The sequence below is a fragment of the Microbacterium sp. LjRoot205 genome (assembly GCF_056175745.1).
The window spans coordinates 1-43,755 of sequence record NZ_JBGFFH010000013.1 but is presented as its reverse complement, the minus strand read 5'-3'; the positions used below and the strand labels follow the sequence as shown (position 1 = coordinate 43,755).

The following is a 43,755-nucleotide window of genomic DNA, read 5'->3' as shown; positions in this document are numbered from 1 at the left end:
GGCGAGCGCTCGCCGGAACGTCTCGGGGTGGAACGACGCGGCGTCCATCTCGTCGTGCGCCAGCCGAGACAGCAGGCGCCGCTGTGCCGCCTCGTTGCCGCGGAGGCGCACGATCTCCCGGTCTCTCTCGAGGGTGAGATCGGTGCCGTCGATCAGAGCGCGCACGCGGGCGAGGTCGGCTTCGAGAGTGGCCTCACTCACGTGCAGCGCCTCGGCCGTGGTGAAGACGTCGACGCCGTCCGGCACATCCAGCAGCGTGCGCACGAGACCGTGCAGGCGGTCGCGCGGAGCGGACTCACCGCTCTGACGGGCGCGCAACGCGTTCCGCGCCCCTGACCCGGCGCGGTACCCGGCCGGGCCCGATTCGACGGCATCCGCCGCTCCGGTCCTCGCATTCAGGGCGGCGACGTACGAGCGGATGCTGCGCGGGGTGACGCCGAGCTGATCCGCGAGGTTCGCTGCCGTCACCCACTTCTCCTGTCGGAGCAGAGACGACAGGAGCTGGTCCTGGCGCTGTCGCGACATGATGCTCCCTCCTCCGTGCCGACTGCACTGTCCTGACGTGACTTCCATGATGTCAGGAAGGCGGGGGGCCCGCTCCGAAACCGATGTTCCGCAGGGGCGGAAAGGAACCTGTTGGCGACCGCACCCCGACTCTTCCCAGACTGTTCTCAGGAAAGGTGAGCATCGATGAAGATCCTCGTGGTGTGCGGCGCCGGTGCGTCGAGCACGTTCGTCGCGCAACGACTCCGCCGTGCGGCCTCGGAAGCGGGCCTCGACTGGGACGCAGCCGCCGGCATGGAGCAGTCCGTCGCCGGCAGCGACCACGACCTCATCCTCATCGGTCCTCATCTCGCCGATCGCCTCGAAGCGATCCGCCGTGCCGCACCCGCTCGGGTGGCAGTGCTCCCCGACGACGTCTTCGCCGACCGGGACGGCACCCGCACGCTCGCGCTGGCGCGGTCGATCGTCGCCGACGCCAGGAACACCCCGAAAGGAACATCATGACCGTCTCCCGCACCGTCCGCATCGGCTCATCCCATGGACTCCACGCCCGTCCGGCGAAGCTGTTCGCGCAGGCCGCCAAGGACTCGGGGATTCCCGTGACCATCGCGAAGGACTCGGGCAAGGCGGTCAACGCGGCCAGCATCCTCGGGGTGATCGCGCTCGCGATCGAGCACGGCGACTACGTCACGCTGACCGCCGAGGGCGACAGCGCCGAAGGCGTGCTCGACACGCTCACCGAGCTGCTCACGACCGACCATGACCAGGACGCCGGAGCGTGAGCGAGCTCAGAGGAGTCGGGATCGGTCTCGGGGTCGCCCAGGGCGTCGTCGTGCGGATGACCGAGGCGCTGCCCGCTCCCGAGAACACCCCCAGCACCCAGGGCATCGATGCTGAGCGCGCACGGGTGCGCGAGGCCGTCGCCGCAGTCGCCCAGGAGCTCACCGCACGCGGTGAGGCGGCCGGCGGCTCGGCGCAGGAGGTGCTCGAAGCGCAGGCGATGATCGCCGAGGACCCGACGCTGCAGGACGAGGTCGACACGCGCATCGACGACGGCGCGACCGCCGAATGGGCCGTGCACGACGCGTTCGCGGGCTTCCGCGCGACGCTCGAAGCCGTCGGGGGCTACCTCGGAGAGCGTGCAGCCGACCTCGATGACATCGCCCAGCGCGTGCTCGCCCGCCTTCGCGGCGTCGATGCGCCAGGGGTCCCCGACCCGGGGCATCCGTTCGTCCTGGTCGCCCGCGACCTCGCCCCGGCGGACACCGCGCTGCTGAACCTCGATCAGGTGCTGGCTCTGGTCACGTTCGACGGCGGACCCACCTCGCACACGGCGATCCTCGCCCGCGAGAAGGGCATCGTCGCGATCGTCGGCGCGGCATCCGCATCCGACCTCGTCACCGGCAGCCATGTCATCGTCGATGCCGCCGCCGGGATCGTGACCGTCGATCCTTCCGACGACGAGAAGACGCGCGCTGAACAGCGCGCAGCCGCCCGCCGCTCGGCGGACGCCGCACCGCTTACCCCCGGCGCCCTCGCCGACGGCACGCTGATCCCGCTGCTGGCGAATCTGGGGAAACCTGCAGACGCATCCGATGCCGTCGAACGCGGGGCCGAGGGCGTCGGGCTGTTCCGCACCGAGTTCCTGTTCCTCTCATCGGCCCAGGCGCCGACCGTCGAGCAGCAGCGCGAGTCGTACCGCGAACTGCTCGCGGCCTTCCCCGGCCAGAAGGTCGTCGTGCGGATGCTGGATGCCGGTGCCGACAAGCCGCTGGCCTTCCTCAACGATGCGCATGAGGAGAACCCCGCGCTCGGTCTGCGCGGACTGCGCGCGCTCCGAGCGAGCGAGGACATCCTGCGCGAGCAGCTGACCGCGCTGGCAGAGGCGGATGCCGCCACCGAGGCCGACCTGTGGGTCATGGCGCCCATGGTCGCGACGGTCGAGGAGACCGAGTACTTCACCGCGCTCGCCCGCGAGTACGGCCTCAAGACCGCCGGCGTCATGGTCGAGATCCCGTCCAGCGCCCTGCTCGCCGACCGGATCCTCGCGCATGCGGACTTCGCATCGATCGGCACGAACGACCTCACGCAGTACACGATGGCCGCCGACCGCATGCTGGGTTCCGTCGCCGGATTCCAGGACCCGTGGCACCCCGCCGTGCTCAGGCTCGTGCGCGAGGTCGGCACAGCAGGAGCCCGCCTCGGCAAACCCGTCGGGATCTGCGGTGAGGCTGCCGCCGACCCGATGCTGGCCGTCGTGCTCGTGGGGCTCGGCGCCACGAGTCTCTCCATGGCGCCGTCAGCCCTCGCAGACGTGCGGCACACCCTGTCGCAGCACACTCTCGACGAAGCCCGCAACTTCGCCGAACTCGCACTGGCGGCCGACGACGCCGCCGGTGCTCGCCTCGCCGTGGCTGACGCCGCGGCATCCCTCCCCCCTCACCAGAAAGAGACGACATCATGACGACGACGTCACCGGCCGCCACGAAGGCAGGCGGCCTCCGAACGGGCGTGCAGCGCTTCGGCACGTTCCTGTCCGGAATGATCATGCCCAACATCGCCGCGTTCATCGCGTGGGGATTCATCACCATGCTGTTCATCCCGAAGGGCTTCTTCGGAGCGGAGAGTCCCTTCGGCTGGCACTGGGCCGGCGTCGCCGAGATCGTCGGAGGCGGTGGCGATTCCGCCGTCTTGGGCTGGCAGGGTGCGATGACCGCGGTCGCCGAGGGCGCCGACGGCAACGTTCTGGCGTATGTCGGCCTGGTAGGCCCCATGGTCACCTACCTGCTCCCGCTCCTCATCGCCAACACCGCAGGCCGCATGGTCTACGGCGAGCGCGGCGGTGTCGTGGCGACGATCGCCACCATGGGTGTCATCGTCGGCACGAACATCCCGATGTTCCTCGGCGCGATGATCATGGGACCGATCGCGGCCTGGATCACCAAGCGCATGGACCGGCTGTGGGACGGCAAGATCCGCCCCGGCTTCGAGATGCTGGTGAACAACTTCTCCGCCGGCATCCTGGGCATGGTCCTGGCGATCCTCGGCTTCTTCGCCTTCGGCCCGGTCATGCTCGGCATCAGTGCGGTGCTCGGCGGCGCCGTCGACTGGCTCGTCTCCCTGAACCTGCTCCCGCTGGTCTCGATCATCGTGGAGCCCGCCAAGGTGCTGTTCCTCAACAACGCCATCAACCACGGTGTGTTCACGCCGCTCGGCATCGAGCAGGCGGCTGAGACCGGAAAGTCGATCCTGTTCCTCATCGAGGCGAACCCCGGTCCCGGCCTCGGCCTGCTGCTCGCCTTCACGTTCTTCGGCGTCGGTGCGGCGAAGGCCTCGGCCCCGGGTGCGGCGATCATCCAGTTCTTCGGAGGCATCCACGAGATCTACTTCCCGTACGCGCTGAGCAAGCCGACCACCATCCTCGCGCTGATCGCAGGTGGCGCGGCCGGTGTCACGACGAACATGGTCCTGGGTGGCGGACTGGCCTTCCCGGCAGCACCCGGCAGCATCATCGCCGTCACGGCGGCGGCCGTCGGAGGCGGTGTCGGCAACCTGCTGGTCGTGTATCTCTCGGTGGTCATCGCCGCCGTCGTGACGTTCCTCATCACCGGCGTCATCCTGCGCGCATCGCGCAAGCGCGACCTCGAGGCCGAGGGAGACAGCTTCGGCGACGCGATCGCACAGACCGAGGCGAACAAGGGCAAGTCCTCCGCCGCGATGGACGCTCTCCGCGCGTCATCCGGCGCGGGTGCTGCCGGCGCAGCCGCCGGTGCGGGCGCGGGTGTCGCCACCGACCGCCGCATCGAGAACATCGTGTTCGCCTGCGACGCCGGCATGGGCTCGTCGGCTATGGGCGCGAGCGTGCTGCGCAACAAGTTCAAGAAGGCAGGGGTCGAGGGCGTCACCGTCACGAACCAGGCCATCGCGAACCTCGACGGCACCGCCGACCTGGTCATCACGCAGCAGCAGCTGACCGACCGGGCGCAGGCGCAGTCGCCGAACTCGATCCACGTGTCGGTCGACAACTTCATGAACTCTCCGAAGTACGAAGAGGTCGTCGAGATGGTGCGCGAGCAGCGCGACTCCGGCGCGTGACAGACCGGGCGGGGCGGGTGCCACGGCATCCGCCCCGCCCCCACATTCTCAGAAAGAAGGAATCACCATGAGCGTTCTCACCCTCGACCAGGTCCGCATCCACGCAGGCTCCAGCACTCAGCAGGAGGCGCTGCAGGAGGCGACTGACATCCTCGTATCCGTCGATGCCGTCACTCCCGCCTACGTCGACGCGATGCGTCAGCGCGAAGAGACCGTCTCGACCTACATGGGCAACGGTCTGGCGATTCCGCACGGCACGAACGACACCAAGGATGCGATCCTCGCCTCGGCTCTCTCGGTCGTGCGCTACGACGGCGGCGTCGACTGGGCCGGTGAGCCCGCGACCTTCGTGATCGGCATCGCCGGACGCGGCGACGAGCACCTCGAGATCCTCTCGCAGATCGCGATCCTCTTCTCCGACGAGGACGACGTCGCCAAGCTGAATGCCGCGCAGACCCCGGACGAGCTGTACGCACTCCTCTCGGCGGTGAACGACTGATGAAGGCCGTCCACTTCGGAGCGGGCAACATCGGCCGCGGTTTCGTCGGCCTGCTGCTGCACGAGGGCGGCTACGAGGTCGTCTTCTCGGACGTCGCCGACGCCCTGGTCGATGCGATCAACGCTGTCGACTCGTACACCGTGCACGAAGCCGGTCCCGGCGGCACCGACCACGTGGTCACGGGCTTCCGCGCCGTGAACAGCAAGACCGACCCGGAGACGGTCGCCGACGAGGTCGCGACCGCCGATGTCGTCACGACTGCCGTCGGGCCGACGGTCCTCCGCTTCGTCGCTCCGACGATCGTGGCAGGGCTCGCCCGCCGCTCGGCCGGCGCCGCACCGCTGCAGGTGATGGCGTGCGAGAACGCGATCGGCGCGACCGACACCCTTCGCGCCGAGATCGAGAAGGCGGCGGGTGTGGATGCCGAAGAGCTGCTCTCCCGCGCGGTGTTCGCGAACACCGCAGTCGACCGCATCGTGCCGGGACAGCCCGCGGACGGCGGAGTGGATGTCACTGTCGAGCCGTACTTCGAGTGGGCGATCGAGTCGGAGGCCTTCGGCGGCGCGTTGCCGAAGATCCCCGGAGCGCATTTCGTCGAGAACCTCGCGCCCTACATCGAGCGCAAGCTCTTCACGGTGAACACCGGGCACGCCGCGACGGCCTACTTCGGCGCTCGTGCCGGCATCGAGCGCATCTCGGACGCGCTGGCGGATCCCGACATCGCCGCTCGCGTGTCGGCTGCACTCGAAGAGACCTCCGCGGTCCTGGTCGCCGAGCACGGCCTCGACCCCGCCGAGCTCGCCCAGTACCGCGCGACGATCCTCGAGCGGTTCCGCAATCCCGCGCTCGTCGACACCGTGCAGCGCGTCGGACGACAGCCGCTGCGCAAGATCTCGCGGCACGAGCGGTTCATCGGCCCCGCGGCGATGGCCGCCGAGCGAGGACTCTCCACCATCGCACTGGTTGGCGCCGTCACCGCCGCGCTCGAGTTCGAATCGCCCGACGACGAACAGGCGGTCGAGATGCAGGAGGCCCTGCGCACCGAAGACGCTCTCGCCTTCACCTCACGCACGACGGGACTGGATCCCGAGCACCCGCTGTTCCCTGCGGTTCGCGACGCCGTCGTCTCGCGTCAGACGGCTCTGAACGCCTCCTGAGCGCCGCTGCACGCATCGCCTGCGCCCTCTGCCGATACGATCGGCGGAGGGCGCAGGTGCGCGCACAGCGAGGTGCGGGAGCAGCATGAACAGATACGCCGTCATCGGCGCGGGGCCGTCAGGACTCGCTGCCGCCCGAGCGCTCACGAGACGTGGGATCGGCGTCGACGGATACGAGGCCGCGGCAGGGGTCGGTGGACTCTGGGACATCGACAACCCGCGCAGCACCATGTACGAGTCGGCGCACCTGATCTCCTCACGTACCACCACCGAATTCACCGAGTTCCCCCTGCGATCGACGGTCGACTACCCGGGCCACCGCGTGCTGCGGCAGTACTTCCGCGACTATGCCGACCACTTCGGGCTCACCGACCGCTTCCGGTTCGAGACGAGGGTCACCCGTCTCGAACCGCAGGGCGGCGGCTGGGACCTCACCAGCGACGGCCCCGAGGGCGAGCACACCAGGTGGTACGCCGGCGTCGTGCTCGCGAACGGCACTCTGGCCGAACCGAACATCCCCGCCTTCCCGGGCACCTTCAGCGGTGAGCTGATGCACACCAGCGCCTACCGGTCCCCCGCCCAGCTCGCGGGCAGGCGCGTGCTCCTGATCGGCGCGGGCAACTCGGGCTGCGACATCGCGGTGGATGCCGTGCATCACGCCGCGTCCGTCGACATGAGTGTGCGTCGCGGCTACTACTTCGTCCCGCGGTATCTCTTCGGTCGCCCGAGCGACACCCTCAACCAGGGTCGTCCGCTGCCCGCACGCATCAAGCAGGCCGTCGACAGCCGCGTGCTGCGGGCATTCACCGGCGACCCGGTGCGCTTCGGCTTCCCGAAGCCCGACTATCGCATCTACGAATCGCATCCGATCGTCAACACCATGATCCTCAACCACCTCGGCCAGGGCGACCTGCGCATCCGCCCGGACATCGACCGGTTCGACGGCTCGACCGTGCGGTTCCGCGACGGCACGGCCGACGACTACGACCTCGTGCTCCTCGCGACCGGCTACACGCTCGACTATCCGTTCGTCGACCGCGCGCACCTGCACTGGCGCGGCGTGGCCCCTCGGCTGTTCCTGAACATCTTCCCCGCCTCGTTCAACGGCCTGTACGTGATGGGAATGATCGAGGCATCCGGCATCGGCTGGCAGGGACGATACGAGCAGGCCGACCTGCTGGCGACCTATCTCGACGCCCTCGAGCACGACCCGGACACCGCGACCCGGTTCCGAGACCGGGTGACCTCGCAGCCGTGGCCCGATGTCACCGGTGGCTATCGCTACCTCGGACTCGACCGCATGGCCTACTACGTCAACAAGGACGCCTACCGCGGTGCCGTCCGCCGCGAGAAGCACGCGCTGGAAGACCAGACGGGGCGGCGGCCCTGATCCTCGCGGCAGAGGCAGTTCACATGCGCAGGCTCTAGCCTTGATCCGTGCAGAAGAACCGTGGCCGTCGTGTCCTGAAAGTGATCGTCTGGGGACTCGTCGCCGTCCTCGTGCTCGGAATCGGCGGCATCGTCGCCTGGAGCCAGATCGGGGTGATGCCCGCCGAGAAGACACCGCTGGCGAGCGTCCGGGAGAACCCGGCGATCCACGTCGACGACGCCGAGCAGGGAATCGTCCTCGCCCCCGCCGACGGCGAGTCCGAGACGGGTCTGGTGTTCATCCCCGGGGCGAAGGTGGACCCGTGGGCGTATGCCGCGATCCTGCAGAGCCTCGCCGAGGAGGGCGTGACGGTCGTGATCACCCGCCCGTGGCTGAACCTCGCGTTCTTCGACCTGCGCGGCCTGGATTCCTTCACGTCGGCGGCTCCCGACATCGACGAGTGGGCGGTCGGAGGTCACTCGCTGGGCGGCGTGCGCGCGTGCCAGCTCGCCGCAGACGCCGATGCGCTCGTGCTGTTCGGGTCGTACTGCTCGAACGATGTCTCCGACACCGACCTCGCAGTGCTGAGCATCTCGGGCAGCGAAGACGGGCTCTCGACGCCCGAGAAGATCGACGCGGCCCGCGACCTGCTCCCCGCCGACGCCGAGATGGTCGAGATCGAGGGCGCATCCCACGCGTCATTCGGCGACTACGGCCCTCAGGCCGGCGACGGGACGCCGACCATCGCGGACGACGAGATGCATGCCGAGGTCGCCGATCTCCTGAACCCCTTCATGGCTGAGCTCTCCCAGGGCTGATCGGCTCTCCGCCCGCGTCCGAGGCCCCCAGTGTCAGACGATCACGGGATCGAGCAGCGGATGCAGGTGCCTGGTGCCGAGCACCCCCGACGCCGTCCGCGCGCCCGCGCGGAGAGCCGACGGCACGTCGGCGCCGGAGAGCCGGGCGTCGAGCACACCGGCGAGGAAGGCGTCGCCGGCGCCGTTCGTGTCGACGATGTCGACGGGCACGGCCGCGACGCGGTGCTCCACGCCGTCTGCATCGATCGCCACAGCGCCCTCCGCGCCGAGCGTGCACACTGCGAGCGACGCTCCCGCCGAGATGCGCGAACGGAGAAACGCCACCGGATCGGCGAGGCGGTCGGCGTTGCAGAACACGATGTCCGCCGCATCGAGGAACGGTGTGTGGAAGTCGGCCTCGCCGTCGTAGTCGTGCACGTCGACCCAGATCGGGCGCCCGGTGGCGCTGGCCGCGGGAAGGAGCCTCAGGGGCTCCGCCGCGAGGTCGAGCACGATCGCATCGGCCTCTCGCATCGCAGAGACCAGAGCAGCGTCATCGGCACCGCCGGTCGCCGAGGGCGACGCGAGATAGAGCGACACGCGCTCGCCGCGACGGGTCATGAGGTTGAGATGGCGCTCCGTGACGTCTCCCTCACCCCACAGGGTGCGCACACCTGCCCGTTCGAGAGCACCCCGCACGCGCTGACCCGGCTCGTCCTCCGCACTCACCGCGTACAGCAGCGTGGGGCGTCCGAGCGCGGTGAGGCTGAGCGCCTTTCCGGCACTCGTGCCGCCGGTCGTCTCCCACGAGTCCTCGGCGAACTGCATGTGGGGCACGGGCTCCGGCAGGCGATCGAGCACGACGATCGAGTTCCACGAGACGGGGCCTGCGATGAAGACGGATGCGGTCATGGCTCCATCCTGCCCCGTGCGGCCGCCTGATCAGCCGATCCGCTTGATCAGCGAGTCCAGACCCATTCCGTAGTCGATGCGCACGACCGGCAGCGCGAGCTTGTCGGTGCCGATCTCGACGTACCCGGGTTCGATGGTGCGGGCCATCTCGAAGCCGGCCTGTGCGACACCCTGCTTCGCGGTGTCGTTGTAGTGCCCGAACGGATACGCGATCACCTCGCGCACCCCGAGCACATCCCCTGAGAGATTCAGGTCGGCCGCGATCTCGTCGGCCGTCCAGTTCGTCATCCGGCCCTTGCCGTTCTCGCCGGCCTGATGCATGTCGTGGGTGTGCGAACGGCGCAGCACGTAGATCGACGGCGGCGGATCCTGCCGGTAGGCCGTGATCATGAACGACGTCGACAGGAGCTTGTTCCGCTCGATCACCGGAACCGCCAGATCGAACCAGGTCTGGTCGGCGTCGTCGTCGGTGATGATCACCGAGCGGGCGGGCAGCGAGAGGCGCCCGTCGATGAACGCGCTGAGCTCGTCCCAGGTCGGAAGATAGAACCCCGTCGTCGCGATGTGAGTCATCTGCGCGTCGAAGTCGCCGATGTACGCGTAGTTGCCGCGCAGCCACCCCGTCTCGCCGTCCGGGTTCGTCGTGAACTGGTGGTACATCAGGATCGGCACCTGCACATCGGCAGCGGCGTTCGCCTCGGGGGTCGTCCACCCGGCGAACAGTTCGGTCTGCTGATCGACGCAGGCGACGGGATCGGCGCCGTTCACCCGCGCGGCGACGGTGTATGCGGCGGCATCCGCCTCGGTGGTGTACCACCCCGCGAACACCCGCCCATCCTGCACGGGGATCGGAAGCGCCGCGTAGAGGGCGTCCTGCCTCTGCAGCATGGGCTCGGCCGGGGCCCCCTCGCCGAAGAAGCTCACCGCGCACGCCAGCGGATCGTCGGCATCGGCGAGCAGCTGCTGAGCGGGTGTCAGCGGACGCTCGATGACGTCCGCACCGGCGCGCGGAACGCTCTCCTCCGGCGCTCGCGTCGACCAGGCGTATGCTGCTGTCGCGCCTGCCGCGAGCACGACGACGGCGCTGATGATCAGTGCGACCCCGATGCGGCGTCGCTTCCCCCCGGAAGCCATGATCTAGATGTCGAATCCGTCGGCAATCATCTCCACGAGCTCTTCGCGCTCCTCGACGGGCAGGAAGGCTGCGGCCGCGGCGTTGAACTGGAAGGTCTCGAGATCGTCGAGGTCGTACTCGAACGTCTCGACGAGGTTGGCGAGCTCGCGCGTGAGAGACGTGGCGCTCATCGTGCGGTTGTCGACGTTCACCGTGACGGCGAAACCGAGCTGGTAGAGCAGGTCGAAGGGATGATCGGCGAGGGTGTCGCCCCACGCAGCGATCGCCCCGGTCTGCAGGTTCGATGACGGCGAGAGCTCGAGCGGGATCTCGCGGTCGCGCACCCAGCGGGCGAGGTCGCCGAACTGCACCTGCACCTCGTCGCCCTCCTGGGTGATCACCTGCAGGTCCTCGGCGATGCGCACGCCGTGGCCGAGGCGCAGAGCTCGCCCATCGATGAGCGCCGAACGGATCGAGGCCGAACCGGCGGCTTCTCCCGCGTGCACCGTGACGGGGAAGAAGTTCTCGGCCAGGTAGTCGAAGGCGGCTCGATGGTTCGAGGCGGGGAATCCGTCCTCCGGGCCGGCGATGTCGAATCCGACGGCCCCGCGTCCGCGGAACCCGACCGCGAGCTCTGCGATCTCGCGAGAGCGGTCGGTGTGACGCATCGCTGTGATCAGCTGGCCGACGCGGATGCTGTGGCCGTCGCGGTCAGCGGCGTCCTCGCCCTCCTCGATGCCCTGCTGCACGGCCTCGACAGCCTGTTCCAGCGAGAGACCGCGGGTGAGGTGCTGTTCGGGCGCCCAGCGCACCTCGCCGTAGATCACTCCGTCGGTCGCGAGGTCCTGCACGAACTCGCGTGCGACGCGGGTCAGCCCCTCCGTCGTCTGCATGACCGCGGTCGTCAGATCGAATGTCTTGAGGTACTCGACCAGAGAACCCGAGTCGCTCTTCTTCGCGATCCACTTGCCGAGAGCGGCCGGGTTCGACTCCGGCACATCGACGCCGATCGCATCCGCCAGTTCGACGATGGTCGACGGGCGCACTGCGCCGTCGAGGTGGTCGTGCAGGGACACCTTGGGCAGGCTGCGCAGAGACGCTCCCTGGATGGTGACATCGCCGTTCGCGTCGATCGACATGGGGATTCCTCTCGGTCGCGGATTCGCTGTGTTCAGGCTAGCGGTCCGCGGATCAGGCCGTGATGCGCTCGCGCACGATCGGACCGGCGGCCGGAGCCTCGTCGCCGATCGCCCATGCGCCCTCGAGGGCCTCGAGCGCGCGAGGGAACCTGGCCTCATCAGCGGCGGAGAGGGTGAACAGCGGCTGGCCGGCCACGACGCGGTCGCCGGGCTTGGCGTGCAGATCGATGCCGGCTTCAAAGATGACCGGGTCCTCGGCCCGCGCGCGTCCTGCACCGAGACGCCACGCCGCGATGCCGAACGGCAGCGCGTCCATCTGAGACACCACGCCGTCGGCGGGAGCGGTGACCACGTGCGTCTCGCGTGCCGTCGGCAGCGGTGCGTCGGGGTCGCCGTCCTGCGCGCGGATCATGGCCTTCCAGCCGTCCATCGCACGTCCGTCGTCGAGAGCGGCCTCGACATCGGCATCCGGCTGTCCTGCGAGCGCGAGCATCTCGCGCGCCAGGGCGATCGTCAGTTCGCGGACGTCGGAGGGGCCTCCGCCTGCCAGCACCTCGACGGACTCGCGAACCTCGTTGGCGTTGCCGATCGCTCGCCCGAGGGGCACGTTCATGTCGGTGAGCAGTGCCGTCGTGGCGACGCCGGAGTCGGTTCCGAGGGCGACCATCGTGCGCGCGAGTTCGCGTGCCCGATCGATGTCCTGCATGAACGCGCCCGAGCCGAACTTCACGTCGAGCACCAGCGCGTCCGTGCCTTCGGCGATCTTCTTCGACATGATGCTCGACGCGATCAGCGGGATCGCCTCGACCGTGCCGGTGACATCGCGCAGCGCATAGAGCTTCTTGTCTGCGGGAGCGAGACCCGAACCTGCGGCGCAGATCACCGCGCCCACATCGCCCTGCATCTGCGCGAAGATCTCTTCATTGCTGAGCGCGGCACGCCAGCCGGGGATCGACTCGAGCTTGTCGAGCGTGCCGCCGGTGTGGCCGAGTCCTCGGCCGGAGAGCTGCGGCACCGCCACGCCGAACACCGCGACCAACGGTGCGAGCGGCAGGGTGATCTTGTCGCCCACTCCTCCGGTCGAGTGCTTGTCGACCGTCTTCTTGCCGAGGGTCGCGAAGCTCATCCGCTCCCCCGAGGCGATCATGGCGTCGGTGAGCACGCGGATCTCGTCACGCTCCATGCCGCGCTGGAAGACGGCCATCGCGAACGAGGCCATCTGCGCGTCCGACACGTAGCCGCGCGTATAGGCGTCGACCATCCAGCGCAGTGCCTTCTCTGGCACGGCACCTCCGTCACGCTTGGCACGGATCACATCGACGGCGTCGAAGGGTTCAACGCTCATCGGGCGTCCTCCAGGTCTCGGGGGCCGAACGCATCCGGCAGCACTTCATCGATGGTCCGGATGCCGGAGACGGTCTCCAGCAGCATCCCGGGCATCGCGTGCTCGTAGAGCAGTTGGCGGCAGCGGCCGCACGGCATGATCGTCTGTCCGTCGTTGTTCACGCACACGAAGGCGACGAGCTGGCCGCCACCGGACATGTGCAGGTCACCCACCAGCGCGCACTCGGCGCACAGGGTCACCCCGTACGACGCGTTCTCGACGTTGCAGCCCGCGACGATGCGACCGTCGCCGACGAGGGCGGCGGCTCCCACGCGGTACCGCGAGTACGGCGCATAGGCCTTCGTCATGGCGTCTGTCGCGACCTGGCGAAGCTCGTCCCAGTCGATGTCGGTCATGTCTCTCCTAGGACTTTATGTACGGCTTGCCGCTGGCCGCCGGCCCGCGGATCTGACCGGCGAAACCGGCGACCGCGAGAAGCGTCACGACATACGGGAGCATCAGCATGAACTCGCCGGGGATCGGTGTCTTGAGGATCGACAGCAGGTTCTGCAGGTTCGTCGCGAAGCCGAAGAGCAGGGCCGCGAGCGTCGCGCGGATCGGATCCCAGCGTCCGAAGATCACGGCGGCGAGGGCGATGAAGCCGAGACCGGCCGTCATGTCCTTGCCGAACTGCGGCACCGAGACGAGCGTGAAGTACGCGCCGCCGATGCCGGCGATCGCGCCCGCGAGCAGGACGTTCCAGAACCGCGTCGAGTTGACCTTGATGCCGACCGTGTCCGCCGCCTGCGGGTGCTCGCCGACGGCGCGGACCCGGAGCCCCCACTTCGTGCGGTACAGGCCCCAGGCGACGATGGCGACGGTGATGAACATGAGATAGACGATGAACGTCTGGTTGAAGAGCACCGGACCGATGATGGGGATGTCGCTGAGCAGCGGGATCTCGATGCGGCTGAAGCGCACCGGGGTGTTGAGCTCGGCCTCGTTCGGTGCGAGCAGCGCGCCGTAGAGGAACCCGGTGAGACCGCTGACGAGCACGTTGAGCACCACGCCGACGATGACCTGCTCGACGAGGTACTTGATCGCGAACGCGGCCAGCACGGCGGCGACGAGCACGCCGCCGAGCATCGCACCCAGCAGTCCGATGAACGGGCTGCCKGTGACGCTCGAGAGCAGCGCGGCCGAGAACGCGCCGAGGAGCAGCTGGCCTTCGATCGCGACGTTGACCACGCCCGCCCGCTCGCCGATGACGCCGCCGAGGGCGCCGAACACGAGGGGAACGGAGAGGGAGACGGCTCCGAAGAGCAGGCTGCTGACGGGAACGAGGCCACCGGCGCCCGCCCACACGAGGAACCCGAAGACGGCGATCACGCTGAAGGCGATCACCAGCCAGATCGACGGCTTGCGGTACGTCCACGCCCGCAGGAACGCGAGCACCGACAGCAGCGCGAGGATCACGATGACGACCCAGCTGGTCGGCCCGGTCGGAAGCGCCACGTCGGGCAGCGCGAACGGCGACGACGGGTCGTTGAGGCGGAAGCTGCTGGTGCCGCTGCGTGGCACGAGCAGGAAGAGGAGCGCCAGCAGCACGGTGGCTGCGGCGAGGACGATCGGCGCTTTCAGGTGCCGCTCGCGCACGGTGGCGAGCTGCACGGTTCCGTCGGCGGCTTCGCTCTGGACGAGGGAGGTCATGCGGTCACCGCCTTCTTCGTGGCTTTGGCTCTCGCCTTGGCCGCCTTCTCGAGGTCGGACTTCGGCAGGAAGAACACTGCGCGCAGCAGAGGCGGCGCGGCGATGAACAGCACGACGAGCGACTGCACGACGAGCACGATGTCGACCGGGATGTCCTGCGCCTGCATCGAGAACGAGCCCGCCTTCAGGGCGCCGAACAGGATGCCCGCCGCGAAGGTGCCCCATGCACGGCTGCGGCCGAGCAGGGCGACGGTGATCGCGTCGAAGCCGATCCCGGCGTCGATCGTCTCGGTGATACCGGTCGTGACCGCACCCTGCACCTGGTTCATGCCGGCCAGACCGGCGAGAGCACCGGCCAGGAGCATCGCGTAGACGTAGACGCGCTGCACGCTGATTCCGGCCGCGCGCGCGGCGTGCGGGTTCTCACCCACGGCGCGCATCCGCATTCCGAGCGACGAGCGCTCGATCAGCCACCAGACGAAGAGGGTCGCGATGATCACGATCACGAACCCGAGGTCGAGCAGCGGGAACTGCGGCCCGAGGAGCTCGGGGAACTGCGCGCTCTCAGGGGTGGCGTAGCCGAGGGCCTGGTTCGTGCCGGGCTTCTGCAGCAGACCGGGTGTGCGGATCATCCACAGCAGCAGGTAGTACGCCACGTAGTTGAGCATGATCGTGAGGATGACCTCGTGGGCGCCCGTGCGCGCCTTGAGCAGACCGGCGATCGCGCCCCACAGCGCTCCGCCGGCGATGCCGGCGATCAGGGTGACCGGGATGTGCAGCCAGAACGGCAGGTCGAGCTGGAAGGTGAGGAGACCAGCGGCCGCCACGCCGATGAGCATCTGACCGCGCGCACCGATGTTGAACAGGCCGACGCGGAAGGCGAGGGCGACGCCGAGACCGGCGGCGATCAGGGGCGCCGCGAAGCCCAGCGTGTTGGTCAACGGGCGGATCTGCGCCGCGAAGTCCGCACCGCGTGCGTTGAAGATCGCTCCGCGGAAGAGCGCCTCGTAGCCGTTGTAGACCGCGTTCCAGATCGCGGCGAAGGTGTCGCTCGGACGCTGGAAGAAGTAGCCGGATGCCTCCAGCACGTCCTCGTTGGTGAAGGCGATCAGGATGCCGCCGACGACCAGAGCCAGGAAGATCGCGAGGATCGTCGTGACGGCGCTGCCGCGGAGCATCTCCTTCAGGATCACGTTGCCGCGCGGGGGCGGCGGAACCTCGCCCGTATCGCGCGGCGTCGTGGTCGTGTTCACCGAGAGCTGATCGGCGGAACCCCGTCCCACCGAGTCGCTCCCGTGTGGCGTCGTACCGCTCATGCGGCCACCTCTCCCTCGGCGGCGCCCGCCATCATCAGTCCCAGCGTCTCGCGCGGGGTGTCGCCGGGAACGATCCCGACGATCGTGCCTCTGTACATGACGGCGATGCGGTCGGCGAGAGCCGCCACCTCGTCGAGCTCGGTCGAGACGACCACGACGGGGATGCCCGCGTCTCTGGTCTCGATGATCCGTTTGTGGATGAACTCGATGGAGCCGACGTCGACTCCACGGGTCGGCTGCGCGGCGACGAGCAGTTTGAGCTCGCGGCTCATCTCGCGGGCGATCACGACCTTCTGCTGGTTTCCTCCTGAGAGGGTGCCTGCCGCGGTGTGCGGGCCCTGCGTGCGGATGTCGTACTCGCTGATCCGTGCGCGGGCGAAGTCCTCGAGCGCCGATCGCCGGATGGTCCCGCCCCGGCTGAACTCCTCGTCGCCTGTGCGGTCGAGGATCAAGTTCTCCGCGACAGAGAAGCCTGCGACGAGTCCATCCTCGGTGCGGTCCTCGGGCACGAAGCCGACACCCGCGTCGAGGATCGCTCGCACGCTCTTGCCGACCAGTTCGGTGCCTCCGAGGGTGATCGATCCTTCGACCCTGGCCGCGAGGCCGACGATGGCCTCGACCAGCTCGGTCTGCCCGTTGCCCTGCACTCCGGCCACGGCGAGCACTTCGCCAGGGCGCACGGAGAAGTCGATGCCGTCGACGACGATCGCCCCCGCGGAGGTGAGCACGCGCAGTCCCTTGACCTCGAGGCCGCCCTCGCCGAGGCGCGGCGGGTCCTTGTGCACGGTGAGCTCGACCGCACGTCCGACCATCAGAGAGGCCAGCTCGGCGTTGGTCGCCGTGGGCGATGCCTCGCCGACGATGCGGCCGAGGCGGACGATCGTGATCGTGTCCGCGACCTCGCGCACCTCACGCAGCTTGTGGGTGATGAAGACGATCGCGGTGCCCTCGTCCCGCAGCTGGCGCATGATGCCCATCAGCTCGTCGGTCTCCTGCGGCGTGAGCACAGCGGTGGGCTCGTCGAAGACCAGGACCTTGGCATCGCGCGAGAGCGCCTTGATGATCTCGACCCGCTGCTGCACGCCGACGGGGAGGTCGCCGACGATGGCGTCAGGGTCGATGTCGAAGCCGAAGCGGGCGGCGACGGAGCGGACGTGCTCACGCGCCTTCGTGATGTCGAGGGTGCCCAGGCCCTTGGTCTGCTCGTGGCCGAGCATGACGTTCTCCGCCACCGTGAACACGGGGACGAGCATGAAGTGCTGATGCACCATTCCGATGCCGGCGTTCATCGCGTCGCCGGGGCCGCGGAACCGCTGGACGACGTCGTCTAGGAGGATCTCGCCCTCGTCGGCCTGATACAGCCCGTAGAGGACGTTCATCAGAGTGGACTTGCCTGCACCGTTCTCGCCGAGCAGCGCATGGATCTGCCCCGGCTCGACGACCAGGTCGATGTGGTCGTTGGCCACCAGGGTTCCGAACCGCTTGGTGATACCGCGAAGTTCGAGCTTCATATCTGCACCTTATCCAGAAGTGTCATCCAGAAGAGTCCGAAGAATCTCCGGCGCATCGCACGGGGATCGCCCGGATGCGCCGCGAACAGTCGTCATCGTCCGTCCACGGCGCGGGGCGAGTGGCCGCTTGCACCACTCGCCCCGCCATGGATGTGAACTGCTTACGGGGAGTTCTCCGACTCCACCGTGATGTCACCCGAGATGATCTGCTCCTGCAGAGCCGAGATCTCATCGAGCAGCCCGTCGGGCAGGTCGCCCTCGAAGGCACCGAAGCCCGAGAGCTTGACGCCCTCGTTCTCGAGCGTGCCGATGTAGGGAGCCGGGTCGAAGTCACCCTCGGATGCGGCGACGGTCGCGTCCTCGACGGCGACGTCGATGGCCTTCATGATCGAGAAGAGGGTGACATCGGCCACGCTCTCATCGGCCACCGCGAGGTCGCTGTCGACGCCGACCAGCAGCGTGTCCTTGCCGCTGTCGGCGATGGCCGCCGCAGCGCTCTGGTAGATCGGTCCACCGACCGGGAGGATCACGTCGACGCCCTGGTCGAGCACGCCCTGAGCGGTCTGCTTGGCGGTGTCGTTCGCGTCGAAGCCGCCGGTGAAGGAGCCCTTCTGCGTGGCGGCGTCCCAGCCGAAGACCTCGACGGCGCCCGACTTGTCCTCGTTGTACTTCTCGACGCCGAGCTGGAAGCCGTCCATGAACACGGCGACCGACGGGATCTGCATTCCGCCGAAGGTGCCGACCTTGTTCACGCCCGATGCAGCAGACCAGCCGGCGGCGGCGTAGCCACCGAGGTAGGCGGCCTGAGCCGTGTCGAAGACGAGGGGCTTGATGTTGGGAGCATCAGTGGTGCCGTCGAAGTCGTTGTCGGCATAGTCGTCGATGATCGCGTAGTCGATCTCGGGGTTGGCGAGAGCGGACTCGACGGTCGCGGCGGAGAGCTTGAAGCCGACTGCGACGATGAGCGAGCAGCCCTCCGAGACAGCGGTCTCGAGGTTGGGCGCGTAGTCGTTGTCGTTGGCGGACTCGAACTCGATCGGCTTGACGCCGAGAGTCTCCGCTGCGCGGTCCATGCCCTCCTTGGCGGACTGGTTGAACGACTTGTCGTTCCAGCCGCCCGCGTCCGAGACGAGGCAGGGGATGAAGTCGGAGTCAGCCTCGCCGCCGCCGGTGCCGCCCGATTCGGTGGGAGCCTGGCCGCAGCCGGCAAGTGCGAAGACGACGCCAGCGGCGATGGTCGCGCCGAGCAGCTTCTTGGTGGTGGAGATGGTCAACTCATGCCTCCTGAACGGTGCCGCGGCCCTCGCGGATCGCTCAAAGTTACCTAGTGTTTCGACTTTTGTGCATGCACGAGGGCGAAGCGCTGGCGAATGGTTACAAACCTGAAACCAAGACAGCCGATGAGCGACGGTGCGTGCTCATCAGAGCACGTCGCTCCGCCCCGTCAGCTTCAGGGACTCGACGACACCCTTCACCCGCTGCGCATGTTCTATCGTCGTGACGAGCAGAGCGTCTGGCGTGTCGACCACCACGATGTCCTTCACGCCGATCAGGCTGATCACGCGAGAGGTCTGACTGACCAGGATCCCGCTGGCAGCATCCGACAGCACCCGGGCTTTCGGCCCGAGCACGGCGAGGTCGTTCTTCCGACCGTTGTTGATGAGCTTGGTGAGGGAGGCGAAGTCCCCCACGTCGTCCCAGTCGAAGTGCCCGGGCACGACCGCGAGGCGTCCGCGTCGCGCAGCCGGCTCAGCCACCGCGTAGTCGATCGCGATCTTCTTCAGCCCGGGCCAGATCCGATCCACGGCGGGGCCGCGGCGCTCACGGTCGTCCCATGCCTCGGCGAGCTCGAGCAGCCCGGCGTGCAGGGCCGGCTCGTTCGCGGCGAGCTCATCGAGCAGCACGCTCGCCTTGGCGATGAACATTCCGGCGTTCCAGAGGTAGCCGCGGTCGGCGAAGTAGGCCTTGGCGGTCTCGAGGTCGGGCTTCTCGACGAAGCTCTCGACCAGGGCGGCCTCGCGCGCCCCTTCGACGAGGAGCTCCGCGCCCCTCTTGATGTAGCCGAAGCCGATCGCGGGCTCGGTCGGAGAGATGCCGATCGTGCAGATGTATCCCTCGCGCGCGACCTCGACGGCGTCGCGGACGGCGAACTCGAACACACGCGTGCTGCGGATGACGTGGTCGGCGCTGAACGAGCCGATGATCACGTCGGGGTCTCTCCGATGCAGGACTGCGGCCGCCAACCCGATCGCCGCCGCGGACTCGCGCGGCTCCGACTCCAGGAACACATTCAGATCCGGTATTCCGGGCAGCTCCGCCTCCACCGCCGCGCGGTGGGCCCGGCCGGTGACCACGGCGATCCGGTCGGCCCCGGCCAAGGGCTCCAGCCTGTCCCACGTGTCGCGCAGCAGGGAGTGCCCGGAACCCGTGAGATCGTGCAGGAACTTCGGCGCGTCCGCTCGGGAGAGAGGCCAGAGTCGGCTGCCGATTCCGCCGGCAGGGATCACGGCGTAGAAGTTCTCGATGGGTTGGCTCACCTTGCCAGGGTATCCCCACGGAAAGTCTCGACATCGAGACACTTAGGCTCCCCTTCGTCGCCCGCAGTCGTCTCACGGGAATAGGATGGTGTCCGATCGGCCGTGCCTGATGACAGCAGGCTCACGCTTGGAAGACGCACTGCACGCGACCGAGTCACTTCGATCCAGGGAGGACGACCGTGTCCACAAGCGCTCGCTTGACACCGTCGATTTCGGAAACCACTTCCAAGACGCCACGCGGCACCCTCTACCGGGGTCGCGAAGGCATGTGGTCGTGGGTGCTTCACCGCATCACCGGAGTCGCCATCTTCTTCTTCCTGTTGGTGCATGTGCTCGACACTGCACTCATCAGGGTCTCCCCCGAGGCGTACAACGCCGTCATCGGCACGTACAAGAACCCGATCATGGCGCTCGGCGAGGTCGTGCTGGTGGCAGGCATCGTGTTCCACGCGATGAACGGCCTCCGCATCATCGCCGTCGACTTCTGGTCCAAGGGTGCCAAGTACCAGCGCCAGCTGTTCTGGGGCGTGCTTCTTGTGTGGGGCATCATCATGGCGGGCTTCGTGCCTCGTCACCTGATGCTCGCGTTCGCCGGCTTCGGAGGAGGACACTGATGACCGCTCAGACCGTCGCAGCCCCTGTCCGCCGTCAGCGCGGATTCAACCTCGAGAAGTGGGGCTGGCTCTTCATGCGCGCCTCCGGCCTCGTGCTCGTCGTGCTCATCTTCGGGCACCTGTTCATCAACCTGATGGTCGGCGAGGGCATCCACGCCCTGGACTTCGCGTTCATCGCCGGAAAGTTCGCCACGCCGTTCTGGCAGTGGTGGGACGTCCTCATGCTCTGGCTCGCGCTGATCCACGGCGCCAACGGCATGCGCACGATCGTCAACGACTACGTGACGAACAACACCGCTCGCAAGGCGCTGATCTGGGCCCTCGGCCTGGCCGCAGCCCTGCTCATCATCCTCGGCACCCTGGTCGTCTTCACGTTCGACCCGTGCCTCGGCGTGACCGAGTCGAGCACACTGTGGGAACAGTGCCAGACGCTGGGCAAGTAGAAGAGAAGGCATACGAGAAGTGACTACCGAGACCCAGGATTCCGTCGTGCGCGACGGCGTGCACTACCACCAGTTCGACATCGTGATCGTGGGCGCCGGCGGCGCCGGCATGCGAGCGGCCATCGAGGCAGGCTCCGGCGCGAAGACCGCGGTCATCTCCAAGCTCTACCCGACGCGGTCGCACACCGGTGCGGCGCAGGGCGGGATGGCGGCTGCGCTCGCGAACGTCGAAGAGGACAGCTGGGAGTGGCACACCTTCGACACCGTCAAGGGCGGCGACTACCTGGTCGACCAGGATGCAGCGGAGATCCTCGCCAAAGAGGCCATCGACGCGGTCATCGACCTCGAGAACATGGGTCTCCCCTTCAACCGCACGCCCGAGGGCAAGATCGACCAGCGTCGATTCGGCGGCCACACCGCCGAGCACGGCAAGACCCCGGTGCGCCGCGCATGCTACGCCGCCGACCGCACCGGTCACATGATCCTGCAGACGCTGTTCCAGAACTGCGTCAAGCTCGGCATCAACTTCTTCAACGAGTTCTACGTCCTCGACCTGCTCACGGTGAAGGACGCCGACGGCAAGACCCAGATCTCGGGCGTCGTCGCATACGACCTCTCGACCGGTGAGCTGCACGTGTTCCAGGCCAAGGCCGTGATCTTCGCGACCGGCGGCTTCGGCAAGATCTTCAAGACGACCTCGAACGCGCACACCCTCACGGGTGACGGTGTCGGCATCGTCTGGCGAAAGGGCCTCCCCCTCGAGGACCTCGAGTTCTTCCAGTTCCACCCGACCGGACTGGCCGGACTCGGCATCCTCCTCACCGAGGGCGCCCGCGGCGAGGGAGCCATTCTGCGCAACGCCTCGGGCGAGCGCTTCATGGAGCGCTATGCCCCGACGATCAAGGACCTCGCACCTCGCGACATCGTCGCCCGCTGCATGGTGCAGGAGGTGGCCGAAGGCCGCGGCGCCGGTCCTCACAAGGACTACGTGCTGCTGGACTGCACTCACCTGGGTGCCGAGGTTCTCGAGACCAAGCTGCCCGACATCACCGAGTTCGCCCGCACGTACCTGGGTGTCGACCCGGTCGTCGAGCCCGTGCCGGTGATGCCGACGGCCCACTACGCGATGGGCGGCATCCCCACGAACAACGACGCAGAGGTTCTCGCCGACAACACCACCGTCGTCCCGGGTCTCTACGCCGCCGGCGAGTGCGCCTGCGTCTCGGTGCACGGCGCCAACCGTCTCGGCACCAACTCGCTGCTCGACATCAACGTGTTCGGCAAGCGCGCAGGCCGCAATGCGGTGGAGTACGTCAAGACCGCCGAATTCGTGCCGCTTCCGGAGAACCCCGCCGGGTTCGTCTCCGGGATGCTCGAGGGCCTGCGCAACAACCAGGGCACCGAGCGCATCGCCGTGCTCCGCAAGGCGCTGCAGGACGAGATGGACAAGGGCGCGCAGGTCTTCCGCACGCACGAGTCGCTCGAGCACGTGCTCGGCGTCATCAAGGAACTGCGCGACCGCTACATGAACGTGCACGTCGACGACAAGGGCAAGCGGTTCAACACCGACCTGCTCGAGGCCGTCGAGCTGGGCTTCCTGCTCGACATCGCCGAGGTCGTCGTCTATGCCGCGCAGAACCGTGAGGAGAGCCGGGGCGGCCACATGCGCGACGACTTCCCCACCCGCAACGACGAGAAGTACATGCAGCACACGATGGCCTATCTCACGGGCGATCCGCACTCCTCCACTCCGAGCGATCACATCAAGCTCGACTGGAAGCCGGTCGTGTTCACGAAGAACGAGCAGGGCGAGTTGAACTACCCGCCGATGGAGAGGAAGTACTGAGCATGTCGAACGCCATCGCCGAAGCTCCCGCAGACACGACGCAGGACACGGGCATCCAGTCGTTCATCGTCACGTTCAACATCCGTCGATTCGACCCCGAGATCGACTCCGAGCCGCACTGGGTCGACTACGACGTGGAGCTGTACTCGACCGACCGCGTCCTCGACGCCCTGCACAAGATCAAGTGGGAGGTCGACGGCTCGCTCACGTTCCGCCGCTCGTGCGCCCACGGCATCTGCGGCTCTGACGCGATGCGCATCAACGGCCGCAACCGCCTGGCGTGCAAGACGCTGATCAAGGACCTCGACATCTCGAAGCCGATCTACGTCGAGGCGATCAAGGGCCTGCCGCTCGAGAAGGACCTCGTCGTCGACATGGAGCCGTTCTTCGCGTCGTACCGCGAGGTGCAGCCGTTCCTCGTCGCGAACTCGGTGCCGGAGAAGGGCAAGGAGCGGGTCCAGTCGATCGCGGATCGCGAGATCTTCGACGACACGACCAAGTGCATCCTCTGCGCCGCGTGCACCTCGTCGTGCCCCGTCTTCTGGACCGACGGTCAGTACTTCGGACCCGCGGCGATCGTGAACGCGCACCGCTTCATCTTCGACTCCCGCGACGACAACGCTGCGGTCCGTCTCGACATCCTCAACGACAAGGAAGGCGTCTGGCGCTGCCGCACGACCTTCAACTGCTCCGAGGCCTGCCCCCGCGGCATCGAGGTCACCAAGGCCATCGCCGAGGTCAAGCAGGCAGTGCTTCGCGGTCGTCCCTGACTCTCGCGCGCTGACGACGACGGGCGGGCTCCTTCACGGAGTCCGCCCGTTCTCTCTGTGTGGATAGGGTGAGGATGTGTCTGATCCTGCTGGCGCCGAGAGCGAGCCCCGCCGCCTCGACGCGGCCGTCGAACGGGCCACCGCACTGACCCAGCGCACGCTCGGGCTGTTCCCCGTGCGCGTGTGGCGTCACTTCCTGCAGCACAACGGGTTCCTCCTCGCAGCGGGCGTGAGCTACCAGGCGCTGTTCGCGATCTTCGCGGCGATCTATCTCGCCTTCGCCATCGCCGGTCTCTGGCTCGGAGGCAGCACCGAAGCGGTCGACGGCATGATCGACATCATCAACAGCTACATCCCCAACCTGATCCAGGACGAGGGCGGGGTGTTCACCCCGCAGCAGGTGCAGGAGATCGCTGCGAGCACGACCGGGCTGCTCAGCATCACCGGTCTGATCGCGCTCGGAACCGTGATCTGGACGGCCATCGGCTGGGTGACGTTCTCGCGACGCGCGACGCGCGACATCTTCGGCCTGCCGCCCGACCGTCGCAGCTACGTCATCCTGAAGGCGAGGGATCTTCTCGCCGCGCTGATCTTCGGAGCGTCGCTGATCGCCGGTTCACTGCTCAGCTCCGCCAGCGCGGTCGCGATGAGCTGGATCCTGAGCCTGCTGGGATGGGGATCCGCCCTCGACGGCCTCACCAGCATCCGGATCGGCACCGTGCTCGTGTCCTTCGCGCTGCTGTCGGGCGCACTCGCGGCGATGGTGCGCTTCCTCACCGGCACATCCCTGCACTGGAGCACGATCTGGCCGGGCGCGCTCCTCGGCGGCGGGGCGATGACGATCCTCCAGTTCGGCGCGGGATTCCTGCTGAGCTACACGCCGACGAATCCGCTGCTCGCCACGTTCGCGATCTTCATCGGTCTGCTGCTGTGGTTCAGGGTGAACGGCGTGGTGATGCTGGTCGCCTCCTCGTGGATCGCCGTCGCGGCGAAGGATCGTGACCTGCCGCTGCTGGCTCAGTCCGACGCGGAGCGGCGGGCGGCTGAACACCAGACCCTGGTGGCAGCAGCCCGCATCCGCGTGCGCGAGGCGCACGAGGCTCGCGAGACGGCTCCGTGGTACCGCGCCTGGGCCGCCGCCAGGGCCGTGCATGCGACGGAGCAGGAGCTCGCCGACCTGGAGGCCTCCGCTCCCCCGCCCGTCGATGCGAGCTCCGCCTTCGCCCAGCGTCTGCTGGCCGATCTGCAGCGTCCGTCCAAGGATGTCGGCGGCCCTCGTTAGGCTGGTGAGCATGCCTCATCTGCGTATCGCCTCGGTCAATGTCAACGGAATCCGAGCGGCGGCTCGCAACGGTATGAGCAGCTGGCTCGATGCGGCCGACGTCGACATCCTGACGCTGCAGGAGGTCCGCGGGCAGGACGAGCACCTCGAGGCCGCGCTTCCCGGATGGACGTTCGTGCACGACGAGGCCACGGCCAAGGGACGCGCCGGCGTGGCGATCGCGAGCCGCGTGCCGGCCATCGCCTCCCGCACCGAGTTCGGCGACGACGACTTCGATTCGAAGGGACGCTGGATCGAAGCTGATTTCCTCATCGGAGACCGCCCGCTCACGGTGGTCAGCGCCTACGTGCACAGCGGCGAGGCCGACACTCCGAAGCAGGAGGAGAAGTGGAAGTTCCTCGATGCGTTCGGTGTGCGTCTCGCGGACCTCGGCGATGATGACGGCGCGCTCGCTCTCGTGACCGGTGACCTGAACGTCGGCCATCGCGAACTCGACATCAAGAACTGGCGGGGCAACCGCAAGAAGGCCGGTTTCCTCCCCCGCGAGCGCGCGTACTTCGACCGGTTCCTCGGAGCGGCGGGCGAGACGGTCGAGTCCGCAGACGGCTCGACCGGCACCGGTCTCGGCTGGGTCGACGTCGGGCGCGTGTTCCACGGTGAGGTCGACGGGCCGTACACGTGGTGGTCGATGCGCGGTCAGGCATTCGACAACGATTCGGGGTGGCGCATCGACTACCACCTCGCGACTCCCGCGCTCGCCGAGCGGGTCACGGCCTATCACGTCGTCCGCGCAGCCGCGTACGACCAGCGCTGGAGCGACCACGCTCCGGTCGTGGTCGACTACAGCTACTGACCTCTCGCGCACCGACTGCCTGCTGTCCGGGTCGCGGTCTCGGTCTGGATCTGGGTGCGATCAGGCCGTGACAAGAGCGACGACCAGTGCGGCCGCGACCGCGAGGTATCCGAGCATGCTCCACAGGTAGGCCGTGCCCCGGAGTGCGCGAGGGAACACGAGCGGCACCGCGATCGCGACGAGGATGCCGGCGATGAGCGCGAGGAACGTGCCGAAGATGATCCCATAGCCATGCGGGTCGCCTCTCGTCCATCCGAACCGGCTGCTCAGCGCCACCCACGCGAGCAGGACGAACGGTGCGCCGAACAGCACCGTGAGCACGACTCCGATGATGCGAGAGACGCCATCGCCGCGTTCCTCGTCGGCGCCGGCGGCATCCGGAGCAGTCGTCATGGAGCGAGTCTCCCCCGCCGGCTCGCGGACCACCACCACCCCCATAGGATTGATACCGTGACGAAACCTCGCCTCTACTCAGGAATGCAGCCCTCCGCCGACTCTCTGCAGATCGGCAACTACATCGGAGCGCTCCTGCAGTGGCGGGACCTGCAGAGCTCGTACGACGCGTATTTCTCGGTGGTCGACCTGCACGCACTCACGGTCGCACAGGACCCCGCGGAGCTGCGTGAGAAGACCCGCCGGACCGCCGCCCAGTACATCGCCGCGGGCATCGAGCCCTCGCTGTCGACGCTGTATGTGCAGTCGCACGTCCGCGCGCACGCGGAGCTCGCCTGGATCCTCTCGACGATCACGGGTTTCGGTGAAGCCGGCCGCATGACCCAGTTCAAAGACAAGTCCGCGCGCTACGGTGCCGACGCGACGAGCGTCGGCCTGTTCACCTACCCGGTGCTGATGGCCGCCGACATCCTGCTCTACCAGACCGACGTCGTGCCTGTCGGCGATGACCAGAAGCAGCACGTCGAGCTCACGCGAGACCTGGCCGAGCGCTTCAATTCGCGGTTCGGAGAGACGTTCGTCGTGCCGCGACCCGTGATCCAGAAGGACACGGCGCGCATCTACGACCTCCAGAACCCGACGTCGAAGATGTCGAAGTCGGCAGAGAGCGACGCAGGCGTGCTGTGGATGCTCGACGACCCGGCGAAGTCGGCGAAGAAGATCATGCGCGCGGTGACCGACAACGAAGGCTCGGTCCGCTTCGATCGCGAGAGCAAGCCCGGCGTATCGAATCTGCTGACCATCTACGCGGCGCTCTCAGGACGACAGGTTCCCTCGATCGAAGACGAGTATGCGGGCCGCGGCTACGGCGACTTCAAGAAGGGGCTCGCCGAAGTGGTCGTGAACGAGTTCGAACCCGTGCGTGCTCGTGCACTCGAACTTCTCGATGACCCGGCCGAGCTCGATCGGATCCTCGCGCAGAACGCCGCGCGCGCGGATGCCGTCGCCGACGCGACCCTCGGAGCGGTCTACGACCGGGTCGGACTGCTTCGTCGCGTCTGACCTCGACAGCCATAGGATGGGGGCGTGACTGATCCGCAGCAGCCCCCGTCCGGTGCCGTCCCCCCTGTGCCTCCCGTGCCCCGGTCGGACGAGGAGCAGCCGCAGTTCGCATCGCCCGTCTCGTCACCGGCGCCGCAGATCTCGACGCCGGCGCCGCCCGCACCGCCTTCGTACTCGACGCCTCCGGCTCCGCCCGCGCACCAGGGCGCGCCTCCCGTCTACCAGGGCGCACCCCCCGCGGCTCCCGCCGCACACAGCGAACAGGCCTTCCCCGCTCCCGCCGCCCCGACCCAGCCGTTCTCCGCCGGTCTGCCCGCACCCGCATACCCGGCACCGACGGGCGCCCCCGTGTACCCGCATCCCGCGGGTCAGCAGCCCGGCGCACCGACCTACCAGGCAGCTCCTCCCGGCGCCTACCAGGTTCCGGTCGGTGGCTACACGGCGCCCGCAGGCGCGTATCAGGCGCCGATCACCGGGGAGAAGAAGTCCGGGCTGATGGGCATCCTGGCGCTGATCCTGGCGATCGTGGCCGCTGTCGTCACGCCGATCGTCGCCGGAGTCGCAGGCTTCGATATCGGTCGTCGTCTCCCGGGCGGTCTCGACACGACCGATCCCGACTTCCTGTCGGTCCTCTCGCCCGCGCGTGACCAGGTGCTGTGGGCGGAGATCTCGTTCTGGACCGGGACGATCCTCGGCATCGCCGCCATCGTCATCGGCATCATCGCGATTCGCAAGACGCAGGCGCGCGGCGCGGGCATCACTGCACTCGTCGTCGCGGTGCTCGGCCCGATCATCTTCTGGGTCGTCCTGCTGGTCACCCTGTCGACCGGCACCGCGACCGGCTTCCTGCCGTAACGAAGCGGTGCGACGACCGCACCTCGTTCGGATCAGCGTGGCGCGTGGTGCTTCTGCTGCGCGGAGAGCAGGCCCTCCTCGACGAGCAGCTCGACCGCGTCCGCCCCGTCTGACACGAGAATCGGCAGATTCGCGCGCTCGTCTTTGCTGAACGGCGAGAGCACCCAATCGGCGGGGTCCTGTCGGCCCACCGGGCGACCGATGCCGACGCGCACCCGCGGGAACTCCGGCGTGGTGAGGGCGCGGGCGATGTCGCGCACCCCGTTGTGTCCGCCGTGGCCTCCGCCGATCTTGAGCTTGACGGTGTCGAAGGGGATGTCGAGTTCGTCGTGGACGACGATGACCTGCTCCGGCGGCACCGAGTAGAAGCGAGCGAGAGCCGCCACCGGAGTGCCGGAGACGTTCATGAACGTGTTGGGCTTGGCGAGCACGAGCTTGTCACCGCCCGGACGCACCCAGGTCTCGACGACACGCGCCCCGCCCTTGTGCTCGCGAAAGCTCTCGCCACGGCGCGAGGCGAGCTCGTCGACGACCATCTGGCCGATGTTGTGGCGCGTGGCCTCGTATCGCGGGCCGGGGTTGCCGAGCCCCACCACGAGCCAGGTGGATGCCATGTGATCGTCCTCTCGCATGCGGGCCCTTCGCGGTGCCCGGGTCAGGATACGACAGAGGGGGCGCGATCTGCTCGCGCCCCCTCTGTGATGCAGTCAGCTGTGCGCTGCGCCTGCGGAGATCACTCCGCGGCGGGAGCCTCCTCGGCGGAAGCCTCGTCGGCTCCGGCCTCGTCCTCACCGAGCGACTCCTCGGCCGGGATCGCGATCGCGACGACGAGCACCTCGGGGTCGGTCAGCAGCGTCGAGCCCTTGGGGAGCGTGACGTCGGCGGCGGTGATGTGCGCGCCCTCTTCGAGACCCTCGACCGAGACCTCGACGTTCTGCGGCAGGTGCGTGGCCTCGGCCTCGATAGAGATCGTGTTCGCGTCCTGGTTGACGATCGTGCCGGGAGCCGGCTCTCCGGTGACGATGACGGGAACGTCGATCGTGACCTTCTCGCCCTTGCGAACGACCAGCAGGTCGATGTGCTCGATGATCTGGTGCACCGGGTCGCGCTGGACATCCTTGACGAGGGCGAGCTGGTCCTTGCCGTCGATGTCGAGCTCGAGCAGCGCGTTCGCGCGGCGGATGATCAGCGAGACCTGGTGGCCGGGCAGTGCGACGTGCACGGGGTCGGTGCCGTGACCGTAGATGACGGCGGGGATCTTGCCTGCGGCGCGCAGACGACGGGCGAAGCCCTTGCCGAAGCTCTCGCGGAGCTCGGCCTTGACCTTGGTGTCTTCGGACATGGGGTTCTCCTTCGGGGCACGCAGCGACAGCTACGCGGTGGTCTTGGAATTGTTCTCGAACGCAGACACGTGAGGAAAGCCACCGGCTTGCTTCGCCGCGTCGATAACGGATGCCAGCGCACGCGCAGAAGCATCCCTCGCCGAGGTACTCCTCTCATGGTACCGGATGAGCCGATAGGCTGAGAACACCGATCCCCTCTCTGCAGAACATGGAGTTCCCACATGCTCGACGGCGTCTTCTTCTCCCACGCGATCGCCTGGCTCATCGGCGCGATGACCGTGTGCGCCGCAGGCTTCACCTTCGCGGCTCTGTTCTCGCTCGGGCGCTCGGGGTACCGCAAGGACTGACCTCCTCGCGTCCGACACCACCCGTCACACGGGAACACCACCCCGGACGCCGCGATAATCTGGGAGCATCCCCTTCTTCTCGATCTAGGAGCCATCTGTGCCCGAAGCATCAGCGAACATCGGAGTCGTCGGACTCGCCGTCATGGGTTCGAACCTCGCCCGCAACCTCGCCAGCCGCGAGGGCAACACGGTGGCGATCTTCAACCGCAGCTACGAGAAGACCGAGACGCTCGTCTCCGAGCACCCTGAGGCCGGCTTCATCCCGGCCAAGACGTACCAGGAGTTCGCCGACTCGCTGCAGAAGCCGCGCACGGCGATCATCATGGTCAAGGCCGGCGGCCCGACCGACGCCGTGATCGACTCGCTCGTCGAGGTCTTCGAGCCGGGCGACATCATCGTCGACGGCGGCAACGCGTACTTCCCCGACACGATCCGCCGCGAGAAGGCCGTCCGCGAGACGGGCATCAACTTCGTCGGCGCCGGCATCTCGGGCGGCGAAGAGGGCGCGCTCACGGGCCCGTCGATCATGCCCGGCGGCTCGGACGAGTCCTGGATCACCCTCGGCCCGATCCTCAAGTCGATCGCCGCGATCGCCGAGGGCGAGCCGTGCGTCACGCACGTCGGCCACGACGGCGCGGGCCACTTCGTCAAGATGGTGCACAACGGCATCGAGTACGCCGACATGCAGCTGATCGCCGAGGCCTACGACCTCATCCGTCGCGGCACGGGCAAGTCCCCCGCCGAGATCGCCGAGATCTTCGCCGAGTGGAACAAGGGCGAGCTCGAGTCGTACCTGATCGAGATCACCGCAGAGGTGCTGCGCCAGGTGGATGCCGAGACCGGCAAGCCGCTCGTCGACGTGATCCTCGACCAGGCCGGGGCCAAGGGCACCGGTGCATGGACCGTGCAGACCGCCCTCTCGCTCGGCGTGCCGGTGTCGGGTATCGCCGAGGCCACCTTCGCCCGATCGCTGTCCTCGCACCCCGAGCAGCGCGAGGTCGCAGGCTCTCTTCCCGGCCCTGACGACGCGTTCACCGTCGCCGACGAGGCCGCGTTCATCGAGGACGTGCGTCTCGCGCTCTACGCCTCGAAGATCGTCGCCTACTCGCAGGGCTTCGACGAGATCCGCGCGGGCGCGGCAGAGTACGGCTGGAACATCGACCTCGGTGCGATCAGCAAGATCTGGCGCGGCGGCTGCATCATCCGTGCGCAGTTCCTCAACCGCATCGCCGACGCCTACGCCGCAGAGCCCGGCCTGCCCGTGCTGCTGACGGCTCCCTACTTCACTGAGGCGATCACCCGCGCGCAGGCGCCGTGGCGTCGCGTCGTGGTCGCGGCGGCTCAGGCCGGCATCCCCGCTCCGGCGTTCTCGTCGTCGCTGTCGTACTACGACGGCATCCGCGCCGACCGCCTCCCGGCCGCCCTCGTGCAGGGACAGCGCGACTTCTTCGGTGCGCACACCTACAAGCGCATCGACAAGCCGGGCACGTTCCACACGCAGTGGTCGGGCGACCGCACCGAGATCGAAGCCGAAGACACGCACTGAGCGCTCTCTGACGCATGACGAAGGCCCCGGCGAGTGTCGCCGGGGCCTTCGTCTTGTCTCACCTGGTGATGTCCTGCACCGTCCCCTTTGCGAGCCGCAGCCGCCTCGTCGCCCGGCGAGCCACCGCCGAGTCGTGCGTGACGACGATCATGGTGATCCCCTCGGCGCACAGCCCCTCGAGCAGCGTGAGGATCTCGTCTCGCATGCTCTCGTCGAGGTTGCCGGTCGGTTCATCGGCCAGCAGCACCCGAGGCCGCTTCACGATCGCCCTGGCGATAGCCACGCGCTGCTGCTGACCGCCCGAGAGCTCGGTCGGCAGGTGGTCACCACGGTCGTCGAGGCCGACGTGAGCGAGCGCCTGCGCCACGCGGGCCGATCGCTCGGCGCGGCTCAGCGAGGCAGGCTCGAGCGCCATGTTCACGTTCTCGGCAGCCGTGAGGGTCGGGATGAGGTTGAATCCCTGGAATACGAAGCCGATCTCCTCGGCCCGGATGCGAGTGAGCTCACGAGCGGATGCGGAGGCGAGCTCGATGTCGCCGAGCTTCAGCGACCCCGAAGACGGCTTGTCGAGCGCTCCCAGCAGTTGCAGCAGCGTCGATTTGCCTCCTCCAGTGGGCCCCTGGATCGTGACGAACTCGCCGGGGTCGATGGTGAGATCGACACCGGTCAGCGCCTTCACCGTCCTTGCCTTCTGCCGGTAGGTGCGAGTGACGCCCTGCGCGCGGTATATCGGCGCCGCGGCATCCGTCCCGTTCGCCGTGGGGGCGATGTCTGCGATGGTCATGATGTCTCTCCTCTGTCTGTGATGTCTCGTGAACCGTCAGGCGACGGAACGCAGTGCCTCGGCAGGGCTCAGTCGTGCCGCCCGCCATCCGCCGAACGCTCCGGCCACGAGGCCACCGAGCACGGCGAGACCGACGGCCGCGACCAGCACCCAGGGGGTGAAGGGGGCCTGCAGCACGATGTCGGCCGCCTGTTGCGTCTGGAACATGCCACCACCTCCGGTGGGTCCGCCACCCGTTCCCCCGGGGCCGACTTCGGCAGTGCCCGCGGCAGCAGCGGCGACCGTCGGCTTCACGAGGTTGATGACGACGATCCCGGTGATGCCGAGCACCAGGCCTACGGCGCCGCCAATGAGTCCCTGCACCATCGACTCGCCCGCGACCTGACGCACGACACGGCCGTTGGACCAGCCGATCGCTTTGAGGGTGCCGAACTCTCTCGTGCGACGTGAGACGCCAGACAGCGTCAGCAGCACCGAGAGCAGCACGGCGACCGCGAGCACGATGATCGACAGCCAGGTGCCGAGGTTCGTGATCAGCGAGGTCGCGCTCGACAGCGACCCTGAGACGGTCGATGCGAGCTCGGACTGCGACGTGATGGTGGCATCGGGAAGCTCGTCGGCGAGTGCCGTCTGCACAGCGTCGATGGACGCCGCCGACTCGGCCTGCACGTAGACGGTGGAGACGACGTCTCCGGCACCCGAGAGCTCCTGGGCCGTGTCGAGGGGCAGGTAGACGTTGGCCGCGGTGTCGGCGGAGTCGGAGGTGGATGCCACGATGCCGACGATCTCGACATCGGAACCGGCGACGTCGATCGTGTCACCGACGGCGATCTCGTTCGTGCTCGCGTAGGTGACGTCGACGAGGGCGACGAGCGCACCCGCATCATCGCTGTCGAGAGCGCGGCCGTCGCTGATCTCGACCGAGGCGAGCGGACCCACCGACGTCACGGCCGGATCGATGCCGAGCACCGTGAACGACTCGACGCCGAAGGAGCCGCCACCGGCGCCGCCCTGGGGCGGTGCGTCGCCCTCGGTGGGAGCGGCGCCCTCAGCGGTTCCGTCCTGCGCTCCGAAGCCGCCGCTGGGCAGCTCACCCGAGAAGGTCGAGTTCGTGAGGCTGAGCGCAGCGGATGCCGCCGTCACGCCGTCCGTCGCCGTCACCGTGTCGAGCACGGTCGCGTCGAGAGTTCCGCGCATGAAGTCCGTCATCAGGGTCGACTGACTCAACGTCGTCGTGTCGCCTTCGGTGGCTCCGTCCTCCGATCCGAAGTCGAAGCGCTGACCACCGCCCTCCCCCGGCTCAGCCGCGGCCCCGGTGACCGTGAGGTCGGTTCCGACGCCGTAGACCGACTCCAGTGCCTGGGCCTGCGCATCGCGCACTCCCGCGGTGAGCGCGTTGACGACGATGACCAGGGCGATCGCGATGGCGAGCCCGATCGCGACGATCATCGTCTGTCTCTTGCGGCCTGCCAACTCGCGCCGCAGATATGTCCCGTACATGTGTCTCCTTCCGCCGCGCCGTTCGCGGGCCGATGATGACGCTAGGGAGCGGACTTTTGCGAGTTCGAGGGAGGAGTGATGAGAAGACTATGGCCGGCGGATCTCACAGCCCACGCATAGCGCTCTCCATAGAAACCCCATAGGTGATTCCGCAGAATGTACTCATGAGCTCCGATCTCCCCGAACTGCGCCGCCCCGACGGCTCCCCCCTGCGCATCCTCGCCGTCGACGATGAGCAGATGCTCACCGATCTCCTCGCGATGGCCCTGCGGATGGAGGGCTGGGAGGTGCGCACCGCATCATCCGGCCTGGAGGCGCTGCAGGTCGCGCGCGAATTCGAACCCGACGCGCTCGTGCTCGACATCATGATGCCCGACCTCGACGGCATGGCCGTGCTGCGGCGCCTTCGCGAATCCGGCAGCCTCGTGCCGGTGCTCTTCCTCACTGCGAAGGATGCCGTCGGCGACCGGGTCGCCGGCCTCACCGCCGGTGGTGACGACTACGTCACGAAGCCGTTCAGCCTGGAAGAGGTGATCGCCCGACTGCGCGCGATCATCCGCCGCACCGGACACGCGACGGCCGACGACGGTCAGTCGATCCTCCGCGTCGCCGACCTCACCCTCAACGAGGACAGCCACGAGGTCGTCCGCGACGGCACCGAGATCGAGTTGACCGCGACCGAGTTCGAGCTGCTCCGCTACCTGATGCGCAACGAGCGACGAGTGCTGTCGAAGGCCCAGATCCTCGACCGGGTGTGGAGCTACGACTTCGGCGGCAAGTCGTCGGTCGTCGAGCTGTACATCTCGTACCTGCGCAAGAAGATCGACGCCGGGCGCACCCCGCTGCTGCACACGGTGCGAGGTGTCGGCTACATGATCAAGGCGCCCCAGTGAGCCTGACGGGGATGGCTCGGCGACCGATGAGTCTGCAGACACGGCTGATGACAGCCGTGATCGGGTTCGTCTCGCTCATCCTCGTGATCGTCGCCGTGATCACCAGCGCTCTGCTCGGCAGCACACTGGAGAGACAGCTCGAGGATCGCCTGCACAGTTACTCGAATACGGTGACACAGTGGGTCAGCCGGGTGCCCGCGCAGTTCGCGAACATGGACAACATCCTCGAGATCAACGACGCCCGCGTCCCAGGACTCCTGCTGGCGGTGTCCAGCACGGAGGGCGGAACCAGCGGAGTGCTCTTCCCCGACACCAAAGACGAATGGGGCGGCGTTCCGCAGAAGCTGACCAGCGCAGACCTCGATCGTATCGACGCGGCACTCGGCGGCCAGCCCAGTGCGACAGTCACCATCGACGACTTCGGCTCGTACATGGTCTTCGCGAAGCAGGCGCCCAACGGTGTCAACGTCGTCACCGGACTCCCCCGGACCGAGATCCAGAATCAGCTGACGACGCTGCTCACAGTGATCGCCCTGGCGACGATCGGAGGCCTCATCCTGTTGGCGCTCACCACGGCGATCACCATCCGCGTGGGGCTGAGACCATTGCGCGCGGTCGCGGCGACGGCAACCCGGGTGGCGAATCAGCCCCTGGACCGAGGTGAAGTGCAGATCACCGAGCGCGTTCCCGCATCGGAGGCCGATCCGCGCACGGAGACCGGCCTGGTCGGCTCGTCTCTGAACAAGCTTCTCGACCACGTCAACGACTCCCTCGCCTCGCGTCAGAAGAACGAGGAGCGGATGCGCCGGTTCGTCGCCGACGCGAGCCACGAGCTGCGCACTCCGCTGTCGTCTATCCGCGGGTACTCCGAGCTCTCGCTGCGCGCGTTGAAGCAACAGGGTGGCGAGGCGGCCGTCGAGAGCACCACCACGTCGCTCGAGCGCATCCAGGCTCAGTCGCTGCGCATGACGCGCCTCGTCGAGGACCTGCTGCTGCTCGCCCGTCTCGACGAGGGACGGGAGCTGGTCTACGGCACTGTCGACCTGACCCAGCTCGCGCTCGAGGGCCTCTCCGACGCACGCCCGACTGCGGCAGACCATCACTGGAACATCGAGGCTCCTGATGAGCCCATCGTCATCGTCGGCGACGCCGGACGGATGCACCAGGTCGTCGCGAACCTTCTCGCCAACGCGCGGACGCACACCCCCGCGGGCACCTCGATCACGCTCAGCGTGAGTCGCGAAGGTGATGAGGCCGTGTTGCGGGTGCACGACGACGGGCCCGGTATCGACCCCGGCGTGCGAGATGAGCTCTTCGCCCGGTTCGCGCGTGGCGACAGCTCCCGCGCTCGGCAGACCGGCGGCACCGGCCTCGGACTGGCCATCGCGAAAGCGATCGTCGAGGGCCACGGCGGCCACCTCACCGTCGCCAGCCAACCCGGCGACACGACGTTCACGGTGCGACTCCCCCTGAGCCCGGCCACTGCATCCACCGACTGACGTCCCGTCCCCAAAGGCTGCGGGGTCAAAAGAACATCGGAAGCAGGCGATCCCGGTGCGTTTTTGACCCCGCAGGACATGCCTCGGAGTAGACGCACGCCGAGCGGAACCCCGGCTCRGTATCCGGCGAAGGCGTCTGTCGTGAGGGAGCGGGCCTTCTGCAGCGCGGGAGCGAGGTCGGCGATGAGCCGCGGAGGACCGGAGATGTACGAGTGCCGCTCGCCGATGTCGGGAACGTGACGCTCGAGGCCTGCGGCGTCGAGGCGCGCGCCCTGCGCCCAGGTCCAGTGCGTCGGAAGGTTCGCAGGCTCRTCGCGCGTGAAGACGATGACGCGCGCGCCGGTGGCGGCCAGCTCGTCTCGGAACGCCAGCTCCGAGCTGTCGGAGGCCACATAGACCAGCACGATGTCACGCTGCTGCTCCGTGAGCTGGAGTTGCCGCAGCTGCGACACGAACGGCGTCACGCCGATGCCTGCGGCGACCATCAGGACGGGCGTCTCCGAACGCGGGAGGAGGAAGTCGCCCCACGTGCCCGTCACGGCGAGAGCTGAGCCCGGTTCCGCTGCAGCCAGTGCGCGCTTGTAGCTCGACGGATGCTTCTGATCGCCGTCCTTATAGGCGATGCGGAGCGTCGGGAGGTCTGCCGGGGCCGAGACGATGCTGAACTCACGGCGGGTTCCGCGGGCATCCGGTCGGGCGTGCGGCACATCCAGTTCGAGGTACTGTCCCGGAAGGAATCTCAGCTTTCCCTGTGCGCGGAACGTCAGCTCCTGAGCGGTCGGCGTGATGAACTGCCGCTTCTCGAGCACGAGCCGCACCGACCCTCGCAGCGCGAAGGCGAACGCGAGCAGGTTCCCGATGAGCAGCGCCCGCTCCTGCCCGAGGGTGAAGAGGCCGCCGATCGCGATCGGCCACCCGGCGAGTGCTCCGACGAGAACCGCCACCGAGAACTGCTGCCACCGGCGCGGCGGCAGAGTCAGGGGCTCGGAGAGCATGAACGCTCCGAGGAACAGGAACGGGGACTGCAAGATCGCGAACGAGAGAGCGGCACCGGGATCGAAGGCGATCGAGAACTCCTGAGCCTGCACGGCCTGCCGCAGCATCGCGACAGCGATCGCGACGATGAGGAAGACGACGACGACGCGCACCTTCTCGGTGCGCCAGAGGACGACGAGTCCGAGAATCAGGACGGGGACGAAGAGCGACGGTGTGCCGACCCACCACGACGAGGACGTCCCGAGCCACTCGAAGGCACCGAAGGATCCGAGGATCGACACGACGGCCGCACCGAAGGCGGCGGGGTTGAGGACGTGCCGACCCCGCCACACGATCAGATACTTCGACAGGCTCGCCACGACTCCGGCGATGGCCAGCCCGAGCAGGGCGTTCGGCTCGATGCCGGGGCGGAGCACGAAGAGCAGGATCAGTGCCGTCACCAGCGAAGACTCGATGCGCCACGGCAGCCGCAGGATGCGCTGGGCCGCCGCATCCACCAGCGATATGACCAACGCAAGCACGACGAAGGACGCGATGATCTCGAGCGGTGTCGGCGAGACGATCACGCCGAGAGCCGACAGCACCACGGCGATGAGCCCCAGCGCGAGCAGGGCGAACAGCACCAGACGGTACATGGAGATGCCGCCGAGCAAGGCGAGAACCCGCTGCCGCAGCGCGGTGATGGAAGTGATCACAGGTCTACTCTTCCCTACTTCGATGCCTCATCGGCGGGTGGTGAACAGCTGTGCGGGGCAGCCCGGCGAACGCTCGGCGCGTCCGTCGGTCGTCATGCGCACCCACTCGACGCCCCACGATGCGGCGAGCTCGGGGCCGCCGTCGAAGAACAGGGCGGTCGCGACGGCATCCGCTCGCATCGCCTCAGGGGCGATCGCCCACGTGGCCGCCCAGGTGCGGACCGGCACCCCGGTGCGAGCGTCGAGCACGTGGTGGAGTCCATCACCCCACGCTCGGCGATTGATCGCCGAGGCACAGAGCGCGGCATCCTGCAGTTCGATCACGCCGATCGCCTTCGTCGGATCGTACGGATGCTCGAGTCCGACCCGCACCACGTCTCCGCGGACTCTCATATCACCTCCGGCATCGACCACGAGGTCACCGGGCACGTCGGCGAGCACCCCGGCCACGAGATCGACCAGACGCCCTTTGCCGAGTGCCCCGACGTCGAGAAGAGCCGGCGCGGATGCCGTGGCCTCCCCCGCCGTCCAGCGCACCCGATCGGTCCAGTCTGCCGGGGCGGCGATCGGGGAGCTCGCGACGAGCGAGTACGACGCGTCGTAGCCGAGGGCATCCAAGCTCCCCGCCACGAGCGGGTTCACCGCCCCGGAGCTCGCCCTCGACAGGTCGCGGTAGGCATCGAGCATCGCGCCCGCATCGGGAGACGAGATCGAGCCGCCGTCTCGGCCGACACGGGTGACCGATGAGTCCTCTCGGAACCGCGACCACTCCCGGTCGAATCGCTCGATCTCGGCCCCGACGCGTTCACGGTCGTCCGCGCCGAGCTCGTGCGACGTCTCGATCTCCCAGAGTGTGCCGATCGCGTCGAAACGCCAGATCGTCATGCCGTGGTCAGGCGCCTCAGGCGGCGGCCTGCTCCTTGATCGACTCGACGGCCTCGTTGAACCCGCCACTGGTGAGCGACGAGCCCGCCACACGGCTGACCTCGATGTCGTCGAGGGACTTGCCCACGACCTCATCCGCGATGCCGCCGATGAACTCGCCCTGGTACTGCTCGCTCTCGCGGGCCTGCGGGTCGCCGGTCACCTCGACATCCGTGACCAGACCGCCGGCGACCGTGAGGGTCACGCTGATCGTCTCGACCGTCTCGGGGGTCTGGTACGAGCCGTCGGCGGTGTATGTGCCGTCGGTGTAGTCGCCGCCGGCCGCCGCTCCGGAATCGGTCGATTCGGTGCTCGTGTCGGTCCCGGTGTCGGTCGGCTGGTCTTCGGCGTCAGCCGTGCCGGAGCACCCCGCGAGGACGAGCAGTCCTGCGACGCCGGCCAGGGCTGCGCCCTTGCGAACAGAAGTCGGTACAGTCGTGCGGATCATGATGGTCCTCCCGGCCTTGATCGGTGTGTGTGATTCGACCGTAGGGACAGCATCTATGCGCGGGCTGTGTCCGAAGTATGGGTCGCCTAAGCGTCGCCGCCGAACATGCTCGTGACGGATCCGTCTTCGAAGACCTCGTGGATCGCGCGGGCGAGCAGCGGGGCGATCGGGAGGATCGTGAGCTTGTCCCACTGGCGCGACTCGGTCAGGGGGATGGTGTCGGTGATCACGACCTCGTCGATCGACGCGTCCTGCAGACGCTCGGATGCCGGGTCGCTGAAGATCGCGTGCGTCGCGGCGACGATCACGCGATGCGCACCGCTTGCCTTCAGCGCCTGCGCCGCCTTCACGATCGTGCCGCCGGTGTCGATCATGTCGTCGACGAGGAGGCAGGTGCGCCCCTCGACGGTGCCGACGATCTCGTGCACGGAGACCTGGTTGGCGACCTTCGGGTCGCGACGCTTGTGGATGATGGCGAGCGGTGCCCCGAGGCTGTCCGACCAGGTGTCTGCGACGCGGACCCGACCCATGTCGGGCGAGACGACGGTGAGGATCTTTCGGTCCTCTGCGCTCAGCGTGCTCTTGAAGTACTCCATCAGCACGGGCTTGGCGAAGAGATGGTCGACAGGACCGTCGAAGAATCCCTGGATCTGGGCGGCGTGCAGGTCGACGCTCATGACGCGGTCTGCACCGGCCGTCTTGAGCAGATCGGCGACGAGGCGGGCACTGATCGGCTCACGGCCTCGGCCCTTCTTGTCCTGACGCGAGTACGGATAGTAGGGGGCGACGACCGTGATGCGCTTGGCGGAGGCGCGCTTCGCGGCGTCGATCATGATGAGCGTCTCCATGAGCCACTCGTTGACCGGCTCGCCGAAGGTCTGGATCAGGAACAGGTCGCAGCCTCGGATCGACACCTCGAACCGTGCGTAGATCTCACCGGATGCGAAGGTGCGGTGCTCGGTCGGCACGACCTCTGTTCCGAGTGATGCGGCCACCGCTGCGGTCAGCGCGGGGTGCGATCGACCACCGGCGACCACGAGTCGCTTCTTGGTCTTGGCTACGAGACCCGGAGCGATGCCGTTGTCCCTGTCCAGATCGACCGTCTTCTTCTTGCGCGCCATCGTTCTGCCTACTCCGCCACTCGGGATCGGGCTGCGGCGTCTGCCGCGCCCGTGCCTGCCCTGTTCTTCTCGACCCAACCCTCGATGTTGCGCTGAGGGGCGACGCTCATGGCAAGGGAGCCGGCAGGGACATCCTTGCGGACGACAGCGCCGGCACCTGTCTTGGCGCCGGCTCCCAGCCTAACGGGCGCGACGAGGGTCGTGTGCGACCCGGTGTGCACCTCGTCTTCGACGATCGTTCGGTGCTTGTTCACGTCGTCGTAGTTCGCCGTGATCGTGCTGGCGCCGAGGTTGACGCCTCGACCGATGGTCGCATCGCCGACGTACGACAGGTGCGGGACCTTGCTGCCTTCGCCGATCTCGGCGTTCTTCGTCTCGACGTAAGCGCCGATCTTGCCGCGGGCCCCGAGGACGGTGCCAGGGCGCAGGAACGAGAAGGGGCCGACGGTGGCCTCGGCGCCGATGACCGCGAGCGTGGCATCGGTGCGGCGGACGATCGCGTCTTCACCGACCTCGCAGTCGACGAGGGTCGTGTCGGGACCGATGATGGCACCTTCGGCGATCGTCGTGGCGCGCAGGATGTGTGTGTTCGGGAGGATCGTGACGTCGGGCGCCAGGGTGGCGTCGTCGTCGATCCAGGTCGTCGCCGGGTCGATCACGGTGACGCCCTCGAGCTGCCAGCGCCGCACGATCCGGCGGTTGAGCAGACGACCGACCTCGGCGAGCTGAGCGCGATCGTTGACGCCGTAGGTGACCGTGACGTCGGAGACGACGGATGCCGCCACCCGGCTGCCGTCGCGGCGGAGCAGCCCCGGAACGTCGGTCAGGTACATCTCGCCCTGCGCGTTGTCCACGCCGACGGACGGCAGGTACTTGCGCAGCGTCGCGACCCGGAACACGTACATGCCCGCGTTGATCTCGCTGACGGAGGCCTCTTCTGCCGTGGCGTCCTTCTGCTCGACCACTCGGTCGACACCGCCGTCTGCGTCGCGGATGACGCGGCCGTAGCCGGTCGGGTCGTCGACGACGGCGGTCATGAGTGTCGCTTCGGCGTCCGCCTCGCGGTGCGCATCGAGGAACGAGCGCAGCGTGTCGGCATCCGCGAGCGGGCAGTCTCCAGAGAGCACGAGCACGTCGCCGTCGAAGTCCGCAGGGAGCGCATCGACCGCGACCTGCACCGCTCGGCCCGTGCCGGGAACCTCGTCCTGGTCGATGAAGACGGCATCCGGGTAGTCCTCGGTGAGGGCGGCGACCACCTGGTCGCGCTCGTGCCGCACGACGACCTCGACGTGGTCCGCCTCGAGGCGACCTGCCGTCGTCAGGACGTGCCCCACCAGTGGGCGCCCGCCGATCGGGTGCAGCACCTTCGGCAGGCGCGAGCGCATGCGGGTTCCCTGGCCTGCGGCGAGGATGATGATCGCGAGATTGTTCCCAGTCATGCTCCGCCGCCAGGACTCGAACCTAGACCTAACAGCTCCAAAGGCTGTCGTGCTGCCATTACACCACGGCGGACCGCTGCTCCCGAGGGAGCCGCGGGTCAAGTCTGCCATGTCCGCCTGCGTGCTACCGGCGATAATGGACGGATGACTGAGGCGGATGAGGTTGATCGGATCGTCGGCGCCTGGAACACCCAGCGACCCGACCTCGACTTCTCACCCCTCGAGGTGCTGTCGCGGATGGATCGCCTGACCCGGCTGCTCGACCGCGCTCGTCGCGACGTGTTCCGCCGGAGCGATCTGGAGGCCTGGGAGTGGGACGTGCTGTCGGCGCTGCGCCGCGCCGGGGCGCCCTTCCAGCTCTCCCCCAAGCAGCTCCTTCAGCAGACGCTGGTGTCGAGCGGCACCATGACCAATCGCATCGATCGTCTCGTCGGGCGTCGTTTCGTGCGGCGCGAGGGCGACCCTGCTGACGGCCGCAGCGTGCTCGTGACGCTCACGGATGATGGGCGGATCCGGGTGGATGCCGCGATCACGCGTCTGGTCGACGTCGAGGACGACCTGCTGCGGGCCCTGTCGCGCGGCGACCGCGATCGCCTGGCTGCGCTGCTGCGCAAGCTGAGCCTCAGTTTCGACGCGTGAGGAACTGACGACATGGCGATGCTCTCCCCTCTTCCCGTGCGCGACGGCGTCGGCGCCACGCGCCTGCACGTTCCGATGAGCGGCGACTGGCCGACGGTGGGCGCCTACATGATCGACCGCTTCTTCCACCTCGACCCCGAAGGTCTGCTCAGCCGCTTCGACCGCGGCGAGATCGTGGCCCGCGACGGCACTCCCCTGGCGCGGGACACACCCCTGGGCGTCGAGGAGTTCATCTGGTACTACCGTGATCCTCCCGTCGAGACGCGCCTGCCGGTCGAGATCGAGGTCATCCATCAGGACGACGACCTGGTGGTCATCGACAAGCCGCACTTCCTCCCGACGATCCCCGGCGGGAAGTTCCTGCAGAACTCCGCGCTGATCCGCCTCCGCAACCTGCTCGGCAACGACGAGCTCGCACCGATCCACCGACTCGATCGGGCGACCGCCGGGGTGCTGATGTTCTCGGCGCGTCCGGCCACGAGAGGCCCGTACCAGCTGCTGTTCGAGACCCGACAGGTGCAGAAGGTCTATGAGGCGGTCTCCGCCCGTCCGGCCGACTGGGAGGCGGCGCGATTCCCCCTCGTCTACCGCAATCACATCGTGAAGCTGCGCAACGAGCTGAAGGTCCAGGTCGACGACGAACGCGAGCCCAACGCCGAGACGCTGATCGAGGTGCTCGGTGCCGACGAGCGCGTCGTGCACACGCTGCTGCGCCCACACAGCGGCAAGATGCATCAGCTGCGGGTGCACCTCGCCGCTCTCGGCCTCGGCATCCTGAACGACCCGTTCTATCCCGAGCTGCGCGGCGAGCGGCCGGATGACTTCGATCACCCCATGCAGCTGCTCGCGCGCGAACTGCACTTCATCGATCCGCTGAGCGGCGCGCCGAGGGTGTTCTCCACGACGCGCACGCTGCAGGAAGCGCCCGTCAGCGGCGCATGATCTTGCGCGCGAGCCTCGTTCCGAGGATCTGCACGAGGTGCACGAACACCACGATCAGCACGATGGCCGTCCACATGACAACAGGCTCGAACTGCCGGAAGCCGTAGATCTGGGCGAACGCGCCGAGACCACCGCCGCCGATGAGACCGGCCATCGCCGTCATGTCGATCAGCGCGACCACGATGAAGGTGTAACCCAGAATGAGCGGCCCGAGGGATTCGGGGATCGCGACGGTGAACAGGATGCGCCAGGGGCCGGCACCCATAGAGCGCGCGGCTTCGATCACGCCGGGCGGCACCGAGACGAGGTGCTGCTCGACGATGCGGCCGATCGCGAAGGACGCCGCGAGCGCGATCATGAACGCGCCGGCCGTCGTGCCGATGCCGGTGCCGACGACCACGCGGGCGAAGGGCTGTGCAACCGCGACGAAGAGCACGAACGGGATCGGCCGGAAGAAGTTGACGCCGAGGTTCGCGACGAGTGCCACACCGCGGTTCTCAGCCAGGCCACCAGGGCGAGTGACGTACAGGATCACGC

The 43,755-nt window shown here is 68.0% G+C and carries 43 protein-coding genes, 1 tRNA gene and 1 pseudogene; 22 read left to right on the top strand and 23 right to left on the bottom strand.

The window, feature by feature from the left end; genetic code table 11:
- Nucleotides 1-525: HTH domain-containing protein (locus AC04ME_RS18610; RefSeq protein WP_475436520.1), on the bottom strand; the 525-nt coding region annotated here is incomplete at its 3' end.
- A gap of 165 nt (nucleotides 526-690) precedes the next feature.
- On the opposite strand from AC04ME_RS18610, the gene AC04ME_RS18605 reads away from it, so the two are divergent.
- The 8 genes from AC04ME_RS18605 (at nucleotide 691) to AC04ME_RS18570 (ending at nucleotide 8,442) form a co-directional block, all read left to right on the top strand.
- A complete protein-coding gene (locus AC04ME_RS18605) occupies nucleotides 691-1,008 on the top strand; it encodes a PTS sugar transporter subunit IIB (RefSeq protein ID WP_042536482.1) in 318 nt (105 codons plus the stop codon).
- A complete protein-coding gene (locus tag AC04ME_RS18600; protein WP_042536481.1) occupies nucleotides 1,005-1,286 on the top strand; it encodes an HPr family phosphocarrier protein in 282 nt (93 codons plus the stop codon). The genes AC04ME_RS18605 and AC04ME_RS18600 overlap by 4 nt, the downstream gene beginning before the upstream one ends.
- A 56-nt stretch (nucleotides 1,287-1,342) precedes the next feature.
- Nucleotides 1,343-2,968 (top strand): phosphoenolpyruvate--protein phosphotransferase, encoded by a 1,626-nt coding sequence (gene ptsP, locus AC04ME_RS18595; protein WP_376708843.1) that lies wholly within the window; start codon nucleotides 1,343-1,345, stop codon nucleotides 2,966-2,968.
- On the top strand, nucleotides 2,965-4,599 hold the full coding sequence (locus AC04ME_RS18590) for a PTS mannitol transporter subunit IIBC (protein WP_309690003.1): 1,635 nt from the start codon (nucleotides 2,965-2,967) through the stop codon (nucleotides 4,597-4,599). The genes ptsP and AC04ME_RS18590 overlap by 4 nt, the downstream gene beginning before the upstream one ends.
- Before the next feature lie 67 nt (nucleotides 4,600-4,666).
- Nucleotides 4,667-5,098: a PTS mannitol transporter subunit IIA gene (locus AC04ME_RS18585; RefSeq protein WP_341954635.1), complete on the top strand. Its 432-nt coding sequence runs from the start codon at nucleotides 4,667-4,669 to the stop codon at nucleotides 5,096-5,098.
- A complete protein-coding gene (locus tag AC04ME_RS18580; RefSeq protein ID WP_042536478.1) occupies nucleotides 5,098-6,255 on the top strand; it encodes a mannitol-1-phosphate 5-dehydrogenase in 1,158 nt (385 codons plus the stop codon). Before AC04ME_RS18585 ends, AC04ME_RS18580 begins: the two co-directional genes overlap by 1 nt.
- Nucleotides 6,256-6,340: 85 nt before the next feature.
- The gene (locus AC04ME_RS18575; RefSeq protein ID WP_475436518.1) at nucleotides 6,341-7,645 is read left to right on the top strand and encodes a flavin-containing monooxygenase; all 1,305 of its coding nucleotides are present in this window, start codon (nucleotides 6,341-6,343) and stop codon (nucleotides 7,643-7,645) included.
- Between the two features lie 47 nt (nucleotides 7,646-7,692).
- On the top strand, nucleotides 7,693-8,442 hold the full coding sequence (locus AC04ME_RS18570; protein WP_475436516.1) for an alpha/beta hydrolase: 750 nt from the start codon (nucleotides 7,693-7,695) through the stop codon (nucleotides 8,440-8,442).
- Nucleotides 8,443-8,475: 33 nt separating this feature from the next.
- Here AC04ME_RS18570 and AC04ME_RS18565 read toward each other — a convergent pair whose 3' ends face one another.
- The 10 genes from AC04ME_RS18565 to AC04ME_RS18520 form a co-directional block, all read right to left on the bottom strand.
- Nucleotides 8,476-9,333: a carbohydrate kinase family protein gene (locus AC04ME_RS18565; protein ID WP_475436514.1), complete on the bottom strand. Its 858-nt coding sequence runs from the start codon at nucleotides 9,331-9,333 to the stop codon at nucleotides 8,476-8,478.
- 30 nt (nucleotides 9,334-9,363) lie between these two features.
- The gene (locus AC04ME_RS18560) at nucleotides 9,364-10,467 is read right to left on the bottom strand and encodes a polysaccharide deacetylase family protein (protein ID WP_309690012.1); all 1,104 of its coding nucleotides are present in this window, start codon (nucleotides 10,465-10,467) and stop codon (nucleotides 9,364-9,366) included.
- A 3-nt stretch (nucleotides 10,468-10,470) separates the two neighbouring features.
- Entirely contained in the window at nucleotides 10,471-11,586 is a 1,116-nt protein-coding gene (locus AC04ME_RS18555) for an adenosine deaminase (RefSeq protein WP_309690014.1), read from the bottom strand.
- 52 nt (nucleotides 11,587-11,638) lie between these two features.
- Nucleotides 11,639-12,931, bottom strand: coding sequence for a thymidine phosphorylase (locus AC04ME_RS18550; protein WP_042536472.1), 1,293 nt, complete (start codon nucleotides 12,929-12,931; stop codon nucleotides 11,639-11,641).
- Nucleotides 12,928-13,326 carry a cytidine deaminase gene (locus tag AC04ME_RS18545; RefSeq protein WP_042536471.1) on the bottom strand — a complete coding sequence of 133 codons (399 nt, stop codon included), beginning with the start codon at nucleotides 13,324-13,326 and terminating at the stop codon, nucleotides 12,928-12,930. Before AC04ME_RS18545 ends, AC04ME_RS18550 begins: the two co-directional genes overlap by 4 nt.
- A gap of 7 nt (nucleotides 13,327-13,333) precedes the next feature.
- The gene (locus AC04ME_RS18540; RefSeq protein ID WP_042536470.1) at nucleotides 13,334-14,620 is read right to left on the bottom strand and encodes an ABC transporter permease; all 1,287 of its coding nucleotides are present in this window, start codon (nucleotides 14,618-14,620) and stop codon (nucleotides 13,334-13,336) included.
- On the bottom strand, nucleotides 14,617-15,936 hold the full coding sequence (locus AC04ME_RS18535) for an ABC transporter permease (RefSeq protein WP_042536469.1): 1,320 nt from the start codon (nucleotides 15,934-15,936) through the stop codon (nucleotides 14,617-14,619). The genes AC04ME_RS18540 and AC04ME_RS18535 overlap by 4 nt, the downstream gene beginning before the upstream one ends.
- On the bottom strand, nucleotides 15,933-17,447 hold the full coding sequence (locus tag AC04ME_RS18530) for an ABC transporter ATP-binding protein (protein ID WP_042536468.1): 1,515 nt from the start codon (nucleotides 17,445-17,447) through the stop codon (nucleotides 15,933-15,935). Before AC04ME_RS18530 ends, AC04ME_RS18535 begins: the two co-directional genes overlap by 4 nt.
- A gap of 161 nt (nucleotides 17,448-17,608) precedes the next feature.
- Nucleotides 17,609-18,721, bottom strand: coding sequence for a BMP family lipoprotein (locus AC04ME_RS18525; protein WP_056373402.1), 1,113 nt, complete (start codon nucleotides 18,719-18,721; stop codon nucleotides 17,609-17,611).
- A gap of 147 nt (nucleotides 18,722-18,868) precedes the next feature.
- On the bottom strand, nucleotides 18,869-19,984 hold the full coding sequence (locus AC04ME_RS18520) for a mannose-1-phosphate guanylyltransferase (protein WP_042540325.1): 1,116 nt from the start codon (nucleotides 19,982-19,984) through the stop codon (nucleotides 18,869-18,871).
- A gap of 179 nt (nucleotides 19,985-20,163) precedes the next feature.
- Between AC04ME_RS18520 and sdhC the strand changes: the two genes are divergently transcribed.
- From sdhC to AC04ME_RS18490, 6 genes are all read left to right on the top strand, one after another.
- The gene (gene sdhC, locus AC04ME_RS18515; protein WP_072591539.1) at nucleotides 20,164-20,598 is read left to right on the top strand and encodes a succinate dehydrogenase, cytochrome b556 subunit; all 435 of its coding nucleotides are present in this window, start codon (nucleotides 20,164-20,166) and stop codon (nucleotides 20,596-20,598) included.
- Nucleotides 20,598-21,041, top strand: coding sequence for a succinate dehydrogenase hydrophobic membrane anchor subunit (locus tag AC04ME_RS18510; RefSeq protein ID WP_042540324.1), 444 nt, complete (start codon nucleotides 20,598-20,600; stop codon nucleotides 21,039-21,041). Before sdhC ends, AC04ME_RS18510 begins: the two co-directional genes overlap by 1 nt.
- A gap of 19 nt (nucleotides 21,042-21,060) precedes the next feature.
- A complete protein-coding gene (gene sdhA, locus AC04ME_RS18505) occupies nucleotides 21,061-22,887 on the top strand; it encodes a succinate dehydrogenase flavoprotein subunit (protein WP_042540323.1) in 1,827 nt (608 codons plus the stop codon).
- Between the two features lie 2 nt (nucleotides 22,888-22,889).
- A complete protein-coding gene (locus AC04ME_RS18500) occupies nucleotides 22,890-23,657 on the top strand; it encodes a succinate dehydrogenase iron-sulfur subunit (protein ID WP_042540321.1) in 768 nt (255 codons plus the stop codon).
- 76 nt (nucleotides 23,658-23,733) lie between these two features.
- Nucleotides 23,734-24,939 (top strand): YihY/virulence factor BrkB family protein, encoded by a 1,206-nt coding sequence (locus AC04ME_RS18495; protein ID WP_042540319.1) that lies wholly within the window; start codon nucleotides 23,734-23,736, stop codon nucleotides 24,937-24,939.
- A 10-nt stretch (nucleotides 24,940-24,949) separates the two neighbouring features.
- Nucleotides 24,950-25,792 carry an exodeoxyribonuclease III gene (locus AC04ME_RS18490; RefSeq protein WP_194285948.1) on the top strand — a complete coding sequence of 281 codons (843 nt, stop codon included), beginning with the start codon at nucleotides 24,950-24,952 and terminating at the stop codon, nucleotides 25,790-25,792.
- A 60-nt stretch (nucleotides 25,793-25,852) separates the two neighbouring features.
- On the opposite strand, the gene AC04ME_RS18485 is transcribed toward AC04ME_RS18490, so the two are convergent.
- Complete coding sequence (locus AC04ME_RS18485; RefSeq protein ID WP_042540332.1) at nucleotides 25,853-26,185, bottom strand: hypothetical protein; 333 nt, start codon at nucleotides 26,183-26,185, stop codon at nucleotides 25,853-25,855.
- Between the two features lie 57 nt (nucleotides 26,186-26,242).
- Between AC04ME_RS18485 and trpS the strand changes: the two genes are divergently transcribed.
- Nucleotides 26,243-27,247, top strand: a complete 1,005-nt coding sequence (gene trpS / locus AC04ME_RS18480; RefSeq protein WP_079113214.1) for a tryptophan--tRNA ligase — start codon at nucleotides 26,243-26,245, stop codon at nucleotides 27,245-27,247.
- A 24-nt stretch (nucleotides 27,248-27,271) separates the two neighbouring features.
- Nucleotides 27,272-28,102 (top strand): hypothetical protein, encoded by an 831-nt coding sequence (locus AC04ME_RS18475; RefSeq protein WP_475436510.1) that lies wholly within the window; start codon nucleotides 27,272-27,274, stop codon nucleotides 28,100-28,102.
- 32 nt (nucleotides 28,103-28,134) lie between these two features.
- Here the strand turns inward: AC04ME_RS18475 and pth are convergent, their stop codons facing one another.
- Nucleotides 28,135-28,716 carry an aminoacyl-tRNA hydrolase gene (gene pth, locus AC04ME_RS18470; protein ID WP_042540313.1) on the bottom strand — a complete coding sequence of 194 codons (582 nt, stop codon included), beginning with the start codon at nucleotides 28,714-28,716 and terminating at the stop codon, nucleotides 28,135-28,137.
- A gap of 119 nt (nucleotides 28,717-28,835) precedes the next feature.
- Nucleotides 28,836-29,444, bottom strand: coding sequence for a 50S ribosomal protein L25/general stress protein Ctc (locus tag AC04ME_RS18465; RefSeq protein WP_042540311.1), 609 nt, complete (start codon nucleotides 29,442-29,444; stop codon nucleotides 28,836-28,838).
- Nucleotides 29,445-29,666: 222 nt separating this feature from the next.
- Between AC04ME_RS18465 and AC04ME_RS18460 the strand changes: the two genes are divergently transcribed.
- Together AC04ME_RS18460 and gndA are read left to right on the top strand one after the other, a co-directional pair.
- Nucleotides 29,667-29,792 (top strand): hypothetical protein, encoded by a 126-nt coding sequence (locus AC04ME_RS18460; protein WP_256381367.1) that lies wholly within the window; start codon nucleotides 29,667-29,669, stop codon nucleotides 29,790-29,792.
- Between the two features lie 97 nt (nucleotides 29,793-29,889).
- Nucleotides 29,890-31,338, top strand: a complete 1,449-nt coding sequence (gene gndA, locus AC04ME_RS18455; protein ID WP_042540310.1) for an NADP-dependent phosphogluconate dehydrogenase — start codon at nucleotides 29,890-29,892, stop codon at nucleotides 31,336-31,338.
- A gap of 58 nt (nucleotides 31,339-31,396) precedes the next feature.
- On the opposite strand, the gene AC04ME_RS18450 is transcribed toward gndA, so the two are convergent.
- Both AC04ME_RS18450 and AC04ME_RS18445 read right to left on the bottom strand, forming a co-directional pair.
- Nucleotides 31,397-32,122, bottom strand: coding sequence for an ABC transporter ATP-binding protein (locus AC04ME_RS18450; protein ID WP_475436507.1), 726 nt, complete (start codon nucleotides 32,120-32,122; stop codon nucleotides 31,397-31,399).
- Nucleotides 32,123-32,158: 36 nt separating this feature from the next.
- Entirely contained in the window at nucleotides 32,159-33,622 is a 1,464-nt protein-coding gene (locus AC04ME_RS18445) for an ABC transporter permease (protein WP_475436505.1), read from the bottom strand.
- Between the two features lie 164 nt (nucleotides 33,623-33,786).
- Between AC04ME_RS18445 and AC04ME_RS18440 the strand changes: the two genes are divergently transcribed.
- Nucleotides 33,787-34,515 carry a response regulator transcription factor gene (locus AC04ME_RS18440; protein WP_042540306.1) on the top strand — a complete coding sequence of 243 codons (729 nt, stop codon included), beginning with the start codon at nucleotides 33,787-33,789 and terminating at the stop codon, nucleotides 34,513-34,515.
- A gap of 26 nt (nucleotides 34,516-34,541) precedes the next feature.
- Entirely contained in the window at nucleotides 34,542-36,014 is a 1,473-nt protein-coding gene (locus AC04ME_RS18435; protein WP_455905231.1) for a sensor histidine kinase, read from the top strand.
- Between the two features lie 188 nt (nucleotides 36,015-36,202).
- Here the strand turns inward: AC04ME_RS18435 and AC04ME_RS18430 are convergent.
- The 6 genes and pseudogenes from AC04ME_RS18430 to AC04ME_RS18405 form a co-directional block, all read right to left on the bottom strand.
- A pseudogene (locus tag AC04ME_RS18430) lies at nucleotides 36,203-36,499 on the bottom strand (ferredoxin--NADP reductase); the annotation flags it as partial.
- A gap of 1,233 nt (nucleotides 36,500-37,732) precedes the next feature.
- Nucleotides 37,733-38,590, bottom strand: a complete 858-nt coding sequence (locus tag AC04ME_RS18425; RefSeq protein WP_475436503.1) for an FAD:protein FMN transferase — start codon at nucleotides 38,588-38,590, stop codon at nucleotides 37,733-37,735.
- A gap of 16 nt (nucleotides 38,591-38,606) precedes the next feature.
- Nucleotides 38,607-39,077: an FMN-binding protein gene (locus tag AC04ME_RS18420; RefSeq protein ID WP_475436501.1), complete on the bottom strand. Its 471-nt coding sequence runs from the start codon at nucleotides 39,075-39,077 to the stop codon at nucleotides 38,607-38,609.
- Between the two features lie 86 nt (nucleotides 39,078-39,163).
- Nucleotides 39,164-40,198, bottom strand: coding sequence for a ribose-phosphate diphosphokinase (locus AC04ME_RS18415; protein WP_042537432.1), 1,035 nt, complete (start codon nucleotides 40,196-40,198; stop codon nucleotides 39,164-39,166).
- An 8-nt stretch (nucleotides 40,199-40,206) separates the two neighbouring features.
- Nucleotides 40,207-41,637 carry a bifunctional UDP-N-acetylglucosamine diphosphorylase/glucosamine-1-phosphate N-acetyltransferase GlmU gene (glmU, locus tag AC04ME_RS18410; protein WP_475436500.1) on the bottom strand — a complete coding sequence of 477 codons (1,431 nt, stop codon included), beginning with the start codon at nucleotides 41,635-41,637 and terminating at the stop codon, nucleotides 40,207-40,209.
- 1 nt (nucleotide 41,638) lies between these two features.
- A tRNA-Gln gene (locus tag AC04ME_RS18405) sits at nucleotides 41,639-41,710 on the bottom strand.
- Nucleotides 41,711-41,781: 71 nt separating this feature from the next.
- Here AC04ME_RS18405 and AC04ME_RS18400 point away from each other — a divergent pair.
- A complete protein-coding gene (locus AC04ME_RS18400; protein ID WP_042537429.1) occupies nucleotides 41,782-42,276 on the top strand; it encodes a MarR family winged helix-turn-helix transcriptional regulator in 495 nt (164 codons plus the stop codon).
- 18 nt (nucleotides 42,277-42,294) lie between these two features.
- Nucleotides 42,295-43,218 (top strand): pseudouridine synthase, encoded by a 924-nt coding sequence (locus AC04ME_RS18395; protein ID WP_197065946.1) that lies wholly within the window; start codon nucleotides 42,295-42,297, stop codon nucleotides 43,216-43,218.
- Here the strand turns inward: AC04ME_RS18395 and AC04ME_RS18390 are convergent.
- Nucleotides 43,205-43,755 (bottom strand): methionine ABC transporter permease (locus AC04ME_RS18390; RefSeq protein WP_475436499.1); only part of this gene is annotated, 551 nt, incomplete at its 5' end. The genes AC04ME_RS18395 and AC04ME_RS18390 overlap by 14 nt on opposite strands.

Coding starts and splice junctions, on each gene's coding strand:
- AC04ME_RS18605 (WP_042536482.1), top strand. CDS start 691: ATGAAGATCCTCGTGGTGTGCGGCGCCGGTGCGTCGAGCACGTTCGTC.
- AC04ME_RS18600 (WP_042536481.1), top strand. CDS start 1,005: ATGACCGTCTCCCGCACCGTCCGCATCGGCTCATCCCATGGACTCCAC.
- ptsP (WP_376708843.1), top strand. CDS start 1,343: ATGACCGAGGCGCTGCCCGCTCCCGAGAACACCCCCAGCACCCAGGGC.
- AC04ME_RS18590 (WP_309690003.1), top strand. CDS start 2,965: ATGACGACGACGTCACCGGCCGCCACGAAGGCAGGCGGCCTCCGAACG.
- AC04ME_RS18585 (WP_341954635.1), top strand. CDS start 4,667: ATGAGCGTTCTCACCCTCGACCAGGTCCGCATCCACGCAGGCTCCAGC.
- AC04ME_RS18580 (WP_042536478.1), top strand. CDS start 5,098: ATGAAGGCCGTCCACTTCGGAGCGGGCAACATCGGCCGCGGTTTCGTC.
- AC04ME_RS18575 (WP_475436518.1), top strand. CDS start 6,341: ATGAACAGATACGCCGTCATCGGCGCGGGGCCGTCAGGACTCGCTGCC.
- AC04ME_RS18565 (WP_475436514.1), bottom strand. CDS start 9,333: ATGACCGCATCCGTCTTCATCGCAGGCCCCGTCTCGTGGAACTCGATC.
- AC04ME_RS18560 (WP_309690012.1), bottom strand. CDS start 10,467: ATGGCTTCCGGGGGGAAGCGACGCCGCATCGGGGTCGCACTGATCATC.
- AC04ME_RS18555 (WP_309690014.1), bottom strand. CDS start 11,586: ATGTCGATCGACGCGAACGGCGATGTCACCATCCAGGGAGCGTCTCTG.
- AC04ME_RS18550 (WP_042536472.1), bottom strand. CDS start 12,931: ATGAGCGTTGAACCCTTCGACGCCGTCGATGTGATCCGTGCCAAGCGT.
- AC04ME_RS18545 (WP_042536471.1), bottom strand. CDS start 13,326: ATGACCGACATCGACTGGGACGAGCTTCGCCAGGTCGCGACAGACGCC.
- AC04ME_RS18535 (WP_042536469.1), bottom strand. CDS start 15,936: ATGAGCGGTACGACGCCACACGGGAGCGACTCGGTGGGACGGGGTTCC.
- AC04ME_RS18530 (WP_042536468.1), bottom strand. CDS start 17,447: ATGAAGCTCGAACTTCGCGGTATCACCAAGCGGTTCGGAACCCTGGTG.
- AC04ME_RS18510 (WP_042540324.1), top strand. CDS start 20,598: ATGACCGCTCAGACCGTCGCAGCCCCTGTCCGCCGTCAGCGCGGATTC.
- AC04ME_RS18500 (WP_042540321.1), top strand. CDS start 22,890: ATGTCGAACGCCATCGCCGAAGCTCCCGCAGACACGACGCAGGACACG.
- AC04ME_RS18490 (WP_194285948.1), top strand. CDS start 24,950: ATGCCTCATCTGCGTATCGCCTCGGTCAATGTCAACGGAATCCGAGCG.
- AC04ME_RS18485 (WP_042540332.1), bottom strand. CDS start 26,185: ATGACGACTGCTCCGGATGCCGCCGGCGCCGACGAGGAACGCGGCGAT.
- pth (WP_042540313.1), bottom strand. CDS start 28,716: ATGGCATCCACCTGGCTCGTGGTGGGGCTCGGCAACCCCGGCCCGCGA.
- AC04ME_RS18465 (WP_042540311.1), bottom strand. CDS start 29,444: ATGTCCGAAGACACCAAGGTCAAGGCCGAGCTCCGCGAGAGCTTCGGC.
- AC04ME_RS18460 (WP_256381367.1), top strand. CDS start 29,667: ATGCTCGACGGCGTCTTCTTCTCCCACGCGATCGCCTGGCTCATCGGC.
- AC04ME_RS18450 (WP_475436507.1), bottom strand. CDS start 32,122: ATGACCATCGCAGACATCGCCCCCACGGCGAACGGGACGGATGCCGCG.
- AC04ME_RS18445 (WP_475436505.1), bottom strand. CDS start 33,622: ATGTACGGGACATATCTGCGGCGCGAGTTGGCAGGCCGCAAGAGACAG.
- AC04ME_RS18440 (WP_042540306.1), top strand. CDS start 33,787: ATGAGCTCCGATCTCCCCGAACTGCGCCGCCCCGACGGCTCCCCCCTG.
- AC04ME_RS18435 (WP_455905231.1), top strand. CDS start 34,542: ATGAGTCTGCAGACACGGCTGATGACAGCCGTGATCGGGTTCGTCTCG.
- AC04ME_RS18425 (WP_475436503.1), bottom strand. CDS start 38,590: ATGACGATCTGGCGTTTCGACGCGATCGGCACACTCTGGGAGATCGAG.
- AC04ME_RS18420 (WP_475436501.1), bottom strand. CDS start 39,077: ATGATCCGCACGACTGTACCGACTTCTGTTCGCAAGGGCGCAGCCCTG.
- AC04ME_RS18415 (WP_042537432.1), bottom strand. CDS start 40,198: ATGGCGCGCAAGAAGAAGACGGTCGATCTGGACAGGGACAACGGCATC.
- glmU (WP_475436500.1), bottom strand. CDS start 41,637: ATGACTGGGAACAATCTCGCGATCATCATCCTCGCCGCAGGCCAGGGA.
- AC04ME_RS18400 (WP_042537429.1), top strand. CDS start 41,782: ATGACTGAGGCGGATGAGGTTGATCGGATCGTCGGCGCCTGGAACACC.
- AC04ME_RS18395 (WP_197065946.1), top strand. CDS start 42,295: ATGCTCTCCCCTCTTCCCGTGCGCGACGGCGTCGGCGCCACGCGCCTG.